Annotated in this window: 48 protein-coding genes and 1 pseudogene (1 of these 49 running past the window's edge); 5 read left to right on the top strand and 44 right to left on the bottom strand. The window is 43.9% G+C overall.

The window, feature by feature from the left end:
- Positions 1-162 precede the first annotated feature (162 nt).
- Positions 163-315 (bottom strand): hypothetical protein, encoded by a 153-nt coding sequence (locus tag GV64_RS25305; RefSeq protein ID WP_157237107.1) that lies wholly within the window; start codon positions 313-315, stop codon positions 163-165.
- A 12-nt stretch (positions 316-327) separates the two neighbouring features.
- Here GV64_RS25305 and GV64_RS14635 point away from each other — a divergent pair, with 12 nt between their 5' ends.
- Positions 328-3,177: a tetratricopeptide repeat protein gene (locus GV64_RS14635; protein WP_152554073.1), complete on the top strand. Its 2,850-nt coding sequence runs from the start codon at positions 328-330 to the stop codon at positions 3,175-3,177.
- 18 nt (positions 3,178-3,195) lie between these two features.
- On the opposite strand, the gene GV64_RS14640 is transcribed toward GV64_RS14635, so the two are convergent.
- The 3 genes from GV64_RS14640 to GV64_RS14650 all read right to left on the bottom strand — a co-directional run bounded on the left by GV64_RS14640 (position 3,196) and on the right by GV64_RS14650 (position 4,930).
- Complete coding sequence (locus GV64_RS14640) at positions 3,196-3,810, bottom strand: riboflavin synthase (RefSeq protein WP_020584527.1); 615 nt, start codon at positions 3,808-3,810, stop codon at positions 3,196-3,198.
- A 35-nt stretch (positions 3,811-3,845) separates the two neighbouring features.
- Positions 3,846-4,373: an NUDIX hydrolase YfcD gene (gene yfcD / locus GV64_RS14645; RefSeq protein ID WP_020584526.1), complete on the bottom strand. Its 528-nt coding sequence runs from the start codon at positions 4,371-4,373 to the stop codon at positions 3,846-3,848.
- Between the two features lie 80 nt (positions 4,374-4,453).
- The gene (locus tag GV64_RS14650; RefSeq protein ID WP_026258560.1) at positions 4,454-4,930 is read right to left on the bottom strand and encodes an aminoacyl-tRNA deacylase; all 477 of its coding nucleotides are present in this window, start codon (positions 4,928-4,930) and stop codon (positions 4,454-4,456) included.
- A 401-nt stretch (positions 4,931-5,331) separates the two neighbouring features.
- Between GV64_RS14650 and ppnN the strand changes: the two genes are divergently transcribed.
- The 3 genes from ppnN (at position 5,332) to GV64_RS14665 (ending at position 10,363) form a co-directional block, all read left to right on the top strand.
- Positions 5,332-6,708 (top strand): nucleotide 5'-monophosphate nucleosidase PpnN, encoded by a 1,377-nt coding sequence (gene ppnN / locus GV64_RS14655; protein ID WP_020584524.1) that lies wholly within the window; start codon positions 5,332-5,334, stop codon positions 6,706-6,708.
- 427 nt (positions 6,709-7,135) lie between these two features.
- A complete protein-coding gene (gene acnB, locus GV64_RS14660; protein ID WP_026258559.1) occupies positions 7,136-9,727 on the top strand; it encodes a bifunctional aconitate hydratase 2/2-methylisocitrate dehydratase in 2,592 nt (863 codons plus the stop codon).
- A 162-nt stretch (positions 9,728-9,889) separates the two neighbouring features.
- Entirely contained in the window at positions 9,890-10,363 is a 474-nt protein-coding gene (locus tag GV64_RS14665; protein WP_020584522.1) for a YiiD C-terminal domain-containing protein, read from the top strand.
- Positions 10,364-10,648: 285 nt separating this feature from the next.
- Here GV64_RS14665 and GV64_RS14670 read toward each other — a convergent pair whose 3' ends face one another.
- The 4 genes from GV64_RS14670 to GV64_RS14685 all read right to left on the bottom strand — a co-directional run bounded on the left by GV64_RS14670 (position 10,649) and on the right by GV64_RS14685 (position 16,002).
- Entirely contained in the window at positions 10,649-12,673 is a 2,025-nt protein-coding gene (locus tag GV64_RS14670) for a transglutaminase TgpA family protein (RefSeq protein ID WP_020584521.1), read from the bottom strand.
- Positions 12,666-13,706: a DUF58 domain-containing protein gene (locus GV64_RS14675; RefSeq protein WP_020584520.1), complete on the bottom strand. Its 1,041-nt coding sequence runs from the start codon at positions 13,704-13,706 to the stop codon at positions 12,666-12,668. Before GV64_RS14675 ends, GV64_RS14670 begins: the two co-directional genes overlap by 8 nt.
- A gap of 3 nt (positions 13,707-13,709) precedes the next feature.
- The gene (locus tag GV64_RS14680; RefSeq protein WP_020584519.1) at positions 13,710-14,612 is read right to left on the bottom strand and encodes an AAA family ATPase; all 903 of its coding nucleotides are present in this window, start codon (positions 14,610-14,612) and stop codon (positions 13,710-13,712) included.
- 109 nt (positions 14,613-14,721) lie between these two features.
- Positions 14,722-16,002 (bottom strand): O-succinylhomoserine sulfhydrylase, encoded by a 1,281-nt coding sequence (locus GV64_RS14685; RefSeq protein WP_020584518.1) that lies wholly within the window; start codon positions 16,000-16,002, stop codon positions 14,722-14,724.
- Between the two features lie 163 nt (positions 16,003-16,165).
- Between GV64_RS14685 and GV64_RS14690 the strand changes: the two genes are divergently transcribed.
- On the top strand, positions 16,166-17,002 hold the full coding sequence (locus GV64_RS14690) for a 5'-3' exonuclease H3TH domain-containing protein (RefSeq protein WP_020584517.1): 837 nt from the start codon (positions 16,166-16,168) through the stop codon (positions 17,000-17,002).
- A gap of 11 nt (positions 17,003-17,013) precedes the next feature.
- On the opposite strand, the gene purF is transcribed toward GV64_RS14690, so the two are convergent.
- The 36 genes and pseudogenes from purF to leuD all read right to left on the bottom strand — a co-directional run.
- Positions 17,014-18,516, bottom strand: a complete 1,503-nt coding sequence (purF, locus tag GV64_RS14695) for an amidophosphoribosyltransferase (RefSeq protein ID WP_020584516.1) — start codon at positions 18,514-18,516, stop codon at positions 17,014-17,016.
- A 264-nt stretch (positions 18,517-18,780) separates the two neighbouring features.
- The gene (locus tag GV64_RS14700; RefSeq protein ID WP_020584515.1) at positions 18,781-19,275 is read right to left on the bottom strand and encodes a CvpA family protein; all 495 of its coding nucleotides are present in this window, start codon (positions 19,273-19,275) and stop codon (positions 18,781-18,783) included.
- Positions 19,276-19,383: 108 nt separating this feature from the next.
- Positions 19,384-21,432 (bottom strand): polysaccharide biosynthesis protein, encoded by a 2,049-nt coding sequence (locus tag GV64_RS14705; RefSeq protein WP_051087848.1) that lies wholly within the window; start codon positions 21,430-21,432, stop codon positions 19,384-19,386.
- A 57-nt stretch (positions 21,433-21,489) separates the two neighbouring features.
- Positions 21,490-22,047 (bottom strand): sugar transferase, encoded by a 558-nt coding sequence (locus GV64_RS14710; RefSeq protein ID WP_020584513.1) that lies wholly within the window; start codon positions 22,045-22,047, stop codon positions 21,490-21,492.
- A gap of 14 nt (positions 22,048-22,061) precedes the next feature.
- Positions 22,062-22,973 carry an NAD-dependent epimerase/dehydratase family protein gene (locus GV64_RS14715; RefSeq protein ID WP_026258558.1) on the bottom strand — a complete coding sequence of 304 codons (912 nt, stop codon included), beginning with the start codon at positions 22,971-22,973 and terminating at the stop codon, positions 22,062-22,064.
- 170 nt (positions 22,974-23,143) lie between these two features.
- A complete protein-coding gene (locus GV64_RS14720) occupies positions 23,144-24,616 on the bottom strand; it encodes a mannose-1-phosphate guanylyltransferase/mannose-6-phosphate isomerase (protein WP_020584511.1) in 1,473 nt (490 codons plus the stop codon).
- A 70-nt stretch (positions 24,617-24,686) separates the two neighbouring features.
- On the bottom strand, positions 24,687-25,838 hold the full coding sequence (locus GV64_RS14725; protein WP_020584510.1) for a glycosyltransferase: 1,152 nt from the start codon (positions 25,836-25,838) through the stop codon (positions 24,687-24,689).
- Positions 25,835-26,881, bottom strand: a complete 1,047-nt coding sequence (locus GV64_RS14730) for a glycosyltransferase family 4 protein (RefSeq protein ID WP_157237103.1) — start codon at positions 26,879-26,881, stop codon at positions 25,835-25,837. The genes GV64_RS14725 and GV64_RS14730 overlap by 4 nt, the downstream gene beginning before the upstream one ends.
- 99 nt (positions 26,882-26,980) lie before the next feature.
- Positions 26,981-27,781, bottom strand: coding sequence for a glycosyltransferase family 2 protein (locus GV64_RS14735; RefSeq protein WP_020584508.1), 801 nt, complete (start codon positions 27,779-27,781; stop codon positions 26,981-26,983).
- Positions 27,759-28,901, bottom strand: a complete 1,143-nt coding sequence (locus GV64_RS14740; protein ID WP_020584507.1) for a glycosyltransferase — start codon at positions 28,899-28,901, stop codon at positions 27,759-27,761. Before GV64_RS14740 ends, GV64_RS14735 begins: the two co-directional genes overlap by 23 nt.
- Positions 28,898-29,791 carry a glycosyltransferase family 2 protein gene (locus GV64_RS23870; RefSeq protein ID WP_020584506.1) on the bottom strand — a complete coding sequence of 298 codons (894 nt, stop codon included), beginning with the start codon at positions 29,789-29,791 and terminating at the stop codon, positions 28,898-28,900. Before GV64_RS23870 ends, GV64_RS14740 begins: the two co-directional genes overlap by 4 nt.
- Positions 29,784-31,187 carry an MATE family efflux transporter gene (locus GV64_RS14750; protein ID WP_152554075.1) on the bottom strand — a complete coding sequence of 468 codons (1,404 nt, stop codon included), beginning with the start codon at positions 31,185-31,187 and terminating at the stop codon, positions 29,784-29,786. Before GV64_RS14750 ends, GV64_RS23870 begins: the two co-directional genes overlap by 8 nt.
- A gap of 228 nt (positions 31,188-31,415) precedes the next feature.
- On the bottom strand, positions 31,416-32,339 hold the full coding sequence (locus GV64_RS23875) for a putative sugar O-methyltransferase (RefSeq protein ID WP_020584504.1): 924 nt from the start codon (positions 32,337-32,339) through the stop codon (positions 31,416-31,418).
- Between the two features lie 177 nt (positions 32,340-32,516).
- Positions 32,517-33,596 (bottom strand): CgeB family protein, encoded by a 1,080-nt coding sequence (locus GV64_RS14760; RefSeq protein WP_236632956.1) that lies wholly within the window; start codon positions 33,594-33,596, stop codon positions 32,517-32,519.
- Positions 33,553-34,656 (bottom strand): DegT/DnrJ/EryC1/StrS family aminotransferase, encoded by a 1,104-nt coding sequence (locus tag GV64_RS14765; protein WP_020584502.1) that lies wholly within the window; start codon positions 34,654-34,656, stop codon positions 33,553-33,555. The genes GV64_RS14760 and GV64_RS14765 overlap by 44 nt, the downstream gene beginning before the upstream one ends.
- Positions 34,656-35,213 carry an acyltransferase gene (locus GV64_RS14770; protein ID WP_020584501.1) on the bottom strand — a complete coding sequence of 186 codons (558 nt, stop codon included), beginning with the start codon at positions 35,211-35,213 and terminating at the stop codon, positions 34,656-34,658. The genes GV64_RS14765 and GV64_RS14770 overlap by 1 nt, the downstream gene beginning before the upstream one ends.
- Positions 35,210-35,620 carry a cupin domain-containing protein gene (locus tag GV64_RS14775; protein WP_020584500.1) on the bottom strand — a complete coding sequence of 137 codons (411 nt, stop codon included), beginning with the start codon at positions 35,618-35,620 and terminating at the stop codon, positions 35,210-35,212. Before GV64_RS14775 ends, GV64_RS14770 begins: the two co-directional genes overlap by 4 nt.
- On the bottom strand, positions 35,613-36,536 hold the full coding sequence (locus GV64_RS14780) for an NAD-dependent epimerase/dehydratase family protein (protein WP_020584499.1): 924 nt from the start codon (positions 36,534-36,536) through the stop codon (positions 35,613-35,615). Before GV64_RS14780 ends, GV64_RS14775 begins: the two co-directional genes overlap by 8 nt.
- The gene (gene gmd, locus GV64_RS14785) at positions 36,533-37,567 is read right to left on the bottom strand and encodes a GDP-mannose 4,6-dehydratase (RefSeq protein WP_020584498.1); all 1,035 of its coding nucleotides are present in this window, start codon (positions 37,565-37,567) and stop codon (positions 36,533-36,535) included. The genes GV64_RS14780 and gmd overlap by 4 nt, the downstream gene beginning before the upstream one ends.
- Positions 37,568-38,253: 686 nt before the next feature.
- Positions 38,254-39,134 (bottom strand): annotated as a pseudogene (locus GV64_RS24285) (ISAs1 family transposase).
- 436 nt (positions 39,135-39,570) lie between these two features.
- Positions 39,571-40,098, bottom strand: a complete 528-nt coding sequence (locus GV64_RS14795) for an SPOR domain-containing protein (RefSeq protein WP_020584494.1) — start codon at positions 40,096-40,098, stop codon at positions 39,571-39,573.
- Positions 40,099-40,157: 59 nt separating this feature from the next.
- Positions 40,158-41,420 carry a bifunctional tetrahydrofolate synthase/dihydrofolate synthase gene (gene folC / locus GV64_RS14800; RefSeq protein ID WP_020584493.1) on the bottom strand — a complete coding sequence of 421 codons (1,263 nt, stop codon included), beginning with the start codon at positions 41,418-41,420 and terminating at the stop codon, positions 40,158-40,160.
- A 119-nt stretch (positions 41,421-41,539) separates the two neighbouring features.
- Entirely contained in the window at positions 41,540-42,454 is a 915-nt protein-coding gene (gene accD / locus GV64_RS14805) for an acetyl-CoA carboxylase, carboxyltransferase subunit beta (protein WP_020584492.1), read from the bottom strand.
- A 172-nt stretch (positions 42,455-42,626) separates the two neighbouring features.
- Positions 42,627-43,439 (bottom strand): tryptophan synthase subunit alpha, encoded by an 813-nt coding sequence (gene trpA, locus GV64_RS14810; RefSeq protein ID WP_020584491.1) that lies wholly within the window; start codon positions 43,437-43,439, stop codon positions 42,627-42,629.
- A gap of 12 nt (positions 43,440-43,451) precedes the next feature.
- Entirely contained in the window at positions 43,452-44,624 is a 1,173-nt protein-coding gene (gene trpB / locus GV64_RS14815) for a tryptophan synthase subunit beta (RefSeq protein ID WP_051087854.1), read from the bottom strand.
- A 71-nt stretch (positions 44,625-44,695) separates the two neighbouring features.
- Positions 44,696-45,316, bottom strand: a complete 621-nt coding sequence (locus tag GV64_RS14820) for a phosphoribosylanthranilate isomerase (RefSeq protein WP_020584489.1) — start codon at positions 45,314-45,316, stop codon at positions 44,696-44,698.
- 383 nt (positions 45,317-45,699) lie between these two features.
- Complete coding sequence (gene truA / locus GV64_RS14825) at positions 45,700-46,503, bottom strand: tRNA pseudouridine(38-40) synthase TruA (RefSeq protein WP_020584488.1); 804 nt, start codon at positions 46,501-46,503, stop codon at positions 45,700-45,702.
- Positions 46,504-46,524: 21 nt separating this feature from the next.
- The gene (locus GV64_RS14830) at positions 46,525-47,772 is read right to left on the bottom strand and encodes a hypothetical protein (protein ID WP_020584487.1); all 1,248 of its coding nucleotides are present in this window, start codon (positions 47,770-47,772) and stop codon (positions 46,525-46,527) included.
- Between the two features lie 325 nt (positions 47,773-48,097).
- Positions 48,098-49,717: a hypothetical protein gene (locus tag GV64_RS14835; protein ID WP_020584486.1), complete on the bottom strand. Its 1,620-nt coding sequence runs from the start codon at positions 49,715-49,717 to the stop codon at positions 48,098-48,100.
- Positions 49,718-50,305: 588 nt separating this feature from the next.
- Entirely contained in the window at positions 50,306-52,651 is a 2,346-nt protein-coding gene (locus GV64_RS14845) for a FimV/HubP family polar landmark protein (protein WP_020584484.1), read from the bottom strand.
- 111 nt (positions 52,652-52,762) lie between these two features.
- Positions 52,763-53,782, bottom strand: coding sequence for an Asd/ArgC dimerization domain-containing protein (locus GV64_RS14850; RefSeq protein WP_020584483.1), 1,020 nt, complete (start codon positions 53,780-53,782; stop codon positions 52,763-52,765).
- A 144-nt stretch (positions 53,783-53,926) separates the two neighbouring features.
- The gene (locus tag GV64_RS14855; protein ID WP_020584482.1) at positions 53,927-54,376 is read right to left on the bottom strand and encodes a PaaI family thioesterase; all 450 of its coding nucleotides are present in this window, start codon (positions 54,374-54,376) and stop codon (positions 53,927-53,929) included.
- Entirely contained in the window at positions 54,373-54,837 is a 465-nt protein-coding gene (locus tag GV64_RS14860) for a PaaI family thioesterase (protein WP_020584481.1), read from the bottom strand. The genes GV64_RS14855 and GV64_RS14860 overlap by 4 nt, the downstream gene beginning before the upstream one ends.
- 82 nt (positions 54,838-54,919) lie before the next feature.
- Complete coding sequence (gene asd, locus GV64_RS14865) at positions 54,920-56,041, bottom strand: aspartate-semialdehyde dehydrogenase (RefSeq protein WP_020584480.1); 1,122 nt, start codon at positions 56,039-56,041, stop codon at positions 54,920-54,922.
- Between the two features lie 68 nt (positions 56,042-56,109).
- Entirely contained in the window at positions 56,110-57,192 is a 1,083-nt protein-coding gene (gene leuB, locus GV64_RS14870) for a 3-isopropylmalate dehydrogenase (RefSeq protein WP_020584479.1), read from the bottom strand.
- A gap of 100 nt (positions 57,193-57,292) precedes the next feature.
- Positions 57,293-57,671: the 3' portion of a 3-isopropylmalate dehydratase small subunit gene (gene leuD, locus GV64_RS14875; protein WP_020584478.1), read on the bottom strand. Its footprint extends 266 nt past the window's final position; the window shows 379 of its 645 coding nt (coding positions 267-645); the start codon falls outside the window, past its right edge — the gene reads right to left on this strand; the stop codon is at positions 57,293-57,295.

The following is a 57,671-nucleotide window of genomic DNA, read 5'->3' on the forward strand; positions in this document are numbered from 1 at the left end:
CGCATTGCCGCCAAGGTCTCCGACACCTTGACCGTGACCACCGGCCAGACCGGTATCGTACTGGACAAGGGCACGGCCCTGACCAAAACACCCGATGGCTATGCACTGAACCTGCCCGGGTTGACCATTGACTCACCCGACGGACATGGTCCGATCCAGCTGTCAGAAATCACTGTGGCATTCCAGCCACAACCCCTGACGTTTATTCAGGAAGGTCAGCAAAGCACGCCGGTCGTTGCCCTTGCCTCGCTGAACGGTACGCTCACCTACCCCCTGGCCGGTGGTCAGTCCGTCACCACCGATATAAAAATCCACGACCTGGAGATCATGGCCAAGGCCGCTTGGGGTGAGATACTAGAAACCCTGAGTGAGGGGCGCAGTACAACCATCGACCCACGCAATATGACGTTTAAACCGGAAGATCTCCGAGTCAATAGTCAGTCCATAACGGTTGGGCTGCACAGGGATGCCGCTAGAGCAGTGGCCAGAGTGGTTCTGATCCATAACGAATCCAGTGTTTTGGATGAAGCATCAAACCTACTCGAGGAAGCCATTGCTAAGAAATGGCTCTTTCCAGTCCATATTGGGTGTAACATACTGCTAGTTAAAGGTGATGAAGAACTACCATTCGCCGCTCATGTTGACCAGCTAAAGATGGAATTAACCGATGTATCAACAGCCAGTGAAAGCCCAGACTGCAAACCCACACTCACCATTGATGCCAATCATACTGAGTTGCACCTGCAACAAGGTTCAGATCTGGCTAGAGAAATGGCAAAAGAACTGTCAACCAAGGACCCTCTTTCGGCTCTGACAGGATTATCATCAGAAACAGACAATCGCATGAAACCTGAGCTACATAGCCAACAGCTTACTATCAACCTTAGAAATTTACATGGCGAGGTTTCACAATCCCTTACGCAAAACAGCTCCAGCCATGATGTTCATCAAAAGCTGCTTACTCAAAATCGCCATGCAAAAGTTAACATTCAAACAGTCAGTTTTATTAATGAAGGCCTTCCCGCATGTGTATTTCAATTGAATGGTCTGAATTGTCACATTAAACAAGATCAACAAAAAAGTGTTACGGTGAATGCTTCCTCACACTCAGGTGAATTGGATTTAAAATCAGAAATACTGCCTTTGCCAACAGAAATGTCAGCATCCATACTGAATGGTCAGGCATCTGCTGGATACACGGATTTAAACATTAACCTCAAGCGTCCTGCTGACGGTGCGTATCTGGAAACTGATGTAACAGCAGTCTCCATGACCGCCAAGGTCAAAGATACACTGAATGTTGGCGATCTAAAAAGTGGAGCCTCTTTCCCTAATGAAATGACGATGCAAGCCAGCGGTACGCTTTTCCACTGTGATAAAGACAAGGTATTTGTATCACCACAGCTACAATTTAGTGGCAACAGCAATGCCGTCATTATTAAAGATGGGCTACCGATTCCTTTCTATCTGAAAACTGACGCACAAATTAAAGATGCTTCTTACATTCAGTTTTCTAACAAATCTTCATTTTCAGGTAATAAAAATACAACGCGTGTTGTGAGTGGTGGTGATTACTCAATTAAAGATACAATAATTGGGCCGGCAAAAATTAACCTCCTTAACCTATCAATGGATAAAAATCTGAATGGTCATTTTAAAGCAGACAAGGCCTCTGTCGACCTGGATAAAACGCTACAAATTATGGGTAAAAATAAGCCTGTCAGTTGGTATACAAAACTATTTCTTAAGAAAAAAAAGTTGGCTTGTTCACTGGAAACCCCCATTTATGAGGGGAACATAGACCTGAAGCGACTTAAAATCAAAAAATTGAAATTTACACCCACAACGAGAGCAAGCCTACTAGACCGGATTATCTGTAAAGCTTTGAACTGGTTTATCTGTCCTATATTAAAACATTACTGCAAACTGAGTACGAAGCTACGTCCAACCTCTAAAAAAGGCAAACAAAAGAATCAACGTAATCTTATACCAGTTCTGAGTATTAAAGTCGGGCCTTTCAGAGCTAGGTTTGATTTGCCTATTCCCACTTCGATGATTGACCATCATAGCAGAAGATTGAGCATCGCCGGGGCCTTGCATGAATATGGTATCCAATTGATCCGTCCTGGCTATATGGAATTGATTACATCTCAGCTCGACGCCATAAGAAAAGGGTTACCAGACTCCATGGAAAAAGCCTTAACATCTCTATTACAATTCTCAAAAGATGCTCTTAATACACCAGACTATTCGGGAGCAGTGACACTTATGGCTCAGCAGTGGCCATTAGACTCTATCGCAGCCCTCCTCACCACCAAAACTCTACCAGCAGAACTGATGAACAACCTATTGGCGATCATCAAGCTCTTTTCCTCTCTCAAAGAAACACAGGTAACCGCATTATTGTTGGCCAGTACACTAAAGCCTCAGCTTACAGCCGATAAATTTCAACAGGTTATATCTGACATTCCTACAGAACGTATCAACGATCCTCTGGCATTAGCGTTACATTACGAGCTCACAGGGAGTTTACGAAAAGCAAAAAGTGCTTATGAGGAATTACTGGCCAACATACCCGACCACCCAATTGCCGGTGTTCGAGCTGCCTGCCTGCTATTAGCCGAAGCAGAACGAAACGGGGATAGTGATATAATAACCACAGCAATGAATTACCTTTTAAAAAGTGCTCTGAATGGAAATGAAAGTGCAAAAATGGTTATATTGGCGTTTACGAATAGTAAAGACCCAGCTGTACGAAGTTATGCTCACCTTTATGCCGCCGCGTGGTATTTAAAAACGGAAAAAAATCAGAAAGACTTCTTAAAAGCTATTGATCATATTGAGTCAACTGCCCAATCCACTGATGCCTATCAACAGGCTCTTCAACTATTGGAATGTCGGCAACATAATGCTCAACTGATTGTACACCCCCCTTCCAAGGAGAGGTCAAAGGGTTTACAGGCAAGGATGCGAAGCATGAATACCTACAACAGTAAAACACACTCAATACCTGCAGCAGATGCATACAGCTTGGGAGTACGAATGCTTTATGGCGCTGATGGAATCCCCTATAACCCAAATCAGGCTATGCAGCTACTGCAACGGGCTAGTGAGGACGGGGATTATGAAAATCGGACAAGATTGCACCTTCAGTTGTGCAACCTTGTCTCTGGCTGAAAGGCTCATGAACCTATATCAGGACTTAGTTGACTCAAGATAGCTCTTAACCGTTGTTACAATGGCTTGAGTCTGGCTATCTATTTCAAGGTTAACCCTATCTCCCACTTCAGCAGTACCAAATGATGTTATTCTCAGCGTCTCTGGTATCAGATGAACACAGAAACGCCCTCCTTCGACCTTTTCACCAATGGTCAAGCTGCAACCATTCAAAGAAACATAACCTTTTGGCAGAATATAGTCTTTCCATTCAGGAGAAAATTGAAAGAAAACAGTCACATTATGCTCTTCATTCTGAATCTCACAGATCCTAACGGTATCGTGAATATGGCCAGACAACAGATGCCCGCCAATTTCATCACCAAAACGTGCAGCTCTTTCAATATTAACTTTGGAACCTTCTTCAAGTGCACCCAAATTAGTAACCCGAAGAGTTTCTTTCATCACATCAAAAGTCGCACTTTCATGGTCAAAAGCCACAACAGTCAGACAGCATCCATTCACCGCAATACTTGCTCCGGTTTCAAGCCCTTCCAGCAAATTAGAAGGCAAAAGTACAGTAATACGGTTCAACTCGTTGAACTTTTCAATTCGACCAACCGGAAAAAATCCCTTCACAATACCTGTAAACATACACTACCTATCGTCACCAAAAACCTTGGCATACATCAGAATGTTTTAAGACAGTGAACCAGTCTCTCAAGAGCAACCAGACTGTCTGGCGTATAATTTCGGTGGTTTCTGTTGGACAGCACCTCTTCCGGTGATTCCAGAACCACATTGGCTACCTCTTCTTCCTGCAGTGTCAGAGGCCCATCATAATAGCAGCTGTAGACCCTGCCCCAGACCTGACAGTCATCATTCTGGAAGAAAAAATGAAAATGGGAGGTAATCGGTACATCTTCAATCCCGAGCTCTTCAGCTAACTCTCGTTCAGCAGCCTGGTCATAACTCTCCCCTTCGGTAACAACACCACCGGTCGCAGGATCAAAATAACCAGGATAAATATCCTTGCTCAGCGTCCTTTCCTGCACATAGAGCTGCCCTTTTGAATTAAAGACAAAAATATAGGTTGCCCGATGGCACAGTGTTTCCTCTCTCATTTTCCCCCTGGGAACAGCCCCAAGAACAAAATTATGGTCATCAACCACTAATACACTTTCCACAGACGCTTCCACCTCTTGCTGGCCAGGCATCGAGATCTCCTATTATCTGCCTTACATTTGTTATTATGGCAACATCTTATATCAAGCTATTCGCAATCGAAAATAGAAAATTAGCCAATTGCTTCACGTTGCCTCCCGGTAATCAATACAGGATTAACCAGTTTATTAAAATCTTCCCAGCTGATTTCCAGTAACCGGGAAGAACTGCCACTGCTGAATGCCACAGGCAATGGCTGATTGAGCGACTCCGAGAGGTAAACCTTCATGCCAAACAGATTACCAAAAGGGGGCATCACGCCTGGTTCAAAGTCTGTAAAATACCCGAAAAATTCTTCTTCTCTGGCAATTTCTGCCCTAGTACTACAGGAAACCTGCCTCAACAGACTCAAGTTCACCTGTTCTACTGCCGGTATTACACAGATCGAAAGCTGCCCATCAATCTTCACAATCACAGTCTTGGCAACACGCCTACCACTGATGTGCGCTTTCGCAGCCACCTCCTGAGCTGAGAATGCGGGCATATGTTCTCGCACTGTGAAAGGAATATTTTTAGAGCTTAAGTAATTGATCACATTCTGCATGGACATAGCCAGATATCTCCCGAAAAGACCTAATCTGACACGATAAAATCAAGGCATTCGCTAACCATTGCATTCAACGGGCCTGAACGACAGAAAAACCAATCAAAGGCGGCTGAGAAGGTGGATAGAAAGAGGAAATAAGAAACCTTAAAGCGTATTTTCTCTAATTTGTCAGAGGAACAGGAATTCGTCAAGACTGATCTGAACCAAATAAAACCAGTATAATTAGTCCATGGTCATAGAAAATATAGCTACTGAAGCCTTTTCTAACCTGTAATTTTTTTCTCGATTTCAACTCACAGGACCCGATATCTAGTTAAGTGTATTTTTGTCCGGGAAAGCATTTGATATTGAATCTTGCAAAACAATGCTGCCGGTCACCAAACATCATCCTCCAAGGGGGCAGAATGAGTAAACCCAATGTAGTCTCCGCCATTGTTAACCCGGTTGGCTCCATGCGAGTTCTTTCCAGCCGAGAAGTCAATATTCTTCAGGATAATACCAAGGCTGGCTTACACCGTCTTTTCCGCCAATGTGCCCTGGCTGTTTTAAGCAATGAAATGGAAGGTGACAGCGCCGAAGAGCTGTTACAAACATATACTGATTTTGATATCCGTATTGTTCAGGAACATCGTGGCCTGAAGCTTGAGCTAATCAATGCACCTGCTTCTGCATTTGTTGACAAGAAACTGATACGGGGAGTGAGGGAAAACCTGTTTTCGGTTCTCAGGGATATCCTTTACGTCTCTTCACTGATCACCAGTGATAAACGCTTTGAACACGCCAGCTCATCCGATATTACCCATCTGGTTTTTGAAGTCCTCAGAAATGCCAACGCCTTTATTACCAAACAAATGCCCAATATCGTTGTGTGCTGGGGTGGGCACTCCATTGGCCGGGATGAGTATGAATACACAAAGCTGGTTGGTTATCAGCTCGGCTTGAGGCGAATGAATATTTGCACCGGTTGTGGTCCCGGAGCAATGAAAGGTCCCATGAAAGGGGCTTATATTGGCCACGCTAAACAGCGTATCAGTAATGGCCGTTTTATTGGTCTGACGGAGCCGGGCATTATTGCCGCCGAGTCACCGAACCCTATCGTCAATGAACTGGTGATCCTGCCTGATATTGAAAAACGCCTTGAAGCTTTTGTCCGCCTGGGTCATGGCATTATTGTATTTCCTGGTGGACCGGGAACCTGCGAAGAGATTCTTTATCTGATCGGAATTCTTCTTCACCCGGAAAATAAAGACATACCAATGACCATGATTCTTACTGGGCCTGCAGGCTCAGAGGCTTACTTCGAGCAAATTGATAAATTCATTGGTAATACTCTGGGTAGAGAAGCGCAGGAAAAATACCAGATTATTGTTAATGATCCGGCCAAGGTAGCGACTATCATGAGCAGAGGACTGGAAAAAGTCACTCGCTTTAGGCGCAAACAGGGTGATGCCTATTACTTTAACTGGCTGTTAAAGATTGATGATGAGTTCCAGCATCCGTTCGAGCCCACCCATGAAAATATGGCCAATCTGGAGTTACACAAAAGCCTTCCAACCCACCAGCTGGCTGCAAACTTGAGGCGGGTCATGTCAGGTATTGTTGCAGGCAATATAAAAGAAGACGGAGTCAACCTTATACGCAAGCATGGCCCATACAAACTCAGTGGTGAACCAGAGCTGATGAAGCAAATGGATAATCTACTGCAGTCGTTTGTTGAGCAGTACCGAATGAAATTACCCGGAAGCCATTACGAACCCTGCTACGAGATCATTGATGCTTGATTAAATCATGTCCCGTCACAGAGAAGCCAATATGGCTTCTCTGAATCACCAACAATGAAACTACCATTCATAGAAAAAATAGTGGTTATTTCGGTCTTTACTTAACTTGAAAAGCACCTTCCGCTATAATGCCCGCGCCACCAGTGCTTTATTTGCCGGAAATCTTCAACTTCACTGCTGTAGCACTGGTCAAGATTTCCTTGGAACATCTGACGGACCGATACCCAAAGTACTTGGAGATACAGGCAGACGGCAAGGGAGCTAAGCTCCATTTGCTCAGATAAAACTGAGTAACTGGGTCAAGCTGACATCCAAGTGAGAGCACCCTTCCCCCTGAACCTCCGATGACAAAAGGTATATTCAACGATCATAATGGTTTGTCGAAGGATCGCCCAAGAGCCTGCCACAGATGATGAGGGTAGAACTCGTGTTAGAAGCCTATAGAAAACACGTCGAAGAGCGTGCCCAAGAGGGTGTCCCACCAAAACCGCTGAATGCTGAACAAGTATCAGGTCTGGTTGAGCTGTTGAAAAACCCACCAGCGGGCGAAGAGCAGTTTATTCTTGACCTCCTTGAAAACCGTATTCCTCCCGGTGTTGACGAAGCAGCCTATGTAAAAGCAGGCTTCCTTTCTGCCGTTGTTAAAGGAGAAGCTGAATCACCACTGGTTGACAGTAAAAAAGCGGTACAGCTGCTGGGCATGATGCTTGGCGGTTATAACATTGAAACGCTGATTGAGCTTCTGGACAGCACAGAACTCGGAGAGCTAGCCGCTGAACAATTGAAAAATACTCTGTTGGTATTTGATTCCTTCCACGACGTTGAAGAAAAAGCCAAAGCAGGCAATGCCAATGCTCAGGCTGTTCTTAAGTCCTGGGCGGAAGCAGAGTGGTTTACCAAGCGTGACGCCGTGCCTGAAAGCACAAAAGTCGCAGTCTTCAAAGTTACCGGTGAAACCAATACTGACGATCTCTCACCCGCACCTGATGCCTGGTCACGCCCAGATATCCCTCTGCATGCCCGTGCTGCCTATAAAATGACCCGCGAAGGTCTTGAGCCAGAAGAGCACGGTGTTACCGGCCCTCTCAAACAGATTGAAGAGATTAAGAGCAAAGGCCTGCCTGTCGCTTTCGTTGGCGATGTTGTCGGTACCGGCTCATCCCGTAAATCCGCCACTAACTCTGTGCTCTGGTTCTTTGGTGACGATATTCCGGGCGTTCCTAACAAGCGCGCTGGCGGTATTTGCTTTGGTGATAAAGTTGCGCCCATCTTCTTCAACACTATGGAAGATGCTGGCGCCCTGGTCTTTGAAGCACCCGTTGAAAAGCTGAACATGGGCGATGTTATTGAGATACGCCCTTATGACGGCAAGATTCTCTCCGAGTCTGGCGACGTTCTTTCCGAGTTCACCTTCAAGTCTGACGTTATACTTGATGAAGTTCAGGCTGGCGGTCGTATCAATCTCATTATCGGTCGAGGACTGACAGATAAGGCTCGCGAAGCTCTGGATCTGGGACCTACTGATATCTTCCGTCGCCCACAGGCACCGAAAGACTCCAATAAAGGTTTCACCCTGGCTCAAAAGATGGTGGGCAAAGCCTGCGGTGTTACCGGCGTACGCCCCGGGCAATACTGTGAACCCAAGATGACAACGGTTGGTTCACAGGACACTACCGGCCCAATGACCCGTGATGAGCTGAAAGATCTGGCCTGCCTGGGCTTCTCTTCTGATCTGGTTATGCAGTCTTTCTGTCATACCGCCGCCTATCCAAAACCAGTTGACGTGGAAACTCACCACACCCTGCCTGACTTCATCATGAACCGTGGTGGAGTTGCCCTTCGCCCTGGTGATGGCATCATCCACAGCTGGCTGAACCGCATGCTGCTGCCAGATACAGTCGGTACTGGTGGTGACTCCCACACCCGTTTCCCACTGGGTATCTCTTTCCCTGCAGGCTCTGGCCTCGTAGCATTTGCTGCAGCAACCGGTGTTATGCCCCTGGATATGCCAGAGTCTATTCTGGTTCGCTTCAAAGGCAAAAAACAACCAGGTATTACGCTTCGCGATCTGGTTCATGCCATTCCTCTGTATGGCATCAAGCAGGGGCTTCTGACCGTTGAGAAGAAAGGCAAGAAAAATGCCTTTTCTGGCCGGGTTCTTGAAATTGAAGGCCTTGAAGACCTCACCGTTGAGCAGGCTTTTGAGCTTTCAGATGCTTCTGCTGAGCGTTCAGCTGCTGGTTGTACCATCACACTGTCTGAAGACTCTATCGCCGAGTACCTGAAATCCAACATCACTATGCTTCGCTGGATGATCAGTGAAGGTTATGGTGATCGTCGCACCATCGAGCGTCGTGCCCGCAAGATGGAAGAGTGGCTTGCCAACCCAACCATGATGCGTGCTGATGCGGATGCAGAATACGCCGAAGTCATCGAAATTGACCTGGAGGAAATCAAGGAACCTATCCTGTGTGCTCCTAACGATCCGGACGATGCCCGTACACTGTCTGATGTAGCTGGCGACAAAGTTGATGAAGTCTTCCTGGGCTCCTGTATGACCAACATTGGTCACTTCCGCGCTGCCGGTAAGCTGCTTGAGCAGAACCGTGATCCGCTCAAGACCCGCTTCTGGATGTCACCACCCACCAAAATGGACAAGGCGCAGCTGGAAGAAGAAGGCTATTACACCATTTATAACGACAATGGTGTGCGCACAGAAATTCCGGGCTGCTCCCTCTGCATGGGTAACCAGGCTCGTGTAGAACCTGGAGCCACTGTTCTGTCGACCTCAACGCGGAACTTCCCGAACCGTCTGGGCGATGGCGCTAATGTCTACCTCTGCTCCGCAGAGCTGGCATCTGTCGGCGCTATCCTGGGTAAGATTCCAACCACAGAAGAGTATATGGAATACGCCAGCAACCTGGACTCCATGGCTGCTGATGTATATCGCTACCTCAATTTTGACCAGGTAGAGTCTTACCAGAAGGCTGCTGACGATATCATCGCCAAAGCCGGCTGATAAACTGCAGCCTTAAACAACATAAAAACCCCTGTTTTCAGGGGTTTTTTATACCAACTGCATTTTCTAAATCCGTCATGAGCATGGTGATCCGAGTAGAAAATTTAATTGGTATTATTTCTATCATATTCAATTGATATCAACCGAGTGATGGCCTGCAATATGGACACTGCAACACCAGAATCCCTATTCACACCAGAACTGATGGAGTGGATAAAAGATAACATCCCTCTTCTGAATAGTATGGAAGTCAGTTTTGATCTGTTTCAACAGGGTGAGCTAACTATCAGCTGCCCACTTGAACCCAACATAAACGATAAAGGAACGGCTTTTGGCGGGAGCATTGCCGCACTGGCTACCATTTGCGGCTGGCTCTATACCACACTTTATGCCAGAACACGCATAGAAGACTGTGCCGCAGTCATCGCCGACTCTCAAATGACCTACCATGCTCCGGGGACTGGACGCATTTCTGCCCGCTGTAAATCTACTGTTCCGGAAAAATTCTTTGCTCGACTGAGTGATCGACGAAATGCCAAGCTGGATTTAACGGTTGAATTGTTCTCCCAAGTAGAAGAACAGGAATCACCGGTAAAAATTGCCACATACAATGGTATCTATGTAGCTATGCCATAAATACCGGTAGCAGTGTTAGGGCCTGTTGACGTTTCGTTGCGAGCTCAGTGGCTCAGAAAAGCGTCATGTGCGCGAAAGACTTTCGCAGCGCGTAGTTATTCTACATCAAGCAAGTCTGACAAAGCAGATGGCACTTTTCTGAGCCACCCGAAGGGCGTATCAGGGCACCCCTATGCCTTCGTTGCGGCATTTTGAAAGGCAACCGCCTTACTGCAATGCCTCGCCTCGTCATAGGGGCGCCCTGATACGCTGAGCACGCAACCAAACGTCAACAGGCCCTAACTTTTACAACTGTTTAATCATTTTGATCAAATTATCAAATATGGTTGCATCCAGACTCTGGTTGTCCGAATAGACTGACTGAATATACAGATCGACCACAGAGATGGCCTTAGCACCAAGAATCGGATCCTCTACCTGGACTCTTCGAGCAAAGTCTTTTGGTCCTTCCCCTGCCTGACGCTTAAAGCCTTTGCTTGCCAGTTTACGTTCCAGCTGACACCATGCCTTTTGATGCAGATTCTTCCGCGGCTTCTGATAGAAAGTCAACAATCCAAAAAGCGCAGAAAAAAGTGCCAATAATACACCTAAAACGCCGACCTGTTGCCAGTAATAGGATGAAGTACCAAACAATTGTTTCATAAAAGACTGTTGTTTTTCCTGCTGGTACTGAACAACAGACTTCTGCCAGCGATACTCAAGGCGCTCCCAGCCCTGACGAAAAGATTTCAAAAAACCGGATTGGCTGAAACGATAAGCTAATGGAATCGGCCCTTGCAATAAACCACCCTGCTCAATCATTTCATCAAGGCCAAGGTCAATTCTTTCTGGCGCAACCGCAACTGTTGGATCAAAGCGAACCCATCCCTGACCCTCTACCCATATTTCTGCCCAGGCATGGGCATCTCGCTGGAGCACCCTGACCACTTTCTCTTCCGGAAGATACTCTCCACCCAGATAGCCCGTTACGATACGTGCCGGTATCCCCACCGAGCGCATTAAGAACACAAAACTGCTGGCATAGTGCTCACAGAACCCTCTGCGATAAGTAAACAGAAAGTCATCAACTTCATTCTCCCCCATCAGCGGAGGAGACAACGTGTAATAGAATGGCTCCTGATTAAAATACTCAAGAATGCGCCGCCCCAGACTCAATGGATCCTGCCCAACTTCAGTAAATAATTGATAAGCGAGAGACCGAGCTTGCATATTCACACCGGCCGGGAGCGCCGTATTAAGAGCGGATAACCAGGAAGGCATCGAAATACTGTTATTGATGACGGTTTCCGAAGCAGGCTTGTATAGCCGCCGCTCATTGGCAGGTTTATCTGCTTCCAGACGCAATGTTCGCAACACAGTACTTTCTTCAACAGCAGCCGATGCCGCCGGCCCCAGCACAGGCAACCATTGCCGGCCACTGGGCTCAAGCAAAACCTCATATTCATAAGAACCCGGCTCAATCTGCCACCAGCCATCACTGACTGGAGAACGACTTTGCCAGTTGCGTTCATGGTCTATTTCACCGGGAAACTGGTTCAAGAGTTGTAAAAGGTCACTCTGCCACCACTGATTTCCATCGTACTGGTCAAGAATCAGAGTTCTCCAGTACCTCTCTCTTGACGGGGGAACCGCCCCTTTGAATTGAGCACGAAATGCCAGCTCATAGGATTGGCTTAATCTGGCAACATCACCTGGCTGCATTTTCTCGGACAGTCCGGTTTTTGCATCACTCTCAGGCCATGGCACTGCCCATAGCGGGCCAAGCCTGGGAACAAAAATAAACAGAGCCAACGTCAAAGGAATTGTCTGAAGCAATATTGAGCCAGAAAAACGAAGACTGCCTTTTATCGAAGACTCATCTACGGGTGAGTACATCGCATGAATCGCAGCAACAAGAATAGCAATGCACAATAATAGGTAGAGCCCTTGAAGCAGAGACTGGGAATAAAGAACCCCCGCACCAATAACAAAAAAACCGATATAGGCGATGACCAGGGCGTCTCTGCGGGTTTTCATTTCCAGCATTTTTAATGCATAACCCGTCACCAGAAAGGTGATGGCCAACTCAAGACTGAACTGTAAACCAAATGAGGAAACAATCAGCACTAAGGCCAGTGTAACCAACAAGCGTCTCAAAAGATCAGAAGGCCAGACACCTCTGCCAAACCAGATGAGTGCACGCCATATCAATGTAAGCACCAGTAACGGCATGACAGAAACAGGCAGCACCTCAATGACGGGTAAAGCAACCATCATTTGTGCAACCAGCAGCCATAAAGTCGCATAACGTGAAACAGCAGGGCTAGTCATTGTTTTCCCCCTGCTCTTTTTCAATCCCGTTAACTATCCTGCTGATGTCGTTGTCTTCCAAATGATAAAGGGCCAGCACCTCAAGACAACGTCGTAAATGGTCAGCGCCAAGTGATGGTACTAGTTTATGATCCGGCAGCATCAAACCATAAGTAAAGTGCAGCTGTTCACACCGGAGACACCAGGCGGTCAGAATCGATAGCTGTTGCTCAAGATGATGCCCTGGAACCTGGTCCAGAGAAAAGCACAACTCACGACCCGAGGGTTGCTCAAACTGCTTAGTCAATAGCTCCCCTGTCTTGGCATAAGCCTTCCAATAGACATGAGCAGGGTTATCGGTTTCCTGATAATTCCTGAAACCTGCAAAATCATCAAACCCACTGTTAACGACTGACCTTTCACCATCATCCGCTGACTGATTCTCCGGGAATGGATAACGATCATCAGGCACGGGATAAACCAGAGAGTGGAAATCCAGGCGAACCCAGCTCCACGCTCTACACAGTCCGAGGGGGTAAATACTTTCGATACGCATTCGCCCCGGTTTAAACCATCCTCGGCGACCAGCCCTTGCGGCAAGGGTCTGCTCACAATCCTTTTGAAAACTTACCATAACAACTTCAGTATCAGGCCAGCCAAGCCCTATTGAATACCGAGCCCGGCGATCACTCAGGCACTCCACGACAACGTCTATTATCTCGCCAGAAAAACCAGCCTTCGCTCTTCTGGCCACCAGAGTAATACCCGCAAGATTTCGCCAAGTATGAAGAATGGAGAGTAAAAACAGGCTAAGCATAAAAAAGCAAAGCCCATAGGCAAGCGAGTTACTGTAATTGACAGCTACCAGAAAGATCACCAGCACCATAGAAAGCCAGAAAAACCCAGACCCTGTCGGCACAATATATATACGGCGCTGATTAAGCTGAACTCTCGAAGACCTGGGGCTGCGCTGGTCTGCCCAGCGGCGAAAACGAGCAGTCATCCACTGAAAAGGTGACAAGAGAAACTGTTGAATGGCCTTAGCAATCACCACGACTCAAGCCATTGCATTAACACGGTTAAGAAGTTCATTAGGCGATATCCCCTGCTTTTGCATCGTTAGACGATGGCCAGACACAGGAACAAACACCGCTTGAACATCTTCAGGAATAAGGTAGTCCCTTCCCTCAATGTAAGCCCAGGCTCGAGCAGCCTGAAGAAGAGCAAGACCCGCCCTGGGCGATAAGCCGACAGCAAAGTGACCTTCATCTCGCGTCGCTTTCAAGAGGCGCAGAATATAATCCAGCAACATATCGCTGGCATGAACATGGCTGACTTCATGCTGCATGGCCATCAGCACTTGTGGTGTTATTACCTGTGCTAACTCACCTACAAGGTAGCGACCTGCTTCACCTCTGAGGATGGCCTTTTCTGATTCAGCATCTGGATACCCCATGGGAATACGCATCAGAAAACGATCCATTTGTGACTCAGGCAACGGAAACGTCCCCTGTTGGGATAAAGGATTCTGGGTTGCGATTACGATAAATGGTTCTGGTAGAGTTCTGGCCTGCCCCTCAATGGTCACCTGACGCTCTTCCATGGCTTCAAGAAGAGCGCTTTGGGTACGGGGAGATGCACGGTTAACTTCATCTGCTAACAACAGCTGGGCAAAAACAGGGCCTTTTTTGAATTGAAATGAAGCAGCCTGTTGATCAAAGATGGAAACACCAAGAATATCGGCGGGTAACAGATCACTGGTGAATTGAATTCGCTGGTAATCCAGCCCCATAAGCCTTGCGAGTGACAAGGCCAGGGCCGTTTTACCCATACCGGGCAAATCTTCAATCAGCAAGTGGCCTCTGGCTAAAATACAACAGAGCGCCAAACGAATTTCCTGATCTTTCCCCCGAATAACGCCAGAAAGCGTATCCATACCGTTTTTCAGCGTTGATTGCATACGTCCCTGATCCAGTTTAAGGCGTTAAAATCAATAAATATCGTTCAATTAAAGCAACACCAGCGCCAGTAAAATTTAAAGGTGCTGGCAATTTTTTAACTTAACAACTCTACAGCAGCTGCTTCAGTCCTTTATCGAGATCCCTCTTCAGGTCTTCAATATCCTCAAGACCGGCAGCGACCCGAATCAGACTTTCTGTAATTCCAGACTTCATCTTATCTTCATCAGATAACCGACAGTGGGTTGTTGTTGCTGGATGGGTAATGGTGGTTCGTGTATCCCCCAGGTTTGCTGTACGGGACATAATCTCAACACCATCAATAACCTTCCATGCGGATTCACGACCACCGATGACTTCAAAGGCCAGAACACCACCAAAACCTGTTTGCTGCTTCTTCGCCAACTCATGGCCAGGGTGGTTACTCAGCCCCGAGTAATGCACTTTTTCAACCGCCTTGTGCTGACTCAGCCAAATTGCCAATTCAGAGGCATTACGGCAGTGGGCATCCATTCGGACAGATAACGTTTCCAACCCCTTATAAAAGACCCAGGCGTTGAATGGACTCATGGTGGCACCTGCTGCCCGTTGCCATAAATGAACTTCGTCAACGAGTTTTTTTCGACCGATAACCATCCCACCAAGACAGCGCCCCTGACCATCAATATATTTTGTTGCCGAATGCACAACAAGGTCAGCACCCAATAACAACGGTTTTTGTAATGCCGGGGTGCAGAAACAATTATCGACCATCAGCAAGGCCCCATTACCGTGAGCAATCTCAGCCAATTGTTTAAGGTCTGCAACTTCACTTAACGGGTTTGAAGGCGTTTCAAGGAACAGTAACTTAGTTTCGGGGCGAATGGCATCCCGCCACTGCTGATAGTCAACCAGATCGACAAACGTGGTTTTAACGCCAAATTTATCAAGATATTTGGAAAAAATAGTGAAGGTAGTACCAAAAACACTTCGGGAACAAATGACATGATCACCACTCTTCAACAACCCCATGCAGGCACCCAGAATAGCGGCCATACCTGATGATGTTGCACAGGCCTCTATGTTCTCAAGAGCGCCCCCCTCCAGAATAGCCATGCGCTCTTCAAGCATTCGTAGGGATGGATTGGTGTATCGAGAGTAAACATTACCGTCTTCATCTCCGGCAAACACAGCCTGAGCCTGAGCTGCACTGTCATATACGAAGCTTGAAGTCAGATAAATGGCTTCGCTGTGTTCACGCTGGTCACTGCGGAATGAGCCTGCCCGGATAGACTGGGTTGCAAATCCAAGAGAGCCTTCGGCGGATAAAAAGTCTTCAGTCGTTAAAGCCCCTTCACGTCCGGAAGCATCGTTATAAGGTGAGACAACATCAGTCAAATCATGGTCATTCATGGAACTTCCTGAACTACTACGTGTTTTTTATGGTTTATACCTAGTCAAGCTCGATAACATACCAGAAGAAACAGCAAAGCCACAGCCTACCTTGAGCAAATATCCGTTATCATTGTCTAAACAGCAGAATCACTACTGGCCACCCTCTTAAAAGCAGCACAACATGGCACCAACATTATTACTGATCGATGCTCTAAATCTGATACGTCGTATCCATGCAGCCATCCCCTCAAGGGATGCTTCTGTTGATGAAAATGAGCAAGTGGATGGCGCGCTTTCAGCCACACTCGCCTCTGTGCAACGGGCCATCAATGAATGCACTCCAAGCCATGTTTTGATTGTATTTGATGGTGACCCACCCACCTGGCGGCACCAATTACTCCCCGGTTACAAAGCTCAGCGGAAACCCATGCCATTGATACTGAGAAAACGACTGGTGGAATTTAACAATGCTTTTAGAAAAATGGGCCTGATGACATTTCGCCGTAATGGCATTGAAGCCGATGACGTTATCGGTGCAATCACCCACAGAGCAGTCTCTGCTAATGTGAGCACCCTGATCCTCTCCACCGACAAAGCCTACCGACAACTACTGAGTTCGCCATTGGTGACACAACGGGATCATTTCCAGAAAATTAACTTTAATGCCCTTTCAGTCACTGACGAATATGGAATAGCACCTGATAAATTACTGGATTACTGGGGTATTGCCGGGGTAGGCGATGTACCAGGTGTCGAAGGCGTCGGTAAGAAAGGTGCTGCGGAGTTACTCAAAGAATATGGCAGCTTGAAAGATCTATTCGATAGAACAGAGAAGAATGTGGAGGGCAGTGAAAAGCCTAAAGGCGCGTTGAAAAAAGTCCTTGCACAAAAGGATCAGGCTGAGCTGTCCGTTCGCCTGGCAACACTGAAGGGTGATATTGAGCTGGGAATAAGCTTGAAAGACCTTCGATACAGGTCGGAAGGGGTTCAGCCAGGCTCTATAAACGAGCCTGGCTGAATTTACACAAACTAAAGTTCACCTTCGTTATGAAGATCAATAATGTCACTATCTGACTGGCGGCTGCAGTCATTACGGCTGGAAGCCAGCATAGCGAGATAATTTTCATCAATCTTACCAGCCACATAATGACCATCAAATACCGAGCAGTCGAAGTCTTCAATAGCAGGGTTCAATGATGAAACTGCTTTTTTAAGATCTTCAAGATCCTGAAAAATCAGCTTATCAGCACCAATAAGCTCTCCAACTTCTTCATCTGTACGCCCGTGTGCGATCAACTCTTCACTGGTCGGCATGTCAATGCCATAAACATTGGGGTATCGAATAGCTGGCGCTGCGGAGCAAAAATAGACTTTTTTAGCACCTGCATCGCGAGCCATCTCAACAATCTGCTCACAGGTAGTGCCGCGAACAATAGAATCATCAACCAGCAGTACATTCTTACCAGCAAACTCCTGCCCAATGGCATTCAGTTTCTGACGGACTGATTTCTCGCGAATGGCCTGCCCTGGCATGATGAATGTCCGGCCAATATAGCGATTCTTAACAAACCCTTCACGATAGGGCAGACCAAGGCGTGTAGCCATCTCCAGAGCTGAGTTACGGCTGGTATCAGGAATCGGCATTACCACATCAATATCATGGTCTGGCCACTCCCTGAGAATCTTGTTGGCCAGTGTCTGCCCCATACGCAGGCGAGACTGATAGACAAAAATACCATCAACACTGGAGTCAGGCCGGGCCAGATAGACATACTCAAACATACAGGGCGTCAACTTGCCGGGAACACACTGATGACTGTGCAGCTGGCGTTGTTCATCGATATAAATAGCCTCACCCGGTGCCACATCACGAACCAGTTCAAAGTCCAGGGCATCCAGAGCCACTGACTCAGAAGCAAACATATATTCCGTGCCCTGCTCTGATTCCCGCTTGCCATAGACCAGTGGTCGAATACCATGAGGATCTCGGAAGCCCACCATGCCATGGCCATTGATCATGGCAACAACCGCATAACCACCTTCACAGCGTTGGTAAACACCAGTTATCGCATTAAAAATATCTTCCGCCAAAGGCTTGTGCCTGCCCTCTTTTGCCAACTCATGAGCAAAGACATTCAGGAGAATTTCAGAATCGGAATGGGTATTAATATGACGGAGATCACTTTCATACAGTGACTGTTTGATATCATCCGCATTGGTCAGATTGCCGTTATGAGCAAGGGCAATACCATAGGGTGAGTTAACATAAAATGGCTGTGCTTCAGCGGAACTGGACGTTCCTGCCGTCGGATATCGAACGTGGCCAAGTCCAGAAGTGCCACTGAGGCGCTTCATATGGCGAGTTCGAAAAACATCCTTAACCAGACCATTATCTTTACGCAGAAAGAAGCGACCATCATCAAGCGTCACCATCCCTGCAGCATCCTGCCCCCTGTGTTGCAGCACAGTCAGCGCATCGAACAACAGCTGGTTAACATTCACCGTTGCCGAAATACCGACAATTCCACACATGTACTCGTCCTCAGGATTGATCAGCGTAATTGCGTTCAGTGCCAGCGTCCGGGGCTTCCTGCCAGTTCAATCGAATTTGCCTGTTCCTTGCTCTGTCAGTCAACCCCATAGCAGGCGGCTATAAAGGCTCGAATGATACGCTATTTATAAGGATAACTGGAACTGTAGATGGCAAAAGGCCGGATAAAGTTCAAACTTAACCGGCCAGTTGCATTTAAATGAAAGGGATAATAGATGTACTTTAAGTGAGAGCCGAAAGGCAATCTAGCTTTGCATCAGCGGCCCCATAAGATCAACAACCGTTTGCTTAGACCAGTCTGCCAATAACATGAAATGTGGTAGGAGTATGGACTGCTGCCAGGCAGGATCCTGCTCCAGCGGTGCAAGGGTAAGCAGTCCAACCAGTACAGTAACCAACAGGCAGCCCCGCAAGCCACCAAAAGCCATACCGAGAATCCGGTCTGTCCCAGACAAACCTGTCACCTGAACCAGCTCAGCGATAATACGATTAACCAGGGCACCAACCATCAGCGTTGCAACAAACAGCAAAGCGCAGGCCGCCATAACGCGTACCGAGGGTGTCGCAATGTAGTCAGTGAATCGCTCTGACAGTGCTCCGCCAAAAGACCAGGCAACAAAGATCGCTGCCAGCCAAGCCAGCAAAGAGAGAATTTCTTTGAAAAAACCACGCTTTAAACTGATTAGCGCAGAGATAATAACGATACCGGCGATCAGCCAGTCGATCCAGGTAAAGGTCAATGTAATACCAAGTCAGCTTGCTCTGTTCGCGCAAGCCCCTTATATTTTGAGTGGAGCGCTTACGTGGTTCATCATGATGAACCACGTATCAAAACAATAACATGGAAGTTACGGTTCAGCAGTTTCGAACTGATGAGTTTTTTTGACATTCTGCTTTGCTTCGGAAGATAAAAATAGCCAATCAACCAAAACACTGTCCGGGGTAAAACCAGAAACAAAATCAACCATAATGCTTCTTGCCTGATCATAGTCATGATACTCTATGGACGAAAGTATCTTCTCAATCCCCCGAGTTAGAACCATCCAGTCAGAACTCTCTTCCATAGCACGATATATCAGAGGGTGATCAGTTTCACCAACATTGTCACCAATCAAAAGCTCTTCATAAAGCTTCTCGCCGGGTCTCAAGCCAGTATATTGAATCTCAATGTCACCCTCAGGATTATCATCATTCTTTTCAACAAACCCAGACAAGCGGATCATATGCCTTGCGAGATCGGCAATTTTGACAGGCTCCCCCATATCCAACAGAAACACATCACCACCAGCCCCCATTGATCCAGCTTGAATCACCAACTGGGCAGCTTCAGGAATCGTCATAAAATAACGGGTTATTTCTGGGTGTGTAACTGTGACAGGGCCACCAGAGCGAATCTGTTCACGAAAAAGAGGAATAACAGAACCACTGGAACCAAGCACGTTGCCAAAACGAACCATTGTAAACCGAGTCTGGTTTTCGACAAATTGATGCTGTTTAATACCAAACAACTCCGGGTGCATCAGGTTCACTTTTTCCTGATTACTGAAAGCCTGTAATACCTGTTCAGCAAAGCGCTTGGTAGCTCCCATGACATTGGTAGGACGCACAGCCTTATCCGTGGAAATAAGAACAAAGTTCGCAACCTTACCCACCATCGCTGCCTGTGCGGTATACAATGTCCCCATAATATTATTTCTCACACCCTGAGAAATATTATGCTCAACAATAGGAACATGCTTATAGGCAGCAGCATGATAAATAGTGTTAATTTTATAGGCTCTAATTACGTCAAGAAGACGACGAGGATCATTAACTGAACCCAAAACGGAGATCAGGTTAAAATTCAAACCAGAATGTTCTTTTAGCTGCCTGATTTCCTGCTCAATTCGATAAAGGTTGTACTCAGAGTGGTCAAAAACAACAAGGCTTTTGCACTCAAGCTTCGCAATCTGACGGCATAATTCAGAACCAATTGAACCTCCAGCACCAGTAACCATCACATTCAAACCATGAATACACTGGTTCAGTAATTGACTGTCTGCCTGAACGGGAGCTCTGCCAAGGAGGTCTCCAATTTCCACCTCCTTGATATCCTGAATTTTAAGACGACCACTGACCAGGTCATCCATACCCGGCATTGTCATGACAGGAATATTCAAGGACTCCAGATCACGCAAAATCGATTTTCGCTTTGATTCTGCCAGTGAGGGCATTGCCAGCAATACTTGATCAACGAAGGCTTTCTCAACCAACTCTGGCAGTTTACTGCTGTGGTACACTTTTCTCCCGTATACCGTTCTACCAACCATGGCACTGTCGTCATCAAGAAAGACAACAGGCCTGAACTCCCAGCCACGGTCGAGGGCAGAAACCAACTGACAACCAGCTTCACCCGCACCATAAATGGCCACAGGCTTACCTCTTTGAATCTGACTTTGTTTGTCAGCGATAGAGAACGGAGTTAATAAAATATCTTTGAGCTTATGCCCCGCCAACCAGTACCGGGCACCATATCTGGAGATACCCAACATAAACAGCAGAATCAACCCAAAAAGGAAAGGGATACTTCTGGGTACAGACCACCCCAGTACATATGTCGATAGAATGATACCAGTAACGGAGAGTAAGGTCGTACGCAGAATAGTAAGGGTAACCTGCGGCCCGACAAACCTGAGAACCGCACGATACAATCCAAACCGAATACTAATCGGAAGGGTAATTACTGGTGAAAGCAAGCATAAACGAAGAAATAAATCCTGATATTGAAAGAACCCCTCCCAGCCAAGTCTTATTAAAAAAGCACTGAACAGAGAAGACCAGATGATCAACAGGTCAAAAAACAAACTAATCAAGCGTTTATAAGTACGTGGTAAGTCAATTAATCTTGATCTAATCATTAAAGGAGGGCTTCACATGAAAAAAAGCAGAAAAATGGAGTAGAACATCAACAAAAGCTAATTTTTGGCCTTTACGCGATCTCCTTGGCCACTTCCAGTAACCGTCATCAGTATAAATTTAAAATAGTTACCAATATTCATATTTATTATCATCTCAGAATCTAACTGAGCCAACCTTTCAGGGTCTGACATATCGATACCATTCACTTGAGCTAACCCGGTGATTCCAGGGCGGACTCTGTAGATTCCTTGAGCCTCTCTAACCGAGATCAAATGTTCTTGACTGGGTAAATTAGGTCGAGGCCCTACAAGACTCATCTCACCTATCAGCACATTCCAAAGTTGAGGCAACTCATCCAGCTTGGTCCTGCGGAGGAACCGACCGAAAGAGGTGATTGAAGAAACTGATGCTAGATGGCTGGCAACTGACGGGGTGCCAACCTTCATAGTTCGAAATTTAACAAGCGTAAAAACCTGTTGATTACGACCAATTCGTTTCTGCAAAAATAAAGGTGAGCCAGTGTCAAATAGACCACACACATAGATTACCAAAAAAAAAGGGAATCCAGCAATCAAACCTAGCAAAGCCAAAAAGACATCTAAACTACGCAGCACAGTACTTATCCTTGCTAAAAACAACGTTGAATACCCTCTTTAAACGAAACCGGAGGGTGCCAGCTGAGAGTATTTTTAGTATGAGAAATATCAATCTGCAAATTCCCACAAAGCTTATCGAATATATTTCTTTTCCCAATAATTCGAGCAAAAAAATTCAATACTCGGATATCTACAGGAAAAAGAAATGTTCTTTTTCCAGATATGCTAATCATGACCTTAAGCAATTCTGATGTAGACACATCAGAATCATCACTTACCAAAAAAGTCTGATTAATAGCAGCAGGGTGATCCAAGCATAAGGTAATTAGGTCAATCAAATTATCAATGCCAACCAAACTCCGACTATTATTAACAGCCCCAAATGGCAGTGGTATATTTTTTGAAATTATATTCATCAGATTAGAAAAACTTCCACGAGCATTAGGGCCATAGACTAAAGGTGGCCGTATGATAACAACCTCTAAATCAGAGTTTTCAGATAGCTCCTTAAGGGCTTGTTCAGCCTCATACTTTGATTGAGTATAAGCATCATAAGGGCTTGGCTCGTCCAAATATGAAAAGGGTTTATCCGATATATTACCATGGACACCTATAGAGCTGATAAATATAAAACGCTTAATGCCAAAATGGACGCACTGTCTTGCAAGGTTAATGGTTGCATCCCTGTTTATGTCAAAAAACAGCTTATCATCGGCAGAAGATGATGATTTTGATAAATGAGCACTAGCGGCTGTATGGACCACAGTATTGATATCATTTAAAACAGCAGACCAATCAGTACTGTAACTCAATTCGCCCATATTCACAAAACCATGAGTAGACTTCCTGGAAATGGCTGTAACATTGAATTTCGTTCCGTGCAGTGAGTTGCGCAAGTGAGAACCTATAAACCCAGTTGCACCCGTAATCAAGACATTATTCATAACAAACAAATACAAAAAACGATTTCTAAATATAAATAGAAAGATTTAATTCATCAAAGCATTTAAACTCACTAACAAAAAAAGGGTATAGTTGGCAAGCAAAAAGCTTAGATAAAGATATTCTTTAAAAAATAAGCGAATATGGAGGTAGTCAAAACAATAAAAAAACGTTACGAGCGGCCATAGTTGTCTTCGAATCTTACTATATCATCTTCTCCAAGATAAGAACCGCTTTGGACTTCAATTAACTCAAGATCAAGCTTACCGGGATTTTCCAACCTATGGACAGATCCTATTGGAATGTAGGTTGATTGATTTTCTGTAAGTAGTATTTCTTTACCGTCAATTTCAACAAGCGCAGTACCTTTAACAACTACCCAGTGTTCTGCCCTATGAAAATGCTTTTGCAGAGAAAGCTTTGCACCTGGCTTCACAATAATACGTTTAACTTGGAAACGATCCCCCATATCAACCGAGTCATATGCTCCCCATGGTCGGTAAACTTTTCTATGTAAGTTTGCCTCAGATCTCCCCTGAGCCTTAAGCTTCTCTACAACCTTTTTAACATCCTGAACATTGTTTTTATGAGCCACAAGAATAGCATCATCGCTGTCTACTACGACAAGATCATCAACACCTATTGTAGCAATCAATCTTTTATCACTACGCACGTAGCTATTCCGGGTATCATGGAGAATGACGTCACCCAAACAAGCATTCCCGAGCTCATCTTTTTCAGAAATTTCAGCAAGAGAAGTCCAGGAACCAACATCAGACCAACCGGCATCTAAAGGGACAACCACCGCATCCGAAGTTTTCTCCATCACTGCATAATCTATAGAATCATCAGGACATGACTCAAACATTTCCTGATCAACCCTAACAAAGTCGAGATCGCTATTCTGGCTGTCCATTGCATTTTTGCAGACAGATAAGATATCGGGACGAAATTTATTCAATTCCTCTAAATAACGAGAGGCTTTGAAAAGGAACATCCCTGAGTTCCAGAAGTATTCGCCAGAAGATAGATAGGCATGAGCAGTTTCTATATCAGGTTTTTCAACAAACTCTTGAACGGGGTAAAAAGTATTATCCGTATCAACGTCGCTACTATTTATTTCGTTGGAACCCGCTTTTATATAGCCATAACCAGTTTCGGCATGGGTAGGTACAATACCAAATGTTACTAGCTTACCAAGCTTTGCTGCTGGTAAAGCATTTTCAACAGCAAGACGGAAAGCATCAAGATCTCGAATAACGTGATCGGCTGCGAGTACCAGAAGCAAGGGGTCTTGATCTGACTCATGTGAAGATGTTTCCTGATTCTGCTCACTAGACTGAAGTAATTTTAAAGAAGCCAATGCAACTGCAGGGGCGGTATTACGCCCAAAAGGTTCCAGAATAATAGCTTCTGCTTTCTTCCCCATTAGCCTAAGTTGCTCAGCAACAAGAAATCGATGGTCTTCATTGGCAATTACCAATGGAGCTGAAACAGAGTCCAGAGTATCAAGGCGTGAAACTGTATTCTGAAACATGGTTTTATTATCAACCAGAGGCAAAAACTGTTTGGGGTTTAGCGCCCTGGATTTTGGCCAAAGTCGACTGCCCGTACCACCTGATAGAATAACTGGAAAAATAGTCATAAAAGTTACGCCAAGAAGATATATTTTTAAAAGAGTATAATAAAGAAAAAACTGCTAACTTGATAAAAGGCTAAACACTATCAACAGAGACACCCTCAACAAGAAATTCGAGTTTTTTTAGGACTATATGATCATCAAAATCTTTTTTTACACGTCTAATCGCAGCTCTTCCGTAAGATAATCTCTCACTTTCATTAACCAACATCTCTTTTAATGCAAGATAAAGTTGTAATGGATTTTTAGGGTCAACAGTAAAACCAGTTTGCCGATGAATACTAACCCAGGGAACACCTGATGGTAGATTTGTATTTATAACAGGTGTACCAAGGCTCATAGACTCTATTTGAGTAATACCAAAAGCTTCTGACCTTTCAACAGAAGGAAATAAGAAACATTTCGATTTTTGAAGCAGCCAATATTTCTCATCGCTATCAAGAAAACGATTAATGAAAATGACATTATCCAATGAATACTCTTTTATTTTATCCGAGATTAATGATGAGTATTCCCCTTCACCTGCAATAACAATTCTCGGTTCAAATCCATCTTTCTTAGCTAAAAGAAGCGCATCCATCAAAACATCAACTCCCTTATAGTAACAGAGTCGACCAAAGAAACAGCCATCTATATTATCAAGTGTACCAAGCAGTTTACCTTTATAGTTGTTAGCAGAAACATTTACATCGTCAACGTTAACAGAAAGAGGTAATACTACAATTTTATCCTTCAACATGTAAGGTTTTAGAAATTCAGAGTATGAAACTAGCTTAGGGGAAGTAACGATTATTTTATCTACATTATAAACACTACTATTGAGCAATGGCTTAAGTAGTCTTTTTAGAAAGCCCTGCTTAACAATATCACTATGCCATACTGCAAAAATTTTAGTTCTTCGCTTAATAAAGCGTGTAAGAAAAAAAACAAAATCAGCCATAGGAAATGGAAGATGAAAAAAAACGAGATCACTCTTAAGAAATAGTCTTATATAATAAAACACAAAAGAAAGAGAGACAGGCATCGAGAAAAAAGTGCCGAGTGAACTGCAACGATACACTTTGACATTGTTAATAATTTCCAATTGAGTAAATAAAGAAAATTTCTCTTGCACACATAAAATGGTTACACTGTGCTTTTTGGCTAAAAACTCACTATGTTGTTTGCAAACGGTTTCAACACCACCCATTACAGGATAGTAAAATTTATTGACCTGTAAAATATTCACAGAAACTCCTGATAAATCATTTCTGCTGCATCATCCCAGTTATAAACTGCCAGCAATTCCTCATAATTCGACTTTTCATTATCTTTTATACTCAAAATAAAATCATCCAATCCTGTAAATGTGACTGGATCGAAATAAGAGATAGAATTTCCAGCAACCTCATGAAACACCGGTAGGTTAGAAGCAGCGATGGGTAATTTAAACTTCATGGCTTCCAGTAAAGGTAAGCCAAAACCTTCATATAAGCTGGGATATATAAAGGCAGAGGCATTTTCATATAACATGGAAAGCTCATGATCATTTACATAGTCAGTAAAAACAATGTCTTTATGGCAGTGATCAATACTTTCACCTGTTATAAAACCACCTATCCTTCCGACAATGACTAGTTTATATTTAGAATGAAGACCGTTTTGACTAATAAAATAATTGATTAAAGGCTTAATATTTTTATGAGGTTTAACATTACCAACACACAGTAGATATTTGCTAGCCATCATCTTTTTAATTAACTCTGAAACCTCACCTTTATTAGAAGAAAAACGCCTGGGAAGCCCATTTTTTATAGCAATTACTGGTTTACCCCTGACAAGAAATTTAAAAAAAGATAAAATTTCAGACTTCGAAAATTCAGAGATGGTTAACAGTTTAGATGACCTAATAATTTGTAAAAACAGAATCAAGTAAAAAGCCAAATAAACCTTAATCCCAAAAAACCTTCTAAATCTTAATGGGCAAACATCGTGAATGGTAGATATAATGCGTATGGAAGAATTCAAAGGAGCAACAGTTGGAGACGGTAGAAAATAGAGATCATATTTTTTTAAGTGCTTTGATAAAGAAAAAAGATTTTTATATGAAAAACGGCCATAGTTAACTTCAATAACATTGTAATTCTGAACTGGCAATATAGAAAGATTATCTTCAAGCCCAGGGTTTATCAGTACTCCAATTTGTATAGGAAGCTTTGATAGAGAACGAATAATTTCTACAGTATAAACACCTAAACCTGAATCATTTAGGCAACGGGCATCAATAAGCACCCTCATAGGTAACCTTAAAATAAAATTGAAAAATTAATGAGAATCACGAACGGTTTTGAACATACATATACAAAGTAAGAAGCTTTGAGCTTGAATATATTAAAGCTCCTTTTTTAAAATGGAAAATCGACTTCTATATAACTCTACAAAAAAAGAAAGGCCCAGCTTTTCCAAAAAAATCCTGACAAGCATTCTAGCCTTTTGATAGTAAAGATATAGTTTGCCGGCAGATGAAGAGGTAATTTTATGCTTAACTTTGGCTTTAAAAACTTCATCGAGTGCACGAAAAGCATATACATCTGAAACTCCACCATAGCGCATGTTAGCGATACAATAGGGTAAATATAGAAATTTCTTTTTATGCGTATAAAAACGCAATGAAATTTCATAATCCATGGCGTAAGAATAAGAGAAATCAAAACCACCCAATTCTTTTAAAGTAGTTAATTTAAAGAAACTTGCTCCGCCATTGATAGTCATTTCCTTAATTAAATTTTTATGATCAGGTTTGAATAAGTAATCTTTATTATCACCCTTCCAGTACTGCATATCACCATATAACAAGTCATCGTAATAAACTGAATTTTCAAAAATTTTTGAAATTACATCGGGCTGTAACCAATCATCAGAATTTACAAAAAGAACGTAGTCACCGGTACAGTTTGATATTCCTTTATTGATTGCATCACTTATTCCATTATCTTCTTCAGAAATTAAAACGGAAATTTTATCAGAATATTTTTTTATTATATCGAGTGTTCCATCAGTTGATGCTCCATCAACAACAATATATTCAATATATGGATACTGTTGGTTTACAACACTTTGTACACACTGCTCAATGAGTGAAACATTGTTATAACAGACAGTAACTATACTAATCTTGTTCATTTCTTTCATCTAAAATATTTTCCAACAGAGTCGTCATCGTACGATTAAAATTTGACTGCGAAAAGTTTAGCCTTGAATATTCGAATAATTGTTCGCTTCTACTCAAATACGACTCAAAAGATTCTGTTTTTATTTCATCAATAACTTTTGTAAGTGATTTTAAAGATGGAGAGTCAAGAAAGTAACCTAAACCTTCAGGTAGAGAAACACCACACTCTCTGGTAATTATTGGAATGACTCCATGAGACATACAAGTAAGTACAGATGTTGACATACCCTCCGAACAGGAAGGATGAATCATATACCCGACATTGGTGATTAAATCATTAAACTCAGGTGAATTTACATTAATGAAACCAATATTATGGATATTATCCCGATCCAAATTAAATAAATATTCTTCGTCTTTTGACAGGCCTGCAATAAATAAATTTAGATTTTTATTTACCATGAAAAAATCAATTACAATATCCAATCCTTTATGTATTGCCCCTGATGAACCGAACCACAAATAATTCCTTTGACAATTTTTGCTTTTTTTAATCTCTGAAAAGTGAGGCGAAATTATTGCCGGCGCATTAATAGTATAGATATTTAAACTTGACGAATAAGTTTTACGTGTATATTCATTACCAAGAAGAATGATATTATCAGTGAGACCTAAATCAGATGATAAAACAAATTCATGCTTCCTCTTTTGTTTTGCATGAGGCTGACTTCTATTATTGAATTCGACTATTCGCTTAAACTCTGCTCTTTCTAAAAAATCTGGGTGACCGCCATTAAGATAAAGAATATTATTTCTTGCCATCTTATAATTATTTCTGAAAAAATACCCAAATCCTATCATTACGTCATATTTATCATTCAGCATCACGTCAGAACGGCAATCAACTACATCAACATTAAACCCTAAATCATTCAGCGCTAAAGCAATCTGCCTGACTTCGATCCACGATGAGTGCCTGGTTTCTTCTGAATATATGAACGGTTCATATAAATAAGAAATCAAAGCTGTTCTACGATTCACACCATTGAAAATATTTTTTTTAACTCGATAAAACCTTAGCCTCCTCTTTAAATAAACTTTAAATGAGGTAGGAATAATACTTTTAATATAACAAATCATTTATTAATCAAAACTTTAAAAATCATTATTACTAAGCGAAAATTTAAAATAGAAATGACAGTAAGAAATTTTCTGTACTCACCCACCAAAAACAGTCTCTTAATCAAAGATGCAAGTAGTCTAAAGTTCGCATGGCTATTCTTCTTATCAAAAAGAGTAAGTATTCCATTTGTCACATTTTCAAAGTAAGAATCTAGAATAGAGTCTGCAATCAGCAGTGTATCTTTTGTTTGAGAAATTCTATTTGTTTTAGATAATGATACACTGTGCTCTCTGTATTGGTAAATAACCTCGTTGACAACTGTGAATTTCGCAGCTTTTGAAAAGCAGTCATAAGCAAACTTTAGGTCCTCAGCTCCCTTAAACTCAACCTCATCATAATAAATATTATTTTCTGTAATAAAAGACCGACTAAACATAGTCGAGCCATTAGCAAATCCGAGAGAGCCAGCAGCCCAGTAGAAAATCATACAGTCAGTACTACCAGGAACAAATGGCCTTGACATAATATGATCATTCTCATCAATTACTTCCATATACCCATAGCAAAATTCACATCCCTCATCTTGTATTTTGTTCAGCTGCTTGATGAATCGATTATTAACAGGATAATCATCGGCATCCATTTTAGCAACATATCTGCCACTAGCATTTCTTATGGCTAAATTTGAAGCGGCCGAAACACCTTTGTTTTTTTGCTTCAAGATTTTAATACATGGTTGATCAGCATATTTATTAATTAGCGATAAGGACCTATCTGTTGATCCATCATCGACAATAACGATCTCAAAACGTTTATCTATTAACTCAAGTACTGAATCGATAGTTCTTTCTATATATCGCTCCGCATTATATACAGGAATAATAATTGAGCATAAAATCTCATTCAACCTTAAGTCCCTCATAACTATACATAAAAGCTAAGCATAATATCGATATTAAAGCTGCAAACAGCAAAGTAACCAAATAATGTAACTGAAAGGTATAATTGAAAATATATAATAGCCCCAGAGGCGCACTCCACTTAATACCTTTTAGTGCCACTGAGAAATCAACACACAATCCGTTTTTTTTAACAATCAGAATATATTTAACCAATAAAGTAGAAATTGAAATCACCAGGTATGCATAAGCAAAGGCATAAATATTTTTGTAATAATATGCAAATAAATATGAGATACTTGATCCAAATAAAATCACTGTAGATATTTTATACATGATAACTGTGTCGCCCATACCATGTAAATAAACATCAAATGCAACACCAATTGATTTAAAATACTCACTAATCAGAAACCACAGGAGGAGAATACTGTTTAGTTCATATACTGAATTAGTGAATAGTTTGACCAACTCACTGCTAAAAATCCCACCTACAGAAACAAAAAAAGTAAGGTATGGAATAGCGGTTCTGAAATAATTATGCCAAGCCTCTTTAGTATCAGCCCTGTCATTAGCACAAGCTTGGTAAAACTTTGGTAACAGAATTTGCTGCGCTAAAGTATTTAGCACGCCAATTAAATTAAGCGCAATTGCAAGAATTACTGAAAAAACAGCGACATCATGAATATTCATCGAACTTTCAATCAGATAACGCTGCGAATACAGAGCAACCCAAGTGGCTAGAGCACTATATGCCAGGGGAAACAGGAAGCTCAAGACAGATCTGGTATTTTCAAAAGGATTCTGAAAACCACCAACAACTTCAGATATATTTTTATACATGTACAGTCGAACACAAAGAATAGTAATTGTTTGTCCGACAATCATCCCTGTAATCCAGCTTATTGCGCTCTTTTCATATAAAAAACATAAAGTCAGAGAGATAACTAAAGAAAATGCTTGCCCAAAAACACTGGCCAGTGCAAAAAGTTTGAACCTTCCAAGAAGATTGATGTTGGGTAGTATCCCTTCATAAATACAGTTGATCAGAATATAGAAGAACAGCACCAAGGTTACACTATTAGTATCCGTTCTAACCCAACTGATGAAAAAACAATAGATCAATAGTGTAACAATAAGAAACTGAAGTAATCGTTTTATAGTCCGCCACATATTTAGAGTGGCTATCAGGTAAAAAAGTGACCTATGCAAGTAAAGATAAACAGGGCCAGCTATTAACATGCTATAAAATGATGTCAGCCCAAGAATAAGGTGCATTCTACCAACTTCTTCTGGATTAAGAAGCGTGACCGATAGCTTAAATGATAAAAATGAGAAACAAACAACTATAATCCGAGCAAAAATTATAGCCATGTTTGGAGAGGTCGATTTTTCTGTAATCACACTAAATATTTCAATTCGAAGCAATTGGCCATATGATGACTGTTCTTCTCTTGGAAAGTGCTATGGGATTTAACATCCAAGTAAGTTCAAGTCAATTATTCAACGAATTCAGTCTTTACTGCAATAGTAGAGATTCATTGTTTAAGCATTATACATACTAAAAAAAGCCCCAGCAGCACTGGGGTACGCATATTTATCAACAACTGGTTAATAATAAAGAAATATCTTTCAGTCTAGTTTTTTTTGTTTCATATATTTTGATGCAAAATCGCCATTATGTCCCCATACAATAATATAGTTATGTGGAGCAGTTAATGGTTCTTCTTCAAAAATTTCAAAGGGGGGAAGTAACTCTTCTAGTTGCTTCAGCGTCAGCTTACCTTCGCTTCTTTCTCCACCTAATCCGCTGTTCATTGTTAAATATCCGCGTTTTGCTCCAGCCATGACCTTTTTTATATACGTTCTTTGCAATATGCTTGGCAGTTCTGAGAATGCATAGTTACTAATCACAAGGTCGTAGGGCTCAGGGCAACTCTCATTTATAGCCCTCACCCGATATGCCCCATTAAGAAGCATTGAATTTAAATATTTTTTAATCAGCTCATTGACAAATGGCAAATCAAAAAGCGTCGCTAAATTTACGCTTAGCAACTGGTCATTAACCAATGCTTGCCCTCCGTAGCCACAGCCAATTTCTGCAATACTTTTAAATTCACGACCAAACAATCCACTTAAATCAGAACTTACCTTAATATATCGCAGAGTATTGGGAGACAGTGCTTCTGCAATGTCAGGATATTTATATTTTATAGGATTACCTACATCATCTGCTCTACAGGATGTTTTAAGAGCAAGATCGAAGAGGCCATCATTCCTTGATAAAGTAATATTGAGATACTTCTCACCATCATCTCTATTCACATGCTCTAGAATAGCCTGATACTCGGGATTTCTTTTAAAATTGTCAAAGTATTTTTGGCTCTCCAGTGCTTTCATCACTGCGGCACCGTACTCTCCATTTTCAGAATCAGAGCGAAATTCACTCTTATGCGCAAATACTTTTTCTGTCCCTAGGAGTTTAAGATATATTCTTCTCCATACATACTGTGCATATAATGGATCACTTATCATTTTTTTTATTTTTTCTATCATTTCTTTTTCTTATCACCTATGAATTTATTTGTGTTTTAAAAATTTTATTTTAAGTAATAATTTTTAATACATTGATTTCAAGGGTTACCTGTTATGAAATTTTATTCATTACATTTAGTTCTTATAGTATTTTGCAACCCTTTTTCTTACAGTTATTTTTATCAAAGAAAGCACTGTCTAATTTATAATTTTTCGCAGAGCCTTATCATAAGTATAATCACTTAAAGTACGATTATAACCATTCATAGCAATATTCTCTCTTTCCTTTTCCTCTTGCAAGTAATAATTAATTTTTGACAACAGCTCTTCTTTATTATCAAAAATATCACATTCAGTTCCAATAGACAGATACAAATCAAGCTCATCTGTCTTTTCTGTTAACAGAAAAGCACCTGTAGCTGTAATCTCAAATATTCTACCTTTTACAAATCGAAGATCCGGATTCCCGAATGCCGCGCTAAAATTTAATACTATCTTTGATCTATTATAAACCTCAATTAGCTCTGACTGACCTAAACGCCCAGTTCCCCAACCATTACCCCATGCTTTTACATTTATTCCCTCTTTAAGTAGATAATCTATGTAATTTTTCCTATCTTCAAAGCATTGTCCAACAAAAGAAACATCAATATCTTTAGTTAAATCCATTTTTCTATAAATTGAGTGATTAGCACTAAACTGGCATAGGACTGAGTTTAATCCCATTTCTAATCTTTTATGATGTCTCTCCGCGATTGTCGTGACCGCTTTACTACTGCAATCAACAAGTGCTTTAGTTTTGTGATAGCGTTTATCATCATCAAAAAGCCACAAAACCAAATCAATCCCTAAAGAATCCCTAAAGTATTTCAAATCACTATGCTCAAAGTAATCTTCAAACAGAGTTATGAATATCGTATCAATTTTATACGTTAAAACAATTTCCTTTAAAATTGAGCATGCTTTCTCCCTTCCGTATTTAACATAGCATTCATAGAATTCAAAGCGTAATAAGTCTAATTCATATATATTAAGCAACGTATGAAAAAAGTTATACTCTTCATAGGACAAGCCCCTGCTTGCATCCAAGTAATCGTATTTTAAACCAATATATAATACCCTATGATTACCATTAAGCCTGAAAATCTGGCTTTCTTCAGCTGCTAAGACTTCGATATTTTTTAAGCAAAGGTATCGAGTATACTTCTTGTTTACAAAAAACCGCCTGACCCTATCAATTTGAAACTTCGTAGAACTCTTTAATTTTTCCACAAACATAATCAATTTGTTCATCTGTAAGTTGTACAGCAGAGGGAAGCCATAATCCCTTCTGACCTATAGATTGTGAGACAGGGTGCTCTCCAGAGACTCTATATGCTTCCTGCTCATTAATTGGTGGATACATGACCCTGGTTCCAATACCAGATTCTTTTAAAAATAATTGGAGGGCATCTCTATTTTCAACTAGAACATCAATAAACCATGGAGTAGTACACTCTAGGTCCTGATCAAAAAAATTTACCTCATCAACACCTGTTAAATGATGTTGATATCTGGATAAAATTTCTTTTTTCCTTTCAACTCGTAGCTGTAGCTTCTTCATCTGCTCAATTCCGATACAGGCTTGAAGCTCGGTAAATTTGAAATTAAAGCCTATTGAATCATGAATATCATTACCACCACCCGAACGGCCAAAGTCTTTTAGCCTGCGCAGCTTATAAGCAATCTCATCATTATCTGTGATCAAGGCTCCGCCTTGTCCAGTGGAGATAATCTTTGGAGCTGAAAATGAAAAGCTACCAATTACCCCTGCTTTTCCAATATGACGACCATCTGGATAATATGACCCTAAGGATTGAGCAGCATCTTCTATCAATGCGAGATTATTATCGGATGCAAGCTTCTCAAATGCATTGATACCTGGTTTCGGGTAACGACCATTTGCTGAAACCAATATTATGGCTTTTGTTTTCTCTGTTATAGCTGACTTTACTTTCTCAATATCAAGACACAATGTGTCTGGCTCTACATCAACGAATACTGGTACTGCACCAAACATTTTCACAGAGTTTGGTGTTGCTATCATTGTATAGTTAGGTACTATTACTTCATCATCAGATTTTATTCCTGCTGCCATAGCAGCAAGTGTTAAACTGATCGTTCCATTATTAACAACAACACAGTGTTTTGCACCAGTGTATTCAGCAATCATCTGCTCAAATTTTTCAGTGCGTTTAAATTCAGTAATAAAGCCATCTTCATCCATATATTCACAGATGGCTTTTTTTTCCTCTTCACCAAAGAGAGGCCGCATTTGCATTATAAATTCATTGTTCATCACATACTTTCCAAAAACTGTTTTTCCAAATTCAGAATCGTTTCTTTATCGCGATACTTGAGTAGTTTTGCAGGAGCACCTGCATATAATCCCCATTCATCTAAATTATTTTTCACTAGGGACTGTGCTCCTACTGATGCTCCGTTGTTAAAAATGACGTTCGGTAGTACAGTACTATTCGCACCAACGATGCAATGACGCTTAAGTGTAATTTCACCAATCTCTACATTTCCTTTGTATTCAATTGGTACCAGGGGTGAAGCAATACCAGAAACGTAATCATCACTGCCAGCAGCTAAAACAACATTTGGAGCTAGTGTAGAGAATGATTCAATAGTTACCTTTGAGCGACTTCCACCAATGATCTTGCATCCAGCAGCAATATGCACATTACTGCTAATTGTTAATGCAGTTGATATATAGGTAAAGTCATCAATTATTACATTATCATCAATTTCAACTAATTCGGGGTACCTTATACGTACAGTTTTACCAATAATAACATTTTGACCTATACGCTTTAGCTTAGAGATGTCAAAAAAGATATTATCGGTCACAACCGTCTCCTATCTTGATCTGGCCCTACATATGGACCATTTTTAATCTCAAGAACCTGTGTCCCGTTTTCAACAATGTCATATCCATGACCCCCTCGCAGTAAAATGAGGATATCTCCAGCCGTTACATTTAACTCAGCCACTTTCGTCTCTGCTGTATCATAAATATTGGCCTTTATTTTTCCCTGCCTTACAAAAAGTACTTCCTGCGTCCAGAGAACCTCGCGTTTAACTTCATTATGTATATGAGCCTTCAATTCCTTCCCGGCATCGTAACCCCACACACCAACCTGCATGAATTCAGAGTCTTGAGAAAAGAAATTAAGCCCTTCAGTCCATGCTGTACTTGCAGGTATATGACGGGCTAATACAAGATCGCCCTCTTTGATTTCAACGACATTAGTCATTTTTCATTCCTTTTTTGATATACCATTCGATTGTCTCTGCAACACCCTGTCTGAATTCTCTACTGGGGCGCCAATCAAAATATTCAAACCCACGCGAGCCATCAACTGTCTTGTATGGAGCTCCATCGGGCTTACTTGAATCAAGAGTTAATCTTCCCTCATATCCAACCATGTCTTTAATCATTGTTGCCATATCGAGGATTGAAATACCTTTGCCTATACCAATATTGATAGGCTCAATCGATGGTTTAATATCAATGGCGCGAATCATAGCTTCAGCACCGTCGTCAACATGGAGCCATTCTCGAACGGGCTTTCCTGTTCCCCACACCACAACTTCAGGCTCGTTTAACTGTTTTGCCTTAACAAACTTCATTATCAAAGCGCCCAGTGCATGGGATCGCTCTTCTTCAAAATGATCATCTGGGCCATACATATTGGATAAAATAAGATTGACTGAATCGAGCCCATATTGCTTTGCATACCCCCAAGCACCAATCCATGAAGCTTTCCGAACAAAGCCATACACCATTACTGATTCGTGTAAGGGGCCATCCCAAAACTCTTCTTCTTTAAAAAGTGTTGCTTTTCCCGGATATGCACAGTTTGAAATCGGGTTAACTATGCGAGTAACTTTACTTATCGAGGAAGCCTCAAGAAGGTTCAATGTTATCTGTAGGTTATTATGAAATAATTCAGCAGGATGTTTGTAGCCAAACTGAATACCACCAACATAAGCAGCACAATTAAGAACATACTCAGGCTTTATATCTTCAAAAAATGCTATTACCTCTTTCCGGTCTCTTAAATCGAGCCCTTTACTTATTGATGTGCCAACATAATCAATCCCTTTTTGATCCAGCAGGCGACAAACCCGTTTTCCCAAAAAACCAGTGGAGCCTGTAACTACAATCATTCTTCACTTCCACCATAAGTATCATATTTCAAGTCATATTTAACCATAATATCAATTAATTCTTTTATACTTGTTTTTGGTTCCCAGCCAAGTTTTTCCTTTGCCTTAGCGGGATTTCCCCATAACAAATCTACTTCAGCAGGTCGAAAATACTTAGGATCAATTTCAACACAAACTTCATTCGTTTTAGTGTTAACTCCTATTTCATTCACACCATGGCCTTCCCATCTAATTTGAATATCGAGGGATTCAAAAGCCCACTCGACAAATTGCCTTACTGTATAAGTTTCACCGGATGCAATAACATAATCATCAGGCTGATCTTGCTGCAGCATAAGCCACATGCATTCAACATAATCTTTCGCATACCCCCAGTCTCGTTTAGCATCAAGATTGCCGAGCTTCAATACTTTTTGTTTTCCTTGGGAAATACGAGCCGCTGCTTTTGTAATTTTTTTAGTTACAAAAGTTTCTCCTCTCCTTGGAGACTCATGATTAAAAAGAATACCGTTACATGCATAAAGATCATACGATTCACGATAATTCACTGTTACCCAATAAGCATATAATTTTGCTGCACCATAAGGCGACTTGGGATAAAAAGGCGTAAGCTCGGACTGAGGCGCTGTTTCAGGAATACCCCCAAAAAGCTCTGATGTTGATGCCTGGTAAAATCGAGGTTTCTGACCCAGGTCTTTAATAGCATCAAGCAGTCTTATCGTACCAACAGCATCGACTTCTGCCGTATATTCCGGCACCTCAAATGAAACTGCAACATGAGACTGAGCACCTAGATTATAAATCTCATCAGGTTGAATTTTTGCTAATAATGTATGCAAATTGCTAGAATCTGAAAGATCACCATGATAAGTATTAAATTGTGGATGCTCCATTATGTGGTCTATTCGCTGCGTAGTAAAAACTGAACTACGCCTCACAATAGCATGAACTTCATAGCCTTTTTCCAGGAGGAATTCTGCCAAATAAGAACCATCTTGCCCAGTAACGCCTGTTATAAATGCTTTTTTCAATGTTATTCATCCAATTTAATAAAAACTAACCAGTGATAAGTCATTTAATAATTACTACTAAAATGATCACTGAAGCACTCTGAATACTCTAAGAATTTGATAAAGTGCGCAACCTCTAGCCATAAGAAAACACTATAACTATATTTACCAAAACTCAAATACTCCAACAGAGCCCTCTATTTTCAAAAATATTAATACAGCATAATTCAACTCAATCCCCACAGTCAGATTTTATTAACACAATTTAGACGACTAATAAATTCTATGAAGATTACGTTCCTTAATCGGACTAACTCCACCTTATTAATTCCTCTACTAAACTTCATAGAGAGACGATCTAGATTATAATATACTATAAAAAAAAATTGCATTATTAATTATGAGCATCAAACTACCAATCAATAAGCAGCCGACCCAATTAGGACTTAGCCCACTTATTTTAATTAAGCCTATATTTTGTTACTTTATCCATACTTTATGGGATTTCTATTCATACCTGTAAGCTTGCAATAACTTATTCACCCCATATTAATGATTTTATTCCGAAACCTTGATCCTTTCTGCTCCTTCAGTACACTCAATTACTAATACTAACAATGTGTCCGTGCACCATCATCCTGCCAACCCAAAGGGCAGTAGTCACAGCAAGATTATGGAGCTCCGCTGCCTGGCAGTACCTCAGAAAGTTAGTGGGTATTCATCGCGTCCTTCTTTTGTTTCCACTTAAGGCCTGCCTTAAATGTTTTGGCATTGTTCAAGAAATTGACTGCAATGTGTCTGATGCCAGACAGCATTTCGGGAGCATTGCCTCCTCAAATTCGACAATCATCTTCTCTTACATTGCAACATCCATTTTCCAGTGGAGCTTGTTATCGATAAACCAATGTTCTCTGCTAGCCTTTGCTAATTTCTCAGCCGTTAATTCAGAAGATGAATATAATAACTGATGCTGATGTCATCCGTATTAAAGCCATCTCCTTCCATTCGGGCTGATACAGCAATACCCAGCGTTTTCATTCCTTTCCAATCGAATGAGAAATTAACAAACTCATCAAATACATCACTTACCAGGTAAAGGCGACTCTCCATTCTCCCATGACTTTTCTCTTCAGTTCGATAGGTGTCGCCTCTTATTTATTAATCCTCTCCATTGAGAAGTGATTTTTAAATGCCTCGTGAAGCTTTCCCTGATTGCCTTTTACCGCAAGAAGATAGCCTGCACCTTTCGACAATCTTTTGAGCTATATCTCTCAGACACCCCATAGCATCGAGCGTCACCAGACATCCCTTGAGAGCCAGCAGGTTCAGCAATTCTGGGATTGCAGTTATCTCATTGCTTTTAGCATCGGTTTTAATTTAGCCCAACACCACATCATTAGCAGTGGAGAATGCACTAACCATATGTTTTAACCAATCCAAAGCCTTCAATTTCCTCCCAGCCTTCTGCACCAGCAATAACAGCACAAATGGTTAATAGCAAAATATCAGAAAGTTTATGTTCAACTTTTCCTGACTGCCTTGGGTCATAAATATTTGAAAGGTTTTCCATCAGATTGAAAGCGTTCATTTCATTGTCATATTCGGTAGAAATTATAGATATATGACAATGGTTGTTCATTTTAACCTATAAGTAAATACAACTATATCGTTCTAGCCCTCTGAATTAGGACACTTTCATGCGTTTTCCCTGGGATAGTAGTACTCAAGGCAAAATATCGAAAGAACCGCGATTAACACCAGCCCTTACAGACAGACACCAACAAAAAAGCACGCTACCGCCCGTCGACTTAAGCATATGCCGAAACTACTATACGTAGCAATCCTGAATCAGAGAGAAATCCTTATTGCAGTAGTACTTGCTTTAACCATCCTATAACCTAAAAAGGGCCCTCTCTATGCCTATACCCGTTATAGCCCTATTTTTCAGAGCATACGAATTCTACACGACAGACAAAAAGTAATCACGGCTTATATGTAAGAAATAATAAAAACTACGTATCAACTCACGGAGTAAAACGAACAATAATACTCTCAAGTCCCATCTCTTTCTTGATGGTAACTTTTAGCTGCTGAAGCTCAACTGGCCGCACTTCAGGGCCTATGTATACCCGATAAAAAATCTTACCCTTTTCAGTAGATATTTTTTTCTGGTAGGCGCTGTACCCTTTACCTTTAAGCTGCTTTTCCAGGTTACGGGCATTGGTTTTATCTGCAAACGTTGCCAACTGCAAAGACCAGGCTTTCAGGTGCCCATTACCATCCACACCTGTTGGCTTTTCAGCATCACGGCGTTCCGATTCAAGAACGATTTCAGAAGACGAAGACACCACTTCCACAACATCTGGAGTAACACCAAGCTGATCAACAAAAACAGGCACCGGTGGTGGCTGAAGAGGAGGAGCCGCAGGAGCAGGTGTTGAAGAAACCAAAGGATGAGTCTCCCCTCCTGTAAAAAGCGCAGGTGCGAGAACAATCAATAAAACCAGCAATACGACGGCACCGATCAGTCTCTGCTTAAGTCCCTCGCCCAAGATGCGCTCCAGAAATCCATGACAGGAAAAATTAACAATAGTGGTTATATAGTTTCAATTTAGTGACTACTGGTCAAGGCAGCAGATACCGTCATAAATGAACCCGTAACTAAAACACGCCCACCTGGATTTGAGCTCCCTAATGCATGCTCCAAAGCTTCTGCAACACTCGGATAGCTTTTTACTGAGAATTCTCGAGCTCTCAGCATTTCTGAAAGCTCATCAACCGGCAATGCTCTTGGGGAATCAAACTGGGCAACATACCACTTATCAATGTGGTCACTTAAACAGCTGACCACTGCCATGTAGTCTTTATCTTTACACATGGCAACCACCGCCCTGGTTTCACCCCCTACTGGAGACTCATCAAGCCTTTGCTTTAGCATTTCTGCAGCCTGTGGGTTATGGGCAACATCAAGAATCACCTCTACAGGCTCATCCAGGTCATTCTTCATAACGAGCTTCTGGAATCGCCCAGTGACAGCTACCTTTGACAGCCCTTTTTTCAGCGCTTCAGCCGAAATCGGATCTGGCAAGAACTGAAGTGCCTGTATTGCTGTCGCTGCATTATCAATCACGACACTGGGAACAGGCAGATTTTCAAGCTTCACACCACCAGCGCTTGACCAATTCCAATAACTACCCAGCCTTTCCAATGAAAATGCCTTCCCCCTGCAATAAAGCGGACTAGCCAGACGCTCAGCCATCTCGGTTACCACATGAGGTACGGGGTGATCACCGAATACAGCCGGCTTCTCTGCTCGAAATATTCCAGACTTCTCTTTGGCAATGGCTTCAATGCTATAGCCCAGGTACTCCTGGTGATCGAGCGCTACCGTAGTGATCACCGATACATCCGGGTCGACTACGTTCGTTGCATCCAGCCGCCCACCCAACCCAACTTCCATGAGCGCTATATCGACCTCCGCCCTCTTGAAGCAGTCAACTGCTGCCAACGTGGCGAATTCGAAATAGCTCAGCCATGTCGTTTTTCGGCCATCATTAATCTTCTCGAAAGAGTCACAGAGCCAGTCATCACCCACCAACTCTCCATTGATACGAATTCGCTCGTTAAACTTGAGAAAATGGGGGGATGTGAACAATCCTACCTTGTACCCAGCAGCCAACAAAATGGCCTCAAGAACAGCGAGCGTAGAACCTTTACCATTCGTTCCTCCAACTGTAATGATAAACGGTGCTGGCTTGAGTAAATCCAGCTTCTCTCCCACCAGCCGAATTCGATCCAAACCAAAATCGTACTCGTGTTCTGGCCGGGTTTCTTCCATCCAGGTTAACCACTGAGAAAGGCTCTTTGCAGGCATCAACGTCACATCTCCAGACGGTCAGGTACGCGGTAAGTAGTAAAGCAACAAGAAAGGGGAATAATACGCAATTCTATAGAAAGAAAAAGGCCGGCTTGAAGAAAACCGGCCTGGAAAGATTACGCAACCTCAACAGTATCAACAGCAGTGTCAGAAAATTCTACATCCGACTCCGGTTTACCCTGCATCTTGCGACAAAGACGTGCAATAGTGGATCGCATTTCAGACCGCGAAACAATCATATCGATTGCACCGTGATCCAAAAGGAATTCACTTCGCTGAAAGCCTTCAGGAAGCTTTTCGCGTACAGTCTGTTCAATAACCCTGGGGCCCGCAAAGCCAATCAAGGCGCCAGGCTCAGCCATATTAACATCACCCAACATAGCAAGACTGGCAGATACGCCACCATAAACAGGATCAGTCATCACAGAAATATAAGGAATACCTGCCTGCTTCATTCTTTCCAGTGCAGCACTGGTCTTCGCCATCTGCATCAGAGAAAACAGCGCTTCCTGCATTCGAGCACCACCGCTGGCAGAAAAACAAATCAACGGCATCCTTTCTTCCAGACAAAGCTCTGCTGCACGGGCAAACTTTTCACCCACCACAGACCCCATGGAGCCGCCCATGAAAGCAAACTCAAACGCAACAACCCCTACCGGGACCTCCTCTACCGTACCACGCATGGCAACCAGGGCATCTTTTTCACCGGTTTGCTTCTGCGCCGCAGCAAGACGATCACGATACTTTTTCGTATCACGGAACTTCAAGCGATCATTGGGCTCGAGGTCAGAAAACAGCTCTTCTTTCCCTTCACGATCGAGAAAGTAATCCAGCCGTGTACGAGCATTGAGTCTCATATGGTGCTGACACTTAGGACACACACCCAGGTTTCTGTCCAGCTCAGGCCGATAAAGAACGGCTTCACATTTCACACACTTGCGCCACAAACCTTCCGGCACACTGCTGCTTTTCTGCTCGCTGGCAGAACGCGATAACGATGGAATCAGTTTATTGACTAACCAGTTGCTCATTCATTCATCCTGTCATCTGTGAAACTGTCTAAAAAGCGAGGCTTTTAATTTCGTAGAATCTGATTGTTTGATCAGATGCGCAATATGCTTTTAGACAGTTTCATAGAGAGCCTTTCACTAAAAAGCTCTCTGGGATAAGCAGCTTGAGAAATATCAAACCGCCTTCCCAACTTTATCTGTCCATAGCTGAGCGCATTTCGGCAATTCTGCTGGAAACACGGTCGATTGAGGCCTGCCCCTCACTGCCATATTTAGCCAGCTCAGAGACCAGCACGCTGCCCGCAATGACGCCATCGGCTGTCCGACCAACTGCCGCTGCAGACTCACCATCCCGAATACCAAAACCCACACAAACAGGCACACTGGCAAACCGGCGGATATGATTAACCCTTTCCTCAACCTCTGCTGTATTCAGGGTTGCAGCTCCTGTCACCCCTTTCAGGGAAACATAATAGAGATAACCACTGGCTACACCACTGATCTTTGCAATACGCTCATCGGATGTCGTTGGTGTAATCAGGTTGATCATGTCAATCCCGCGGTTATGAAGCATGCCCAGCAAATCACCCGCCGCTTCCGGAGGAAGATCCACCATCAGCACACCATCAACACCTGCCTGACTCGCCAACTCAACAAAACGGTCGTACCCCATGATCTCTACCGGGTTGAGATAGCCCATCAGGACAATCGGTGTGACATTATCCCTTTCCCTGAACTCAGAAACCATTGCAAAAACGTCATACAATGTAACACCTTGTGATACAGCCCGCTCATGTGCCTGGGCAATCACCGGACCATCCGCTACCGGGTCGGAGAATGGGAACCCCAGCTCAATAATATCTGCACCACTGGCCACCAGCTGATGCATGACGTCCACCGTTTTACCCGGAGGGTCGCCAGCAAGAATATAAGGAATCAGCGCTTTACGCTCACGCCCCCGCAATGTTTCAAAACACGTTTTAATTCTGTTCGTTTCAAGACTCATGCTGTGCCCACCTTATACTTCGAGGCCATCAATGGCTGCAACGGTATGAATATCCTTATCACCACGGCCAGACAGGTTACAGATAATAATCTGATCTTTATCCATCGTGGGCGCCAGTTTATCAACCCATGCCAGGGCATGAGCACTTTCCAACGCGGGCATAATGCCCTCAAGACGAGTCAGTTTTCTAAAGGCAGCCAGCGCTTCTTCATCCGTAGCGGCTGGGTATTCAGCACGACCAATATCTTTTAAATAGCTATGCTCTGGCCCAACCCCCGGATAATCCAGACCCGCTGAAACAGAATGACTCTCAATAATTTGTCCGTGCTCATCGGTCATCAGGTAAGTCCTTGCCCCCTGAAGCACGCCCGGCCTACCGGAACTCATTCGGGCAGCATGTTTGTCGGTATCAACACCATGACCTGCCGCTTCAACACCGTACAATTTAACATCCTTATCTTTAATAAATTCGTGAAACAGCCCCATTGCATTTGAGCCACCACCAACACAGGCAACCAGTGCATCAGGAAGGCGCCCCTCCTTTTCCAGAATCTGTCGACGGGCTTCCCGACCAATGATACTCTGCAGGTTACGCACCATTTCAGGATAAGGGGACGGACCGCAAACCGTACCTAGCAGGTAAAAGGTATCTTCCGGTCGCGCTACCCAGTCCCTTAGCGCTTCGTTAATGGCATCCTTAAGGGTCTGAGAACCGGTTTCCACAGGAACAACCGTAGCCCCCAGCAACTTCATGCGATAGACATTCAGCGCCTGACGCTTAACGTCTTTAGCCCCCATATAGACCACACACTCAAGCCCAAGACGGGCCGCCACGGTAGCGGAAGCAACACCGTGCTGGCCAGCACCGGTTTCCGCAATAATCCGGGTTTTACCCATATGCTTGGCCAGCAGAGCCTGACCAACCGCATGATTGATTTTATGCGCGCCAGTATGGTTCAGGTCTTCACGCTTCAGGTAGATTTTTGCGCCACCACACTCACGCGTCCAACGTTCTGCCAAATAAAGCGGCGATGGTCGTCCAACAAAATCGGCCAGGTCCCGGTCAAAATCTTCCTGAAAAGTCTTGTCATGCCAGAGCTCACGCCAGGTGCTGTCCAGCTCTTCCAGAGCACCCATCAGGGTTTCAGCCACGAAACGACCACCGTAACGGCCAAAGTGTCCCATTAAATCCGGCTGGTCATACACTTCTGCACGAGAAGCATCAAACAAAGACTCAGAATTTTCTTGATCGACCATCATTTTCCCGCCGCCTTGATAAAGGCTTTGATTTTGTCGTGATCCTTAATGCCAGGCTGGCTCTCTACACCACTACTGACATCAACTCCATAGGGTCGAACCCTGTTAATTGCCTGAGCGATATTGTCAGGACTTAAGCCTCCAGCGAGAACTACAGGCTTATTCAGCTCATGGGGAATCAAATCCCAGTCAAACGACTCTCCCGTACCACCTACTTCACCGGGCTTGTAGCTATCCAGGAGATAACCGCAGGCTGTGTCATAGGGTGCAACCATTTCTGGCACCGCCACCTCAGGCCTGACCCGGAACGCTTTCATGTATCGCATCCCCCAGCGGGAACACTCTGTTTCCGACTCATTACCGTGGAACTGCAGCAGTGACAGCGGAACCGAACCCAGAACCGATTGAACCAGATCATCAGAGGGATCTACAAAGAGGCCAACCACTGAAATAAAAGGAGGTAGAGCCCGGACAATCTCCACAGCCTGTTCAACCGTCACGTAGCGGCGACTATTGCGGTAGAACACAAGACCAATGGCATCTGCACCGTTTTCAGCAGCGATCAGACCATCTTTAACACTGGTAATTCCGCAGATTTTTATACGAGGAGATACATCCATTTTTTAACTTTCATTCTAAAATCTGGAACGGACAGCTGCCTGTAGAGGCCATAAAGGATGACTACCAACAGACTGATGGAAAATGCCTATATGAAAAATCCATAGGAAATCCCCAGAGCGACCGTTGATCTTAGCAGAACACTTCGGTGATTACTGCATTAGATTTAGGCTCTGTTAACATAAGGTTGTCAGGCTATGATGAGACCACGGTACTAGCACCAATACCCACAAGGGCACCAAGGTGCGAGAACGCAGAAATAACCTGAAGGTCAGAAATACTCGCGTCTTTCAGGTTCTTGCAACGTAGTCACGGGCACCCTACTCTGCCTTGAGTCCGAAGTTTGGCACGTAAAGGTCAACAGGGCCTCATGCCTCAAAAGAGCTCAAAGAGGCATCAACGGCGCAATAAAGTGGGGATTTGATTCACTGGGGGGCAGATCAAACACATCGTCGTACCCCACGTCGACAAAATAGAGTCCGCAGGGGGATGCGGTCACCCCACCTTGGGCACGATCCATTGCATCCAGCACTTCTTTCGCCCAAATGGGCTCACGCTTACCACAGCCGATCGTCATCAGCACGCCGGCAAAATTACGAATCATATGGTGTAAAAAAGCATTCGCCTGAACATCAATAACAATAAGAGGCCCGTTGCGGGAAATATCAAGACGTGTGACATTCCGGACCGGATTTTTCGCCTGACACTGAATCGCACGATAGGACGTAAAGTCATGCTCACCGATGAGGTATTCAGCTGCCTCTTTCATCCGATCAACATCCAGCGGCCGATAGTTCCAGGTCACCCCTTTGGAGAGGTGTGCCGGCCGAATGGGATGGTTATAAATAACATAACGATAACGTCGCCAGAGAGCAGAAAACCGAGCATGAAAGTCATCCGAAACCGGCTTTACCCAGTTGATGGCAACCTCATCCGGCAAATTGGCATTCGCGCCATAGGCCCAACCCCGCTCTGTACGAGCGGCATCCGTATCGAAATGAATAATCTGATTACAACCATGAACCCGGGCATCTGTCCTTCCGGCACAGATAACGGATACAGGGTGATTCGCTACTTTTGAAAGTGCAGCTTCTACAGCGGCCTGCACGGTAGGTAAACCGGTTTTGAGAATCTGCCAACCAAAAAAAAGGGAGCCATCGTATTGAACACTGGCGGCATAACGGGGCATATGAGAATAATACCTGAAAAACTAAACACGGGTCTGACGAGCTGATGACTCCGAAATTGCATTAGGATCCATATAGGATCTGTTGCCTGGAGCTCGACTAGCAGGTCGGTTTTGAATCCTAACAGATCCGCCACCCTCAGAAGAAGCCCCGTTACCACCAGGGTGATGATACTCTACCTGAGTTCGGGATGCCTCTGGATCAGCAGATGAGCGCCCAGCACCAGAACGGTGGCATATCATTTGACGGACATTCTTACAATAAGACCTGCAGATTCTTGGCGGGTTGAAAAACAACCCACAACCAATAATGAACAAACCTAAACCAACAGCCCCCCACCCAAAATACGTTATTGGGTAGCACTTTCCAGATTCATTAGACACTGGAGCCACAGTAGTTTGTACTGTGTCGTTTCCTGCAGAAAAAGGAAAACCTGAAACAAGATCCTTCACTGCACTGGAATCCCCGTTACTTGCCAGACAATTATAACCTATAGCAATACACACCATTCCAAGTATAAACATCCCCCCACCTAAAGAGTGCCCAAACAGCTTTCCTTTATTGCCACAAAACTGTTCCCAACAAAAATTTTCATCTGAAGCCTCATGTCTTTCTGTGCCACCATTCAACCCATCGCACGTGGCGCTTACTAGATCATATGAAGGCAATTCAGTCTGACCTGACTCTTCCATTGCATATTTAACGACATTCAGCAACTCACGACTCTTGGTACGAAGTTGGTCGGACAGACCAGCCACCAAATCGCTCGACTTTTTATCTTGTTGCGCCTCACGTAAACGGTTACATAAGTCCAATATATCAGACGACAGACAGGCAGCATGAATATTGCTTTGCTTCAGAGTATTGATATTTTTCCGAATTTCGATCAGCTCACTTAGTGCTGATTGCAGATCAGAACCAACCTGCTCAGTTTTTGGATGAAGTTGATAATGAGGATCAGTTCCTTCATGAGATGAAAAAGCACCTTCGCCCTCTGATGGATATAGCTGTAGGTGTGGACTGACTCGCCCTTTGTGAGCAATCGCCCGCCTTTCAAGATCAGTATTCGATACTGAAATATCTCCCGCCTCTGCTGAGAAGATATTACATGAACCAGTATCAAATGATTGCTGATGCACCAAATTAAGACGCCTAACATCCCTGAAACTTTGAGTTCGCCCTATACCACTGTCTTGGCAAACGGAATCAGCATCTTGACGACCTATACTATGCCTTGATGCTTCACGGATTGGTGCATGACCTGCTTCCATATTTCAAGTGATATAAAATGAATATACAAAATAGACCCTTTGCAATCTAAAAGGTTCAGGAGGTAAATATATGATTTGATCAACCTGCTAGAAAAATATAAAGCGATCAATGAATAGACTACTAAAGACTTATAAAAATCCTTTTTTCAATTATGCGCCATCATTCCCACACCACGACATTGCAGCTTTTTACACATTCAAGAAACGCTTGAGGCTACATTAAGCTAGGGGGGACTCCAAATACCCCATGCTATCTATGCAAAAAGCAAAGAGTACCAATATAGCACCCTTTGCCAGCTCATAATTTTATTAGAGATTTAAATAATCAATCAATCTCAAGTCTAGTCTTACCCCAGAGGCTGGTGTAATGCAAACGACCATGCATATCAATCAGAATACCCGCATACAGGCTATTGAATCGAGAGCTTCCTAACACCCAGGTTCTAGCCGTTTCACCAGTCGTCCAATCAATAGCTTCAACGGTGTATTTCCCATCACGAGCACCCACGGTATAAGCCATATCAGATTGTGCGGCCATGGTTGGCGCAGCATTGAGAGAGCTTACATCCATATTAATCCACGCAGATTTAAACTCACGGGCAACGGGATCCCACTCAAACTTTTCAACACCATAAGGCTTGTAAGTATCATGATGCCCAACCCACCCCACAACCATGGAATCACGCCCTTCAGGGAGCCATCCGGGACGACCAGTAGGTGTATTATTCACCACCATGGCACCATAGCCATTTACAAGCACTGACTGCTCGGTTTGAGTACCCTCATGAAGTGGCGTCATAGAAGTATTCAGGTAACCAGCAAACCGGGGATCATCAACTCCTTCAGGAGGCTCCCACCCTTCGGGAATTTCATTACGCCAGAACAACGCAATACCCATATGCTTTTTACCATCGGAAATAACGACAAACTGATCTTCTTCACCAAAGCCCATCAGTGAAGGAGTAGAGCCTGAACCAGTGGTTTCGTTTGGATATTTGGCAACCCAGGCACCAAACCTTTTTCCAGATCTGAACTTCCGCCCATCCCAGACAACTTTAACCATATAGTTTTCAGTAGCGACATAAACCCCACCGTCTTCATCAATGGTTACTGAGTTACGAACTGTGACCTCGTCAACGCCGTCAATCATGGAAGCAATATCAAACACTTCCATTCTTCTCAGCCTTTTTGAGACCGCGACCAGCTTTCCATCACCAGCAATCATCATGTACCAGCCATCAAAGGTCATATTCATCCCTACCAGGGAGCCACGAACCTCATCTGGCAGAGAAACGGTATCGAATTTCTTTATCTGTGAGTCTGGATCACCTTCTACGGCATCACCATAGACATTGATAGAACTACTATATATGTCACTGCCGTCAACTGGATCAATACCAATCACATCGCTGCGACCAATAACAAACTGATTATCACTATTGATCACCGTATAGGCGCCAGAAAGGTCAGCCATTAAAGGGGCGATGTTTTGGAATACCCATTGAAGCCCTTGATCCGCACTTAGGGTATCCATTTTCTCAAACACTTCCAGCCCCATCCCCATATTCAGATAATCACGGCCTGGGAGCTTATAAATTGACAAAACGTCATGGGTTTCATAATCAATCTTAACAATACGATCAGAACCACTACCCCACAAAACACGACGACCGTCAGGGTAAGAACCAGAAGTCGGTTGACCAAACTGGAAGGTACCTGATGCCAGCCAGGTTACATCCTGATAAGGATCCAGAACACGGCTTGGAGAGGTTGGCCCAGCACCTGGAACACTGGTCTGCTGTGCCGAGTTATTATGCCCGATCGGATTATTGGAGTCCGCCAGATAAGGATTCAATGGTGCAGGGTTAGACGCAAAAACTGAACCCATGGCCATAGAGGCCATTACTGATGAGAATAACGCTACTTGCTTTAGTTTTGTTTTCATTAGTTATACTTCTTTTACTTAATGCAAGAAATCATTGATAGCAAAGAACCCGTCCGCATAAAACGAACTAACTCATTGCCAGAGTGAATAGTTCTGATCATAAGGTTTATTCGTTTTTTCTACCCTCCTATAACATCAGCCAACTCTTATTTATTTTGGTAATCGCCAACAGGCACATTATAAGCATTAATGAGTATCAATACCCATTGCAATTTTGAATACCCGTATTCATTTATATCAAACCGCTTCCTACAAACCCTACCGAGGCTATGTAGCTAATCAGATGGAAGCAAGTATTTCTGACTTTCTGGACATTTACTATGCTGGCTACAATTATGGGAGCAAAAGGGCCTGTTTGATCACACAAGCATTCAGCAACCAAGGGGCTGTCGACTTTTCGTTGCAAGGCTATGCGGCCAATAGCTATATAATTGGAGTTAAGGGGTCACAGATTGACTGATCAATCAATCAGAAACATATGAGTTCAAATGAACAACTGCTTATAACCAGCCTCTTCCTCCTCCCCAAAAAAAAAGAGCTCCATAACGAGCTCTTTTAAAAATTAAGGTTTAATCAATCAAATGAATGTTAGCTAGCTCCAGCACTCTCCAATAGTGACACGGCTTCCTGCTTCTGCTCATCACTGCCTTGCTCAATGACTTCTTGCAGAATAGCTGAGGCTCCTTCCATATCGCCCATGTCCATATAGGCCCTGGCAAGGTCAAGCTTGGTTGCAACTTCATCGCCCTCTGAAAGGAAATCAAGATCATCATCCAGAGAAGCTTCAAGACTGGATACACCCTCATCGGAGAATGCCGCCTCACTATCCTGAGCAAGATCATCTTCAGACTCTGAACCGAACTCAAGATCCAGGTCATCCAAATCATCGAGATCAAAGTCCAGAGCCCCCTCATTCTGATTTGTCTCTGGTTGAGCAGCTGCTACAGGCTGCTCACTCGCCAGATCAGGCTCACTACCCACATCAAAATCATCCAGATCGAAATCCAGATCATCCAGGGAGTCTACATTCTGTTCATCAGAGTCCAGTTCAAGATCGTCCAGATCCAGGTCTGGCATATCATCTTCTTCAACGGGTGCAGATACACCTTCAAACGCATCCGGGAATCTGGCCTTAAACACATCGGCTTCCCGGATAGCATCCGCATCACCGGTTGCTTCGAGGCCTGCCAACACTTCGTTAAACTTGTCGAGTTCACCACTCTCAGAGTGAACCTCAAGCAGCTTCAATTTAAGGTCAGCTCGCCCTGGCTCATTGAAAATAGCCTGACTCAATAATTCCTCAGCCTGATTCAAACGACCATAGGCAATATAAATATCAGCCTCACTCAATGGATCTTCTGTCTGCTGAGTCGTTTCTCCATCATCCGCCTCAACTTCTTCAATAATTGAGTCATCAATGGCCAGCGCTTCATCAAACTTGAGCTCATCCTCAGCGCTGGGAGAGGTTGCCGGCTTTGGGGAAGCATCAATCTGTGCCTCCTCATTCAAGTCAAGTGGCTGAAAGTCCATCTCATCTTCTTCATCTACCAGCTCTTCCTGCTGTTTTCGACGACGTTGGTAGAATAACCAGCCAGCACCGCCCAGCGGGATCAGCGCCAGAAGAAGCAGTAACAGAGGGTTGCCAAATAGTACATCCATCATGCCTGGCTTTTTCACAGGCTCAGGTTGGCGCTGAACGGATACCGGCGGCTTGGTAACTGGCTTCGCCTGACTCTGGCTTTGCCCCCCCTGACTCTGAAGTGCTGCCATCTGGTCATCTTTCATAGCAACCAGACGTTTCAGGGTAGCAATCTGGTCATCAAGATCTTTTAATCGACTCTTTAGCTCTGCATTCTCGCGACTCAACTTATCGAGCTGCTCACGAGTCATTGCCAGTTCAGTTTGCAGAACAGCATTGCCTTCCACAGAGTCTCCGCCCAAGTCCTGACCACGACCGGAAGCTGAATCACCAGAGACGATAGCCAGTTTGCCATCCACAGATTTTGGAGCATCCCGGGAAACAGCAGAAGTTCTGCGAGTAGCATCCAGCTGGGCCACCTGACTGCGCCCCTGCCATTCACGATTCTGTCTGGAAACATCGGCAATGGCTTCACGCACCGTCAAACGGGTAATATCACTACGACTCGGCACTCTGAGAACTTGACCACTTTTGAGGCGGTTAATGTTGTTATCAATGAAGGCTTGAGGATTGCCACGCTGGATCGCCAGCATGGTTTGTTGCACTGTTACACTGGAGTCAGGGCGTACTCTTTCAGCAATCTCCCAGAGACTGTCATTGCGGTTAACCCGGTAAGTCTGAGCTGAACTTCCGTTCCTTCCTGCAGCAGAATAATTTCGATCAGAAGACACTCTTTGTACTTGCTGACGCTGATTATAATCCTTGTAATCAACCGGGTCAGGAGATGGCAGGTAATCGCGATTCGTCGTAGGCGGCTCATCCCAGACAGGGTTGGTACCATAATGTGCCGGTACTGAACTAGGCTTTACAACGGGCACTGAAGCTTGCCCATTAAAGGCTGGAGGATCCAGAAGCAGGGTATACTCTTTCAATAGACGGCCACTGGGCCAGTGCACTTCAACCAGAAAATTGAGATAGGGCTCGTGAATAGGACCTGAACTGGTTACCTTGATGAGACCTTTACCATCCGGACCGACTTCCGTTTTGAACTGAAGATTATTTAACATGAAAGGGCGTTCAACACCTGCCCGCTCAAAATCTGACTTACTGGCCAGGTTGGACAGTATTTCCCTGCGAGTGAGATCATTGACCTGCATCAACTCAATTTCAGCAACCAGAGGTTGATTCAAAGCAGAATAAAGCTTCACATCCCCCAGACCCAGCGCGTAGGAATTAGCTGAAGCAATACCCCCTGCCAGCGCTGACATCACTACTACAAGTTTTTGCAGTCTCATCGTGAATCCTTGTTATATACATAGACTGTTTGAGCTCCTCCTGCCTCCAGCTGCCGAGAGCAGCCCCCTTTCCCGGCACAGCAAGGAACACCAAGCAGTTAGCCTAAGTTATCACTTAGCAAAGTCTTTTATCAATAACCCAATCAATTCAACAGCATGAACAGCACCTCTCTTGAGGCTATCGGCCACAAGCCAAAAACTCAAGTCTGTTCCATAATCCGATTTCTGCTGGATTTTACCAATATGCAGTTGATCACTTCCTGCTGCATCTTCAACGGTGGGCAAATCCGAGCCATCAGACACTGATACGTGGGGAAGTTCTGATAGTAAAGACTGTATTTCCTGAATATCAACCGGTTGGACAGTATCCAGATCAATGATATAGCTGTCACCAAAAAATACAGGAGCTGTGATACAGGTCACACGGATGTCCAGCTCTTCTCCCAGAATCACCAGCAACTCATTTCGTATGCTGGCTTCATTACTGATCTCTTTACCCTCTCCAGCTTCCTTCTCCGGTATCAGGTTATAAGCCAGACGACTGGAAAAATCACCTGGTTCTACCGGCTTACCATTGAGTAGCTCTATCGTTTGCTGGCGCAGAGCATCAACACCCTTCTTCCCCAGTGAGGCGACCGGCTGCATGATAACCAGGTTTATGCGGCTAAGAGAGAATTGCTGATTAAGCTTTTGCAACACAGGCAACAGGCTGGCAATGGCAGATCCGGGCACGGCAAAATAACGATTATCCGCCGCCTCGTCGATAAAATACTCATTCAAGCCAGCCATGACCGGCAAGGTATACCCTTGCGATGCAGCCCCCCTGGACGCATCAATAATGGCACAGCCACCTTCAATCGCCCGAGTCATCAATTCCGCATTCCGATTGCACCCGGCAGGCATGACCAGAAAGTCCGTAGAGGAAAAGTCTGCATCATCCACAGAAATAAATTCCAGTGTCTCGCCATGAAATTCAACAGAGCCTGAAGAATGGGAGGATTCACAGAGTGGATGAAGACTCATGACTGGCAACGGCTTACCATCAAACAGTTGCTCTTCTAATTGCCGAACCAGAGCCTCGCCTGCCAGCGTATCGGCAGCATAAATCGCAATATTGTATGTTCGGTTCATGAAAAGAAGGTCTCAGTCATAAAAATCCATAAAACATAAATGCGATCCTGATCCAACCCTCAATCAGAACAGCATAAATGATAGAAAACCGTTGACTGTATACAGAGCCTTTACATCAGGCAAGCAGTTTCTCTCGCGCCCAATTCAGGCACTCCCTCTGGAAAGTTTGAAATGCCCACGAGCTATAGCAATAGGCAGCTCTCTTTTGCTTTGCCATGCTGTAACGGCCACATTAGCCACCCTGGCTCCCTGACGGCAAACCTCACAATGGACATAGGTATCTTTTGGCTGCCCTGTCCGCAGGTAATCAATGGAGAAGTCAATAATTTTTGGCAATCGCGGTTCATCCATAAACAGCATTAGATGCAGTGCCGCTGACATTTCCATAAAGCCACCAATAACCCCTCCATGTATAGCAGGCAGAATGGGGTTGCCGATATTGCTCATCTGGTGTGGCAAGGTAAACAGTGCATCATCACCCATCGGGGTACACTGCATTCCTATCAGGCTGGCATAGGGAATACCATTGGTCAGAATGCTGTAATCTCTTGAGTCACGGGCTTCCTTTATGATCCTGGCAAACTCTGGCTTCATTGAAAATGCTCCTGCATCGACTTCATGGAGTTCCGTCCAACCCGCATAAACGTTCCTACTGCATGAGCAACGGGCTTATCGCGGCTCTCCTGATAGACAACACCCCGGGTAAACACCATGGAGCGGGTAATATGGTATGCCTCGGCAAAGGCTCTGACCGCCTTTCCCGGCTCGGCTGTTTTCATATGGTCGATGCGTAGATCCAGTGTCGGACAGGCTTCCAGCTGCTCCATACGGGTAAACACTGCAAGTCCACAACAAGAGTCCATAAGCGTTGTGATCGCACCCGAATGAATAACACCGGTTTCCGGGTTACCGACCAGACGATCATCATAGGGCATCTCCAATTCAATGCCGTCACGACCAGCTTTGATCAGCGACATATTCAAGTGAAGACAATGTGGAATCACTTTGACAAAGTTGCTGGCAAATTCTGTCAGCTGTTCTTCCGTAAGCATCATGACTCAACTTCTAATTGTTATATTGTAAAAGCCGGAAGGCGTTACCTTTCCGGCGATCTGATTTCACGACAAGAAGAATTGATTACAGCAGAATCGTCAACATACGACGCAGAGGCTCCGCCGCCCCCCATAACAACTGATCACCCACGGTGAACGCAGTCAGATACTCAGGTCCCATATTCAATTTGCGTAAACGCCCTACCGGAACGTCCAAACGACCTGTCACAGCTGCTGGGGTTAAGTGCTGAATGGTTTCTTCCCGGTGATTGGGCACCACTGAAACCCAGTCATTGGCACCGGCAATCATCGCTTCAATATCCGCCATGGGAATGTCTTTACGCAGCTTGATGGTCAATGCCTGACTATGACAGCGCATAGCGCCGATACGAACACACACACCATCAACCGGAACCGGTGACGCCTGACGACCCAGGATCTTGTTGGTCTCTGCCTGAGCCTTCCACTCTTCACGGCTCTGACCATTCTCCAGTTCTTTATCAATATAAGGAATCAGACTACCAGCCAACGCAACACCAAACTCACTCTGCGGCAGATCAGCGCTTCTTAACAGGGACGAGGTTTTGCGATCAATATCCAGAATGGCACTGGCCGGATCCGCCAGTTCTGCGGCAACATTGCTTTGAATGCAACCCATCTGGCTGATCAGCTCACGCATATTTCGTGCACCTGCCCCGCTGGCGGCCTGATAGGTCATGGCACTGACCCATTCCACCGCATCCTGCTGGAACAACCCGCCAATGGCCATCAGCATCAGGGAAACCGTGCAGTTACCACCGATAAAATTCTTAACGCCATCATTCAGTGCCCGATCAATGACATCACGGTTAACCGGATCAAGAATAACCACTGCATCATCTTTCATGCGCAGTGAAGAAGCAGCATCAATCCAGTACCCTTCCCAGCCACTGTCACGAAGCGGTTGAAAGACTTTGCCCGTATAGTCGCCACCCTGGCAGGAAATAATAACGTCCATTTCACGGAGAGCATCAACATCATGGGCATCCTGTAATGCACCCACAGGAACGCCAACATCAGGCCCTGATTGTCCCAGTTGAGAGGTGGTAAAGAATATAGGTTCTACACCTTTGCCCTTTAGCCGGGCAAAATCATTTTCTTCCTGCATGCGCTCCATCAATACGGAGCCAACCATGCCTCTCCAGCCAACAAAACCTACTTTTTTCATACTGCTCTCCCCCAAAAAGCCATCTCCACTGCGAGCAGGCAGCAGAAATGGCTGTCACGCAATAAAAGTTATGAATTCAGCAAACAACCAACAACCGCATCACCCATTTCTACGGTTCCCATCAACTGGCAACCTTCAGAAGCGATATCGCCAGTCCGGTAGCCTTTATCAAGCACGTCACTGACCGCTTTTTCAATCGCATCAGCAGTGTCACCTTCTCCAAGGGAATAGCGAAGCAGCATGGCCAATGACAGTATCTGAGCCAGAGGATTTGCTTTGTTTTCCCCGGCAATATCGGGTGCCGAACCATGTACCGGCTCATACATTCCCTGGTTCTTTTCATTCAGGGATGCAGAAGGCAACATACCAATGGAACCCGTCAGCATAGCTGCGCAGTCGCTGAGGATATCACCAAACATATTACCGGTGACCATTACATCAAACTGCTTTGGCGCACGAACCAGCTGCATGGCCGCATTATCAACATACATGTGGCTCAGCTCAACATCGCTGTAACTGCCGGACTCTTCAATCACCACATCACGCCATAGGGCTGTAACTTCCAAGACATTGGATTTATCAACTGAGCACAGACGCCCACCACGCTTCTGAGCAGCCTCAAAGGCAACCTTGGCAATACGCCTAACTTCAGACTCCCTATATACGTAAGTGTTGAATCCTTCACGCTCACCATTTTCCAACGTTCGTACACCACGGGGCTCACCAAAATAGATCCCACCGGTCAGCTCGCGTACGATAAGGATATCCAGGCCAGCCACCAACTCTGGTTTCAGGCTGGAAGCTTCAGCCAGCTGTGGAAAGAGAATGGCAGGACGCAGATTGGCAAAAAGATCCAGCTCCGAGCGGAGTTTCAACAGCCCTTTTTCAGGGCGGTTAGCCATGGGCTGGCTGTCCCATTTAGGGCCACCCACGGCTCCAAACAGAATGGCATCTGAACGTTTTGCCACAGCCAGGGTTTCATCACTAAGAGGCACACCGTCTTTATCAATGGCTGCACCACCAACCAGACCATGGCTGACTTCAATATCGAGTCCAAAGCGCTGTTTAGCGGCTTCCAGTACCTTCAAGGCTTCGGTCATAATTTCCGGACCAATGCCATCGCCAGGAAGACATAAAATCTGCTTACTCATTGTTATTCCTTATTAATAGCCACTTTTGAACCACAAAAACCACGGAACGCACATAGCTTTTTATCAAGCTTTGCTTTATGAGCTCTGCGGTTCAAACAAATTACTCGCTGGCAAACAACCAGGGATTACCTGCCTTGTAACGCTGTTCGAAATCACGAATCTGGTCAGCATCCTGCAGCGTCAGGCCAATCTCATCCAAACCATTCAGGAGACAGTGGCGGCGAAATGCATCAATGGAGAATGGCAATTCTTCACCACTAGGCTTGAACACCACCTCTCGCTCAAGATCAATCGTCAGCTGATACCCCTCACTGGCGTCAACTTCTTTGAACAACTGATCCACCTGCTCTTCAGAAAGCTTGATGGGGAGAATGGCATTTTTAAAACAATTGTTATAGAAAATGTCTGCAAAACTCGGCGCAATAACACACCGAAAGCCAAAGTCATCCAAAGCCCAGGGGGCATGTTCCCGGCTGGAA

The organism is Endozoicomonas elysicola (assembly GCF_000710775.1).
Lineage (GTDB): Bacteria > Pseudomonadota > Gammaproteobacteria > Pseudomonadales > Endozoicomonadaceae > Endozoicomonas > Endozoicomonas elysicola.

Coding starts and splice junctions, on each gene's coding strand:
- GV64_RS14780 (WP_020584499.1), bottom strand. CDS start 36,536: ATGATTGTAGTTACAGGCTCCACTGGTTTTTTGGGAAAACGGGTTTGT.
- GV64_RS14640 (WP_020584527.1), bottom strand. CDS start 3,810: ATGTTTACAGGTATTGTGAAGGGATTTTTTCCGGTTGGTCGAATTGAA.
- GV64_RS14650 (WP_026258560.1), bottom strand. CDS start 4,930: ATGTCCATGCAGAATGTGATCAATTACTTAAGCTCTAAAAATATTCCT.
- GV64_RS14720 (WP_020584511.1), bottom strand. CDS start 24,616: ATGACTATTTTTCCAGTTATTCTATCAGGTGGTACGGGCAGTCGACTT.
- GV64_RS14635 (WP_152554073.1), top strand. CDS start 328: ATGGCCAAGGCCGCTTGGGGTGAGATACTAGAAACCCTGAGTGAGGGG.
- truA (WP_020584488.1), bottom strand. CDS start 46,503: ATGCCCCGTTATGCCGCCAGTGTTCAATACGATGGCTCCCTTTTTTTT.
- GV64_RS14830 (WP_020584487.1), bottom strand. CDS start 47,772: ATGGAAGCAGGTCATGCACCAATCCGTGAAGCATCAAGGCATAGTATA.
- trpA (WP_020584491.1), bottom strand. CDS start 43,439: ATGAGTCTTGAAACGAACAGAATTAAAACGTGTTTTGAAACATTGCGG.
- GV64_RS14715 (WP_026258558.1), bottom strand. CDS start 22,973: ATGAATAATGTCTTGATTACGGGTGCAACTGGGTTTATAGGTTCTCAC.
- GV64_RS14735 (WP_020584508.1), bottom strand. CDS start 27,781: ATGAAAGAAATGAACAAGATTAGTATAGTTACTGTCTGTTATAACAAT.
- GV64_RS14760 (WP_236632956.1), bottom strand. CDS start 33,596: ATGTTTGTGGAAAAATTAAAGAGTTCTACGAAGTTTCAAATTGATAGG.
- GV64_RS14665 (WP_020584522.1), top strand. CDS start 9,890: ATGGACACTGCAACACCAGAATCCCTATTCACACCAGAACTGATGGAG.
- asd (WP_020584480.1), bottom strand. CDS start 56,041: ATGAAAAAAGTAGGTTTTGTTGGCTGGAGAGGCATGGTTGGCTCCGTA.
- GV64_RS14820 (WP_020584489.1), bottom strand. CDS start 45,316: ATGGATGTATCTCCTCGTATAAAAATCTGCGGAATTACCAGTGTTAAA.
- GV64_RS14690 (WP_020584517.1), top strand. CDS start 16,166: ATGGCACCAACATTATTACTGATCGATGCTCTAAATCTGATACGTCGT.
- accD (WP_020584492.1), bottom strand. CDS start 42,454: ATGAGCAACTGGTTAGTCAATAAACTGATTCCATCGTTATCGCGTTCT.
- purF (WP_020584516.1), bottom strand. CDS start 18,516: ATGTGTGGAATTGTCGGTATTTCGGCAACGGTGAATGTTAACCAGCTG.
- folC (WP_020584493.1), bottom strand. CDS start 41,420: ATGCCTGCAAAGAGCCTTTCTCAGTGGTTAACCTGGATGGAAGAAACC.
- ppnN (WP_020584524.1), top strand. CDS start 5,332: ATGAGTAAACCCAATGTAGTCTCCGCCATTGTTAACCCGGTTGGCTCC.
- GV64_RS14845 (WP_020584484.1), bottom strand. CDS start 52,651: ATGAGACTGCAAAAACTTGTAGTAGTGATGTCAGCGCTGGCAGGGGGT.
- GV64_RS14835 (WP_020584486.1), bottom strand. CDS start 49,717: ATGAAAACAAAACTAAAGCAAGTAGCGTTATTCTCATCAGTAATGGCC.
- GV64_RS14680 (WP_020584519.1), bottom strand. CDS start 14,612: ATGCAATCAACGCTGAAAAACGGTATGGATACGCTTTCTGGCGTTATT.
- leuB (WP_020584479.1), bottom strand. CDS start 57,192: ATGAGTAAGCAGATTTTATGTCTTCCTGGCGATGGCATTGGTCCGGAA.
- yfcD (WP_020584526.1), bottom strand. CDS start 4,373: ATGCCTGGCCAGCAAGAGGTGGAAGCGTCTGTGGAAAGTGTATTAGTG.
- GV64_RS14860 (WP_020584481.1), bottom strand. CDS start 54,837: ATGATGCTTACGGAAGAACAGCTGACAGAATTTGCCAGCAACTTTGTC.
- GV64_RS14705 (WP_051087848.1), bottom strand. CDS start 21,432: ATGATTAGATCAAGATTAATTGACTTACCACGTACTTATAAACGCTTG.
- GV64_RS14765 (WP_020584502.1), bottom strand. CDS start 34,656: ATGAACAATGAATTTATAATGCAAATGCGGCCTCTCTTTGGTGAAGAG.
- GV64_RS14850 (WP_020584483.1), bottom strand. CDS start 53,782: ATGAACCGAACATACAATATTGCGATTTATGCTGCCGATACGCTGGCA.
- GV64_RS14740 (WP_020584507.1), bottom strand. CDS start 28,901: ATGATTTGTTATATTAAAAGTATTATTCCTACCTCATTTAAAGTTTAT.
- GV64_RS14855 (WP_020584482.1), bottom strand. CDS start 54,376: ATGAAGCCAGAGTTTGCCAGGATCATAAAGGAAGCCCGTGACTCAAGA.
- GV64_RS14685 (WP_020584518.1), bottom strand. CDS start 16,002: ATGAATGACCATGATTTGACTGATGTTGTCTCACCTTATAACGATGCT.
- trpB (WP_051087854.1), bottom strand. CDS start 44,624: ATGGGACACTTTGGCCGTTACGGTGGTCGTTTCGTGGCTGAAACCCTG.
- GV64_RS14775 (WP_020584500.1), bottom strand. CDS start 35,620: ATGACTAATGTCGTTGAAATCAAAGAGGGCGATCTTGTATTAGCCCGT.
- GV64_RS14670 (WP_020584521.1), bottom strand. CDS start 12,673: ATGACTAGCCCTGCTGTTTCACGTTATGCGACTTTATGGCTGCTGGTT.
- GV64_RS23875 (WP_020584504.1), bottom strand. CDS start 32,339: ATGATAGAAAAAATAAAAAAAATGATAAGTGATCCATTATATGCACAG.